Annotated in this window: 54 protein-coding genes and 1 tRNA gene (2 of these 55 running past the window's edge); 33 read left to right on the top strand and 22 right to left on the bottom strand. The window is 57.6% G+C overall.

Annotated features, from left to right (window positions below):
- The 4 genes from PMI30_RS19790 to PMI30_RS19805 all read right to left on the bottom strand — a co-directional run.
- A protein-coding gene (locus PMI30_RS19790) for a lipoate--protein ligase family protein (RefSeq protein WP_008008343.1) crosses the window boundary here: on the bottom strand, window positions 1–469 show its 5' portion. The gene continues 233 nt to the left of window position 1, outside the view; only the first 469 of its 702 coding nucleotides appear in the window; it begins with the start codon at window positions 467–469; the stop codon falls past the left edge of the window.
- 145 nt (window positions 470–614) lie between these two features.
- Window positions 615–1,451: an indole-3-glycerol phosphate synthase TrpC gene (gene trpC / locus PMI30_RS19795; protein ID WP_008008340.1), complete on the bottom strand. Its 837-nt coding sequence runs from the start codon at window positions 1,449–1,451 to the stop codon at window positions 615–617.
- Window positions 1,448–2,497, bottom strand: a complete 1,050-nt coding sequence (trpD, locus tag PMI30_RS19800) for an anthranilate phosphoribosyltransferase (protein WP_007906883.1) — start codon at window positions 2,495–2,497, stop codon at window positions 1,448–1,450. The genes trpC and trpD overlap by 4 nt, the downstream gene beginning before the upstream one ends.
- A gap of 9 nt (window positions 2,498–2,506) precedes the next feature.
- Window positions 2,507–3,100 carry an aminodeoxychorismate/anthranilate synthase component II gene (locus PMI30_RS19805; RefSeq protein ID WP_007906885.1) on the bottom strand — a complete coding sequence of 198 codons (594 nt, stop codon included), beginning with the start codon at window positions 3,098–3,100 and terminating at the stop codon, window positions 2,507–2,509.
- A 47-nt stretch (window positions 3,101–3,147) separates the two neighbouring features.
- On the opposite strand from PMI30_RS19805, the gene PMI30_RS31425 reads away from it, so the two are divergent.
- Both PMI30_RS31425 and PMI30_RS31895 read left to right on the top strand, forming a co-directional pair.
- The gene (locus PMI30_RS31425) at window positions 3,148–3,456 is read left to right on the top strand and encodes a hypothetical protein (RefSeq protein ID WP_162130603.1); all 309 of its coding nucleotides are present in this window, start codon (window positions 3,148–3,150) and stop codon (window positions 3,454–3,456) included.
- A complete protein-coding gene (locus PMI30_RS31895; RefSeq protein WP_274517724.1) occupies window positions 3,453–3,584 on the top strand; it encodes a hypothetical protein in 132 nt (43 codons plus the stop codon). The genes PMI30_RS31425 and PMI30_RS31895 overlap by 4 nt, the downstream gene beginning before the upstream one ends.
- A gap of 350 nt (window positions 3,585–3,934) precedes the next feature.
- Here the strand turns inward: PMI30_RS31895 and trpE are convergent, their stop codons facing one another.
- The 10 genes from trpE to PMI30_RS19855 form a co-directional block, all read right to left on the bottom strand.
- Entirely contained in the window at window positions 3,935–5,416 is a 1,482-nt protein-coding gene (trpE, locus tag PMI30_RS19810) for an anthranilate synthase component I (protein ID WP_008008339.1), read from the bottom strand.
- A gap of 71 nt (window positions 5,417–5,487) precedes the next feature.
- Complete coding sequence (locus PMI30_RS19815) at window positions 5,488–6,306, bottom strand: phosphoglycolate phosphatase (RefSeq protein ID WP_007906890.1); 819 nt, start codon at window positions 6,304–6,306, stop codon at window positions 5,488–5,490.
- Window positions 6,303–6,977, bottom strand: coding sequence for a ribulose-phosphate 3-epimerase (gene rpe, locus PMI30_RS19820; protein ID WP_008008336.1), 675 nt, complete (start codon window positions 6,975–6,977; stop codon window positions 6,303–6,305). Before rpe ends, PMI30_RS19815 begins: the two co-directional genes overlap by 4 nt.
- A gap of 86 nt (window positions 6,978–7,063) precedes the next feature.
- Window positions 7,064–8,212 carry an iron-containing alcohol dehydrogenase gene (locus PMI30_RS19825; RefSeq protein WP_008008334.1) on the bottom strand — a complete coding sequence of 383 codons (1,149 nt, stop codon included), beginning with the start codon at window positions 8,210–8,212 and terminating at the stop codon, window positions 7,064–7,066.
- 222 nt (window positions 8,213–8,434) lie between these two features.
- Window positions 8,435–9,259, bottom strand: coding sequence for an ABC transporter permease (locus tag PMI30_RS19830; protein WP_008008331.1), 825 nt, complete (start codon window positions 9,257–9,259; stop codon window positions 8,435–8,437).
- A 12-nt stretch (window positions 9,260–9,271) separates the two neighbouring features.
- On the bottom strand, window positions 9,272–10,519 hold the full coding sequence (locus PMI30_RS19835) for an ABC transporter permease (RefSeq protein ID WP_008008329.1): 1,248 nt from the start codon (window positions 10,517–10,519) through the stop codon (window positions 9,272–9,274).
- A gap of 206 nt (window positions 10,520–10,725) precedes the next feature.
- Window positions 10,726–11,769, bottom strand: coding sequence for an ABC transporter substrate-binding protein (locus PMI30_RS19840; protein ID WP_008008327.1), 1,044 nt, complete (start codon window positions 11,767–11,769; stop codon window positions 10,726–10,728).
- 49 nt (window positions 11,770–11,818) lie between these two features.
- Entirely contained in the window at window positions 11,819–12,943 is a 1,125-nt protein-coding gene (locus PMI30_RS19845) for an ABC transporter ATP-binding protein (RefSeq protein ID WP_007904290.1), read from the bottom strand.
- Window positions 12,944–13,279: 336 nt separating this feature from the next.
- Complete coding sequence (locus PMI30_RS19850) at window positions 13,280–13,921, bottom strand: response regulator (RefSeq protein ID WP_177318838.1); 642 nt, start codon at window positions 13,919–13,921, stop codon at window positions 13,280–13,282.
- A 143-nt stretch (window positions 13,922–14,064) separates the two neighbouring features.
- Window positions 14,065–16,461 carry a PAS domain-containing sensor histidine kinase gene (locus PMI30_RS19855; protein WP_008008323.1) on the bottom strand — a complete coding sequence of 799 codons (2,397 nt, stop codon included), beginning with the start codon at window positions 16,459–16,461 and terminating at the stop codon, window positions 14,065–14,067.
- Window positions 16,462–16,534: 73 nt separating this feature from the next.
- On the opposite strand from PMI30_RS19855, the gene PMI30_RS19860 reads away from it, so the two are divergent.
- Entirely contained in the window at window positions 16,535–17,524 is a 990-nt protein-coding gene (locus PMI30_RS19860; RefSeq protein WP_008008322.1) for an alpha/beta hydrolase family protein, read from the top strand.
- Window positions 17,525–17,656: 132 nt separating this feature from the next.
- On the opposite strand, the gene PMI30_RS19865 is transcribed toward PMI30_RS19860, so the two are convergent.
- The 3 genes from PMI30_RS19865 to PMI30_RS19875 are packed head-to-tail and all read right to left on the bottom strand — an operon-like array spanning window position 17,657 to window position 20,110.
- Complete coding sequence (locus PMI30_RS19865) at window positions 17,657–18,421, bottom strand: TerB family tellurite resistance protein (RefSeq protein WP_008008320.1); 765 nt, start codon at window positions 18,419–18,421, stop codon at window positions 17,657–17,659.
- A gap of 1 nt (window position 18,422) precedes the next feature.
- Window positions 18,423–19,094, bottom strand: coding sequence for an N-acetylmuramate alpha-1-phosphate uridylyltransferase MurU (murU, locus tag PMI30_RS19870; protein WP_008008318.1), 672 nt, complete (start codon window positions 19,092–19,094; stop codon window positions 18,423–18,425).
- Window positions 19,091–20,110 carry an aminoglycoside phosphotransferase family protein gene (locus PMI30_RS19875; protein WP_008008316.1) on the bottom strand — a complete coding sequence of 340 codons (1,020 nt, stop codon included), beginning with the start codon at window positions 20,108–20,110 and terminating at the stop codon, window positions 19,091–19,093. Before PMI30_RS19875 ends, murU begins: the two co-directional genes overlap by 4 nt.
- Window positions 20,111–20,240: 130 nt before the next feature.
- Between PMI30_RS19875 and PMI30_RS19880 the strand changes: the two genes are divergently transcribed.
- The 11 genes from PMI30_RS19880 (at window position 20,241) to PMI30_RS19930 (ending at window position 34,423) form a co-directional block, all read left to right on the top strand.
- The gene (locus PMI30_RS19880) at window positions 20,241–23,039 is read left to right on the top strand and encodes an LPS-assembly protein LptD (protein ID WP_008008315.1); all 2,799 of its coding nucleotides are present in this window, start codon (window positions 20,241–20,243) and stop codon (window positions 23,037–23,039) included.
- On the top strand, window positions 23,020–24,336 hold the full coding sequence (gene surA / locus PMI30_RS19885; protein ID WP_032835123.1) for a peptidylprolyl isomerase SurA: 1,317 nt from the start codon (window positions 23,020–23,022) through the stop codon (window positions 24,334–24,336). Before PMI30_RS19880 ends, surA begins: the two co-directional genes overlap by 20 nt.
- Window positions 24,333–25,322 (top strand): 4-hydroxythreonine-4-phosphate dehydrogenase PdxA, encoded by a 990-nt coding sequence (gene pdxA, locus PMI30_RS19890; protein WP_008008311.1) that lies wholly within the window; start codon window positions 24,333–24,335, stop codon window positions 25,320–25,322. The genes surA and pdxA overlap by 4 nt, the downstream gene beginning before the upstream one ends.
- Window positions 25,319–26,137 (top strand): 16S rRNA (adenine(1518)-N(6)/adenine(1519)-N(6))-dimethyltransferase RsmA, encoded by an 819-nt coding sequence (rsmA, locus tag PMI30_RS19895; protein WP_008008309.1) that lies wholly within the window; start codon window positions 25,319–25,321, stop codon window positions 26,135–26,137. The genes pdxA and rsmA overlap by 4 nt, the downstream gene beginning before the upstream one ends.
- Before the next feature lie 115 nt (window positions 26,138–26,252).
- Window positions 26,253–26,633 (top strand): Co2+/Mg2+ efflux protein ApaG, encoded by a 381-nt coding sequence (gene apaG, locus PMI30_RS19900; RefSeq protein ID WP_007904265.1) that lies wholly within the window; start codon window positions 26,253–26,255, stop codon window positions 26,631–26,633.
- A complete protein-coding gene (locus PMI30_RS19905; protein WP_008008307.1) occupies window positions 26,633–27,514 on the top strand; it encodes a symmetrical bis(5'-nucleosyl)-tetraphosphatase in 882 nt (293 codons plus the stop codon). Before apaG ends, PMI30_RS19905 begins: the two co-directional genes overlap by 1 nt.
- A 33-nt stretch (window positions 27,515–27,547) precedes the next feature.
- Window positions 27,548–27,877 carry a thiosulfate sulfurtransferase GlpE gene (glpE, locus tag PMI30_RS19910; RefSeq protein WP_008008305.1) on the top strand — a complete coding sequence of 110 codons (330 nt, stop codon included), beginning with the start codon at window positions 27,548–27,550 and terminating at the stop codon, window positions 27,875–27,877.
- Between the two features lie 297 nt (window positions 27,878–28,174).
- Entirely contained in the window at window positions 28,175–30,097 is a 1,923-nt protein-coding gene (locus PMI30_RS19915; protein WP_007904259.1) for a PrkA family serine protein kinase, read from the top strand.
- Window positions 30,098–30,298: 201 nt separating this feature from the next.
- Window positions 30,299–31,570, top strand: a complete 1,272-nt coding sequence (locus PMI30_RS19920; protein WP_007904257.1) for a YeaH/YhbH family protein — start codon at window positions 30,299–30,301, stop codon at window positions 31,568–31,570.
- The gene (locus PMI30_RS19925) at window positions 31,567–33,129 is read left to right on the top strand and encodes a SpoVR family protein (protein WP_008008303.1); all 1,563 of its coding nucleotides are present in this window, start codon (window positions 31,567–31,569) and stop codon (window positions 33,127–33,129) included. The genes PMI30_RS19920 and PMI30_RS19925 overlap by 4 nt, the downstream gene beginning before the upstream one ends.
- Before the next feature lie 64 nt (window positions 33,130–33,193).
- On the top strand, window positions 33,194–34,423 hold the full coding sequence (locus PMI30_RS19930) for a multifunctional CCA addition/repair protein (RefSeq protein WP_008008301.1): 1,230 nt from the start codon (window positions 33,194–33,196) through the stop codon (window positions 34,421–34,423).
- 87 nt (window positions 34,424–34,510) lie between these two features.
- Here the strand turns inward: PMI30_RS19930 and folK are convergent, their stop codons facing one another.
- Together folK and folB are read right to left on the bottom strand one after the other, a co-directional pair.
- On the bottom strand, window positions 34,511–35,029 hold the full coding sequence (folK, locus tag PMI30_RS19935) for a 2-amino-4-hydroxy-6-hydroxymethyldihydropteridine diphosphokinase (protein ID WP_008008299.1): 519 nt from the start codon (window positions 35,027–35,029) through the stop codon (window positions 34,511–34,513).
- A complete protein-coding gene (gene folB / locus PMI30_RS19940) occupies window positions 35,020–35,376 on the bottom strand; it encodes a dihydroneopterin aldolase (RefSeq protein ID WP_008008297.1) in 357 nt (118 codons plus the stop codon). The genes folK and folB overlap by 10 nt, the downstream gene beginning before the upstream one ends.
- A 74-nt stretch (window positions 35,377–35,450) precedes the next feature.
- Between folB and plsY the strand changes: the two genes are divergently transcribed.
- A complete protein-coding gene (gene plsY / locus PMI30_RS19945) occupies window positions 35,451–36,020 on the top strand; it encodes a glycerol-3-phosphate 1-O-acyltransferase PlsY (RefSeq protein ID WP_008008295.1) in 570 nt (189 codons plus the stop codon).
- 23 nt (window positions 36,021–36,043) lie between these two features.
- Here plsY and tsaD read toward each other — a convergent pair whose 3' ends face one another.
- The gene (tsaD, locus tag PMI30_RS19950) at window positions 36,044–37,069 is read right to left on the bottom strand and encodes a tRNA (adenosine(37)-N6)-threonylcarbamoyltransferase complex transferase subunit TsaD (RefSeq protein WP_008008293.1); all 1,026 of its coding nucleotides are present in this window, start codon (window positions 37,067–37,069) and stop codon (window positions 36,044–36,046) included.
- 199 nt (window positions 37,070–37,268) lie between these two features.
- On the opposite strand from tsaD, the gene rpsU reads away from it, so the two are divergent.
- From rpsU to PMI30_RS19980, 7 genes are all read left to right on the top strand, one after another.
- The gene (gene rpsU, locus PMI30_RS30490; RefSeq protein ID WP_002551877.1) at window positions 37,269–37,484 is read left to right on the top strand and encodes a 30S ribosomal protein S21; all 216 of its coding nucleotides are present in this window, start codon (window positions 37,269–37,271) and stop codon (window positions 37,482–37,484) included.
- A gap of 481 nt (window positions 37,485–37,965) precedes the next feature.
- On the top strand, window positions 37,966–39,939 hold the full coding sequence (gene dnaG / locus PMI30_RS19955; RefSeq protein ID WP_008008291.1) for a DNA primase: 1,974 nt from the start codon (window positions 37,966–37,968) through the stop codon (window positions 39,937–39,939).
- Between the two features lie 67 nt (window positions 39,940–40,006).
- Window positions 40,007–41,854, top strand: coding sequence for an RNA polymerase sigma factor RpoD (gene rpoD, locus PMI30_RS19960; RefSeq protein WP_007904230.1), 1,848 nt, complete (start codon window positions 40,007–40,009; stop codon window positions 41,852–41,854).
- A 123-nt stretch (window positions 41,855–41,977) separates the two neighbouring features.
- Entirely contained in the window at window positions 41,978–45,724 is a 3,747-nt protein-coding gene (locus PMI30_RS19965) for a bifunctional diguanylate cyclase/phosphodiesterase (RefSeq protein ID WP_008008289.1), read from the top strand.
- 15 nt (window positions 45,725–45,739) lie between these two features.
- Window positions 45,740–45,816 (top strand) — tRNA-Ile (locus PMI30_RS19970).
- Between the two features lie 127 nt (window positions 45,817–45,943).
- On the top strand, window positions 45,944–47,017 hold the full coding sequence (locus PMI30_RS19975; RefSeq protein WP_008008288.1) for a site-specific integrase: 1,074 nt from the start codon (window positions 45,944–45,946) through the stop codon (window positions 47,015–47,017).
- Between the two features lie 349 nt (window positions 47,018–47,366).
- Window positions 47,367–48,008, top strand: a complete 642-nt coding sequence (locus tag PMI30_RS19980) for a hypothetical protein (RefSeq protein ID WP_008008285.1) — start codon at window positions 47,367–47,369, stop codon at window positions 48,006–48,008.
- Window positions 48,009–48,114: 106 nt separating this feature from the next.
- On the opposite strand, the gene PMI30_RS19985 is transcribed toward PMI30_RS19980, so the two are convergent.
- A complete protein-coding gene (locus PMI30_RS19985; RefSeq protein WP_008008282.1) occupies window positions 48,115–48,903 on the bottom strand; it encodes a hypothetical protein in 789 nt (262 codons plus the stop codon).
- Between the two features lie 223 nt (window positions 48,904–49,126).
- Window positions 49,127–50,149, bottom strand: a complete 1,023-nt coding sequence (locus PMI30_RS30110; RefSeq protein WP_008008280.1) for a hypothetical protein — start codon at window positions 50,147–50,149, stop codon at window positions 49,127–49,129.
- Window positions 50,150–50,193: 44 nt separating this feature from the next.
- Between PMI30_RS30110 and PMI30_RS19990 the strand changes: the two genes are divergently transcribed.
- From PMI30_RS19990 to PMI30_RS20030, 11 genes are all read left to right on the top strand, one after another.
- A complete protein-coding gene (locus tag PMI30_RS19990; protein ID WP_008008278.1) occupies window positions 50,194–50,661 on the top strand; it encodes a plasmid fertility inhibition factor family protein in 468 nt (155 codons plus the stop codon).
- 372 nt (window positions 50,662–51,033) lie between these two features.
- Entirely contained in the window at window positions 51,034–51,273 is a 240-nt protein-coding gene (locus PMI30_RS31420; protein WP_081501262.1) for a plasmid-related protein, read from the top strand.
- Window positions 51,274–51,296: 23 nt separating this feature from the next.
- The gene (locus tag PMI30_RS30105; protein WP_008008276.1) at window positions 51,297–52,325 is read left to right on the top strand and encodes a hypothetical protein; all 1,029 of its coding nucleotides are present in this window, start codon (window positions 51,297–51,299) and stop codon (window positions 52,323–52,325) included.
- A 17-nt stretch (window positions 52,326–52,342) separates the two neighbouring features.
- Window positions 52,343–52,597 (top strand): hypothetical protein, encoded by a 255-nt coding sequence (locus tag PMI30_RS19995; RefSeq protein WP_008008274.1) that lies wholly within the window; start codon window positions 52,343–52,345, stop codon window positions 52,595–52,597.
- 330 nt (window positions 52,598–52,927) lie between these two features.
- Entirely contained in the window at window positions 52,928–53,407 is a 480-nt protein-coding gene (locus PMI30_RS20000; RefSeq protein ID WP_008008272.1) for a hypothetical protein, read from the top strand.
- Window positions 53,404–53,667: an EexN family lipoprotein gene (locus tag PMI30_RS20005; RefSeq protein ID WP_008008271.1), complete on the top strand. Its 264-nt coding sequence runs from the start codon at window positions 53,404–53,406 to the stop codon at window positions 53,665–53,667. The genes PMI30_RS20000 and PMI30_RS20005 overlap by 4 nt, the downstream gene beginning before the upstream one ends.
- Window position 53,668: 1 nt before the next feature.
- Window positions 53,669–54,745: a type IV secretion system protein gene (locus tag PMI30_RS20010; protein WP_008008268.1), complete on the top strand. Its 1,077-nt coding sequence runs from the start codon at window positions 53,669–53,671 to the stop codon at window positions 54,743–54,745.
- Between the two features lie 814 nt (window positions 54,746–55,559).
- Complete coding sequence (locus tag PMI30_RS20015) at window positions 55,560–55,832, top strand: antitoxin VbhA family protein (RefSeq protein WP_008008265.1); 273 nt, start codon at window positions 55,560–55,562, stop codon at window positions 55,830–55,832.
- Window positions 55,833–56,023: 191 nt separating this feature from the next.
- Window positions 56,024–56,584 carry a hypothetical protein gene (locus PMI30_RS20020; protein ID WP_008008263.1) on the top strand — a complete coding sequence of 187 codons (561 nt, stop codon included), beginning with the start codon at window positions 56,024–56,026 and terminating at the stop codon, window positions 56,582–56,584.
- Window positions 56,585–56,970: 386 nt separating this feature from the next.
- Window positions 56,971–57,513: a plasmid mobilization relaxosome protein MobC gene (locus PMI30_RS20025; RefSeq protein ID WP_008008260.1), complete on the top strand. Its 543-nt coding sequence runs from the start codon at window positions 56,971–56,973 to the stop codon at window positions 57,511–57,513.
- 136 nt (window positions 57,514–57,649) lie between these two features.
- Window positions 57,650–57,671 carry the 5' portion of a restriction endonuclease gene (locus PMI30_RS20030; protein WP_008008257.1) on the top strand. It continues 902 nt past the right edge of the window, so 22 of the gene's 924 nt are visible here — the first part of the coding sequence; it begins with the start codon at window positions 57,650–57,652; its stop codon lies off the right edge, out of view.

Raw genomic sequence — 57,671 nt, 5'->3', positions numbered from 1 at the left:
GGCGCCAACGCTGGGCGGTGCCGACCATCTTTCGACCATCGAGGTTGACGTTGAAACGGCCGTCACAGAACGCGCCCTCAATTTCGCCCAAAGACGAAGTGCCGCCCAGCTCATCCAGTAACTGACAGATCGGATCGCACAGACGCCGGTAGCCGGTTTCAATGCGGTTCAGATCGCCTTCACTGCGCGGAGGGGCATAAACCAGAGCGATGTTGATGGTCGATGCCGATTGCGGCACTGGCTCACCGCCGGTTTCACGCAGCAGCACCGGCCAGCCCGCGGCGGCGGAGACTTCGCACGCCGCCTCAAACTGTGGCAGACGATTCAAGCGGCGGGGCATGACCAATGCGCGGTCAGTGGGTTGCCAGAACAGCAGACCAAACTCCGCCTCACCGGTGCACACATGGGCCAACAGATCCTGCTCGGCGAGCAAGCCGGCTTCGATGGTCAGAGGGGTTGGAGAGGTCATAAGGTATTCCGTTGGACATGAAGCCTATGGTGCTACTTATGCCGCCATCGCGAGCAGGCTCGCTCCCACATTGGATCTCTGATGTTAGTAGATCTCTTGTGGGAGCGAGCCTGCTCGCGATGGGGTCGACTCGGTCTGCGTGTAATCAGTCGAGCGTAGAACCACTCACTGGAATGCCACGCTCGGGAAAGAACAGGCGCTGCAATTCCATACCCGGACTTTCGGCGCGCATGAACGCTTCGCCGACCAGGAACGCATACACATCGCTGATTTCCATCAGTTCGACATCGGCCCGGTTAAGAATGCCACTTTCAGTGATCACCAGACGATCGCGCGGAATACGCGGCAACAGGTCGAGGGTAGTTTCCAGATTGACGTCGAAGGTGTGCAGGTTGCGGTTGTTCACACCCACCAGCGGTGTGTCGAGGGTTTTCAAGGCCCGCTCCAGCTCGTCGCCATCGTGGACTTCCACCAGCACATCAAGACCGACACTTTTGGCCACTGCCGCCAGTTCGGCCATCTTCACGTCGTCCAGTGCGGAGACGATCAACAGCACGCAGTCAGCACCCAATGCGCGGGATTCGACGATCTGGTAAGGATCGATCATGAAGTCCTTGCGGATCACCGGTAACTTGCACGCCGCCCGGGCCTGTTGCAGATACGCATCGGCGCCCTGGAAGTAATCGATATCGGTGAGCACCGACAGGCAAGTGGCCCCGCCCTTTTCGTAACTTTTGGCGATGTCGGCGGGAACGAAGTTCTCGCGAATCACGCCTTTGCTCGGCGAGGCTTTCTTGATTTCCGCAATGACTGCCGGCTGCTTGAGTTTGGCCTGCGCAATCAACGCCTTGGCAAAACCACGGGGTGCATCGGCCGCCTTGGCCAGGTTTTCCAGCTCCGCCAGGCTCACACGGGCGCTACGCTCGGCGACTTCCTGGACTTTGCGGGCCAGAATATTTTCCAGAACCGTCGGTACACTCATCCCTCATTCTCCACTTTGAATACCGCGGTAAATGCACCCAACTCCTCAAGTTTTTCCCGAGCGAGGCCTGTGTGCAGCGCATCGTGCGCCAGGGCAACGCCTTCTTTCAAACTGCTGGCATGGTCGGCGGCGTACAACGCGGCACCGGCATTGAGCACGATCATCTCGGCGGCTTTCTGACCGTTCTCGGTCTTGCGCTTGCCCAAGGCATCGCGAATCAGCTCAAGGGAGGCCGCCGGGCTTTCCACCGCCAGACCGTGCAGGCTCTGGCTCTTCATCCCCAGGTCTTCGGGTTCGACCCAATACTCGGTGATCTGGTCATTCTTCAATTCCGCCACAAAGGTCGGAGCCGCCAGACTGAACTCGTCCAGGCCATCCTTCGAATGCACCACCAGCACGTGTTTGCTGCCCAGACGTTGCAAAACTTCGGCCAATGGCCGGCACAACGCCTGGCTGAACACACCCACCACCTGATGTTTCACACCGGCCGGATTCGTAAGCGGGCCGAGCATGTTGAACAGCGTGCGCAAGCCCAGCTCGCGGCGCGGGCCGGCGGCGTGCTTCATGGCACTGTGGTGGGTTTGGGCAAACATGAAACCGATACCGACATTGTCGATGCAGCGTGCCACCTGAACCGGCGTCAGGTTCAGGTAGATACCCGCGGCCTCCAGCAAGTCGGCGCTGCCGCTTTTGCCCGACACTGCACGGTTACCGTGCTTGGCCACCGTGCAACCGGCCGCCGCGACCACGAACGACGACGCGGTGGAAACGTTGAAAATGTTCGCACCGTCGCCACCGGTGCCGACCACATCGACCACGCCGTCGAGGGTATTGAGTTCAACCTTGTCCGCCAACTCACGCATCGCCGTCACGGCACCGACGATCTCATCGATGCTTTCGCTCTTCATGCGCATGGCCATCATGAACGCGCCGATCTGCGCATCAGTGCATTGCCCGGTCATGATTTCGCGCATGACATCGCGCATCTCATCGGTACTGAGGTCGAGGTGGCCGACGATACGGCTCAGGGCTGTCTTGATATCCATGGAAAGTCCTTAGCGCGTGCCGCCGGTTTGTTTGAGAAAGTTGGCGAACAGCTCGTGGCCCTGTTCGGTGAGGATAGACTCAGGGTGAAATTGCACACCTTCGATGTTCAGCGTCTTGTGGCGCAGGCCCATGATCTCGTCGACCGAGCCGTCTTCGAGCTGGGTCCAGGCAGTCAGCTCCAAACAATCGGGCAGGGTTTCGCGCTTGACGATCAGCGAGTGGTAACGGGTGACCGTCAGCGGGCGATTCAGACCTTCGAATACGCCCTTGTCCTCGTGGAATACCGGGCTGGTCTTGCCGTGCATGACTTGACGGGCACGGACCACATCGCCACCAAAGGCTTGGCCGATGGACTGATGACCCAGGCAAACGCCGAGAATCGGCAGCTTGCCGGCGAAGTGCTTGATCGCTTCGATGGAAATACCGGCTTCGGTCGGGGTGCAAGGACCGGGCGACACGACAATGCGCTCAGGGTTGAGGGCTTCGATTTCGGCAATGGTGAGCTCATCGTTGCGCACGACTTTGACCTGGGAGCCGAGCTCACCGAGGTATTGCACAACGTTGTAAGTAAAAGAGTCGTAGTTATCGATCATCAGCAACATGGCGTTAAGAACCTCTTGAATTTACTGACTTTGAATACAGCCTTCGAATGATTTACCCGCAACGTCCTGCACTTTGTCAGTCGCTGGAGTCGCGCTGCAAAGCGGTTTGTCTTGCGGGTAAAGAAGGCAAAGCGGTAAAGATCCGGCCGGGCCGGCAGAAGGATTCAGGCGCGCCAACGCCAACGGGCGTGTGCCTTGATGACTTGATCCAGAAGTTTGCTGACGATCAACACGGGGAAGGTCTCATTTATACGTCTTGGCACAGTAACTTAGCTGGGCAGAGCGTGCAATATGGGGCGATCGAAGCGCGTGAAACAATCGACGGGTTCGCGCCGAACGGCAACAGCCTCACTTGAACCACGTGAGCCTGGGGGTCAGCCACAAGTTGACCGCCGACCTGGCGTTGCGTGGCGGTTACACGTTCCGCAAGGATGATGACTTTCCCCAGCAGGGCATCAACGTTGGGGTGACGCTGGACTTCTGACCCTGTGCAGGCGGTTTGTGGAGGAGCTGGCGCAACCTGCGATCTTTGGGCGGGATTGGGAACGGCCGAAGTGCAAGATCAAAAGATCGCAGCCTTCGGCAGCTCCTATATGGGGATGGCAGGCACAAAAAACGCGGTGCCCTTAGAGGCGCCGCGTTTTTTATGGTGAGCACTTATTGTGGAGAGGGGCTTGCCCCCGTTCGGCTGCGCAACAGTCGCAAATCCAGGCGACTTGATCAGCCTGAAAGGAAAGAATGCAGGGGGCCGCTTCGCGACCCAACGGGGGCAAGCCCCCTCGCCACAGAAGCTCCCTCGCTACAACAGCCTGCTCCCACAGGTTTTGCGTGAGCTCAGGCGTCCGGGGTTTGCTCGGCCAGGGCCACCGCGCGGAACATGGCGCGGCGCTTGTTCAGGGTTTCTTCCCATTCCAGGGCCGGCACCGAATCAGCAACGATGCCGCCACCCGCCTGCACGTGCAGTTCGCCGTTCTTGATCACTGCGGTGCGGATTGCAATCGCGGTGTCCATGTTGCCGTTCCAGGCGAAGTAACCCACCGCGCCGCCGTAGACGCCACGCTTGACCGGTTCCAGCTCGTCGATGATTTCCATCGCGCGAATCTTCGGCGCGCCAGACAAGGTGCCGGCCGGCAGGATCGCCCGCAGTGCATCCATCGCCGTCAGCCCGGCCTTCAATTGGCCGGTAACGTTGGACACGATGTGCATCACGTTGGAGTAACGCTCGATCACCATCTTCTCGGTGAGTTTCACCGAACCGATTTCCGAGACGCGACCAGTATCGTTGCGGCCCAGATCGATCAGCATCAAGTGCTCGGCGATTTCCTTGTCGTCCGACAGCAGGTCTTTTTCCAGCGCCACGTCAGCCTCTTCGTTGGCGCCTCGCGGACGGGTGCCGGCAATCGGGCGCACGGTGATCAGGTTGTCTTCGACCCGCACCAGTACTTCCGGCGAACTGCCGACGACGTGGAAGTCGCCGAAGTTGAAGAAATACATGTAAGGCGTAGGGTTGAAGCAGCGCAGCGCCCGGTACAGGTCGATAGGCGCAGCCTTGAAGTCGATCGACATGCGCTGGGACGGCACAACCTGCATGCAGTCACCGGCCAGGATGTATTCCTTGATGGTGTCGACGGCTTTTTCGTAATCGTTCTGGGTGAAGCTCGAGCGGAACACCGGATCAGCCGATTGCTGTTTGCTGAAGTCCAGGCCTCGGCGCGGAGTGATTGGCTGACGGAGTTGTTCCAGCAGCGTTTGCAGACGCGCCTGACCTTGCTCGAAGGCGTCTTCCTGCGACGGATCGGCCAGGACGATCGCGTGCATTTTGCCGGCGAGGTTGTCGAACACCACCACCGCATCGGACACCATCAGCAGAATGTCCGGTACGCCCAGTGGATCCGGGTTCGGGCACTTGCCCAAACGCTTCTCCACATAGCGCACGCAGTCGTAACCGAAGTAGCCCACCAGACCACCATTGAAGCGCGGCAGACCAGCGATGGTCGGCACGTTGTAGCGCGCCTTGAAGGCTTCGACGAAGGCCAATGGGTCTTCAACGTCGTGGCTTTCGATCTCGACGCCGTCGTGGGTCACGCTGACGTGGTGATCGTGAACCCGCAGCACGGTGCGGCACGGCAGGCCGATGATCGAATAACGGCCCCATTTCTCACCGCCCTGCACCGACTCCAGCAGATAGGAGTTCGGCTCGTCGGCCAGCTTCAGGTAGATCGACAGCGGCGTGTCGAAGTCGGCCAGGGTTTCGCAGGCAAGCGGGATGCGGTTGTAGCCGGCAGCGGCCAAACGCAGGAATTCTTCGCGGATCATGGGGTAGCCTCGTGGCTTGAGGGTCTAACGGTCAGGTATGCAAACGCGCCGGTACGCCGGCCAGGAACAAGTCAGGCGCGCCAACGCCAGCGGGCCAGGGCCTTGATGACTTTCATCCAGAGTTTGCGAGTGACCACCACGATGGCGTTTCCAGGAGGGGATTGAACAGCGTCGGGCAACGTTATCTCAGCGGCCGGATCCAGGCAACCGGGAATTAGTTTGCGCAGATCATCGATCACCAGCGCCGGCGATTCTTCGGCAATCGGCCGACCGTGGTTATAGCCATAACTGAGGGCTACGCATTTGACCCCCGCCGCTTTCGCCGCCAGCACATCGCTGCGCGAGTCGCCGACGAACAACGATTGCGACGCCGGAATGTTGGCCATTTTCATCACGAAAAACAGCGCGGCCGGGTCAGGCTTCTTATTCGGCAGGGTGTCGCCACCGATGATCCATTTGAAGTAACGGCCGATCTTCATCTGATCCAGCAGCGGCGCGACGAAGCGCTCCGGTTTATTGGTGATCAGCGCCATTTCGACGCCTTGTTTGCTCAGCCACTTGAGGGTGTCACGCACGCCGGGGTAAACCACCGTCAGTTCGTGACCGTCCTCATAAAAGCCATTGAACAATTCCAGGGCATGCTCGGCCTCGACCTCATCGACACCCTCGCCGTCGATGTGGTTGGCCAACGCCCGGCGCACCAGCATATGCACGCCGTTGCCAACCCACTCGCGCACCGGTTCGATACCGGCAGGTTGACGCCCGAGTTTGAGCAGCATGTTATCCACAGCCGCCGCGAGATCAGGGACCGAATCGACCAGCGTGCCATCCAGATCGAACATCACCAGCCGCGGCAGACGCCCGGGGAACAGCTGCTCGAAACCACTCATGGGCGAGCCAGCGCCAGTTCGGAGCGCATTTTTTCAATCACTTCCTGATAGTTCGGCGCATTGAAGATCGCCGAACCGGCCACGAAGGTGTCGGCGCCAGCAGCAGCGATTTCGCGAATATTGTTCACGTTCACCCCACCGTCGATTTCCAGGCGGATATCACGACCGGAGGCATCGATCAGTGCCCGCGCTTCACGCAGTTTGTCGAGCGTGCCGGGAATGAACTTCTGCCCGCCGAAGCCTGGGTTGACGCTCATCAGGAGGATCATGTCGACCTTGTCCATGACGTACTTGAGCACGTCCAGCGGGGTCGCCGGGTTGAACACCAGGCCGGCCTTGCAGCCACCTTCGCGGATCAGTTGCAGGGAACGATCGACGTGCTGCGTGGCTTCCGGGTGAAAAGTAATGTAGGTCGCACCGGCTTCGATGAAGTCACCGACGATGCGGTCCACCGGGCTGACCATCAAGTGCGCGTCGATCGGCGCGGTCACGCCGTACTTGCGCAGCGCGGAGCAAACCATCGGGCCGATGGTCAGGTTTGGCACGTAGTGGTTGTCCATGACATCGAAGTGCACGAAGTCGGCACCGGCGGCCAGGACGTTGTCCACTTCCTCGCCCAGGCGGGCGAAGTCGGCGGAGAGAATCGACGGAGCAATGACGAAGGGCTGCATGACGCACCTTTTTTGAGCAGAATCACGATGGCGCGCATTGTATACCTCATGCTTTGACGCGCGCACCGTGCTGCGATGATTGGGCTCTAATAGGCTGCTCGGTAGATCTTCTCGATATCGATGGCGCTCAGCTTGCGCGGATTATTGCGCATCAGGCGCTCGATACCGGCGGCTTCCACAGCCATGGCCGGAATCGCATCCTCGGGCACCCCGAAACTGCGCAGGCCCAGCGGGATTTCCACCGCGGCGCACAGCTCGGTCATCGCCTCCACGGCTTTGTCCGCCGCTTCATTGGCGCTCAGATGAGCAGTCTTCACCCCCATGGCCTCGGCAATATCCTGCATGCGCTCCACGCAAGCCATCTTGTTCCAGGTCATGACATACGGCAGCAGCAAGGCATTACTGACGCCATGGGCAATGTTGAAACGCCCACCCAGCGGATACGCCAACGCATGCACTGCGCCGACCCCGGCATTGCCGAACGCCATGCCGGCCATCAGGCTGGCGGTGGCCATGTCTTCGCGGGCTTGCAGGTGGGATGGATTGGCGTAAGCCTTGGGCAGCGCCTGGGTAATCAGCTTGATCGCGCCAATGGCCAGGGCATCGGTGATTGGCGAGGCATTGAGCGACAGGTAGGACTCGATGGCGTGCACCAGCGCATCGACGCCACTGGCAGCGGTGACACTGCGCGGGCAGGTCAGGGTCATTTGCGGGCTGACCAGCGCCACGTCCGGCAACAGGTAATCACTGATAATGCCCTTCTTCAGCTGCGCAACCTTGTCGGAGAGAATGGCCACGTTGGTCACTTCCGAACCGGTGCCGGCGGTGGTCGGGATGGCGATCAGCGGCGGGCCTTTGCGCGGCACCTGATCGATGCCGAACAAATCCTCCAGCGCGCCGTGGTAACCGGCATAGGCTGCAACACTCTTGGCGATGTCGATGGCACTGCCGCCACCGAGGCCGATCAGCCCGTCATGCCCGCCTTCACGGTAAACCCGCATGCAATCTTCGACGATGGCGATTTCCGGATCCGGCAACACCCGGTCGAAAATCTCGTAACTGCGCTCGCCCAGCTGCGCCAGCGCCAGCTCTACCGTACCGGACTTGACCAGTAAGGCGTCGGTGACGATCAACGGGTTGTCGACATCCAGGCGTGTGAGTTCAGCGGCCAGTTGCTCGATGGCACCTGCGCCGGTGATCAGTTTGTGAGCGATTTTGAAAGAGGAAAGACTCATGTGCGCAGCCTCTTATAGATAGGGGAGCTGGGCACAATAGTAGCTGGGGATTGGGGTTTGTCTGCTATTAAGTTGGTGAATGACCGCCGATCCCGAAAACCACACAAAACACTTGTGGGAGCGAGCCTGCTCGCGATAGCGCAGTGTCAGTCGACATCAATGTTGAATGTCGATCCGCTATCGCGAGCAGGCTCGCTCCCACAGGTTGAGCGGGGTGCTGCTTTATACCTGCGCGGTGCGCAGTTTTTCGCTGCGCCCACGCAGCCATTCCAGCGTCAGCAACAGGACCACCGAGAACGCAATCAGCAGCGTCGCGGCAGCGGCAATCGTCGGGCTGAGGTTTTCGCGGATGCCGCTGAACATCTGCCGAGGCAATGTCGCTTGCTCAGGACCAGCGAGGAACAGCGTCACCACCACTTCATCGAATGAGGTGGCAAAGGCAAACAGCGCACCGGAAATCACGCCCGGTGCAATCAACGGCAAGGTCACCCGACGAAACGCAGTCAGCGGCGAAGCTCCCAGGCTTGCAGCGGCCCGTACCAGGTTCTGGTTAAACCCCTGCAACGTCGCCGATACCGTGATGATCACAAACGGCACACCCAGGACGGCGTGCACGACGATCAGCGAGGTATAGCTGTTGCCAAATCCCAGTGGGGCAAAGGTCAGGTAACTGGCCACACCAATGATCACAACCGGCACCACCATCGGCGAAATCACCAGCGCCATCACCAGCGGTTTGCCCGGGAAATCGCCCCGGGTCAGGCCGATCGCTGCCAGCGTACCGAAGATCATCGCCAGCACGGTCGCCGCCGGAGCCACAATCATGCTGTTCTTCAACGAACGCATCCATTCCGCCGAAGCAAAGAAGTCCTGGTACCAGTGCAGTGAGAAGCCTTGCAGCGGATAGACCAGAAAACTCCCCGAGTTGAACGACAGCGGAATGATCACCAGCACCGGCAAGATCAGGAACAACAAAATCAAGCCGCAGAGAATCCGCAAGCTGTAGAACCACACCCGTTCGATGGGCGACATATAAGGACTCAGCATTTCATTCTCCCCTTAGCTCAAGCGCAGGCGACTGGCGCCCACCAGCCAGCTGTAAATCAGATAAAGCACCACCGTCGCCAGCAGCAACAGCCCACCGAGCGCGGTCGCCATGCCCCAGTTGATGCTGGTGTTGGTGTAGAAGGCGACGAAATAGCTGACCATCTGATCGTTCGGGCTGCCCAGCAACGCCGGGGTGATGTAGTAGCCGATGGCGAGGATGAACACCAACAGGCAACCGGCGCCGACACCGGCATAGGTTTGCGGGAAATACACCCGCCAGAAACTGGCGAACGGGTGGCAGCCGAGGGAAATCGCCGCGCGCATGTAGGTCGGTGAGATGCCTTTCATCACGCTGTAGATCGGCAGAATCATGAACGGCAGCAGAATGTGCACCATCGAGATGTAGACCCCGGTGCGGTTGAACACCAGCTCCAACGGCTTATCGATAATGCCCATGGCCATCAGGCCGCTGTTGATCAAACCGCCCGATTGCAGCAACACGATCCACGCGGCGACCCGCACCAGAATCGAGGTCCAGAACGGCAACAGCACCAGAATCATCAACAGGTTGCTTTGCCGCGATGGCAGGTTCGCCAGCAGGTAAGCCAACGGATAGGCCAGCACCAGGCAGATCACGGTGATGATCAGGCCCATCCAGAAGGTCCGGGCAAAGATATCGAGGTAGATCGCCTGATCGGGAGTGGCCGGGGCCACTTCGCCGAGGTCGTCGATACGGTGGTCGACGGCGGCCAGCAGGTAATAAGGTGTGACGCCACTGGTGTTGCGGCGCACGACTTGCCAATAGGCCGGATCACCCCAGCGCTCGTCGAGGCCTTCCAGCGCTTCTTTATAAGAAGCCGGCTCAGTGGCGAACGGCAAGGCGCGTGCGGTTTTGGTCAACAGGCTGCGGTAGCCGGCCAACTCCATGTTCAAGCGCTTGGACAAGTCGCCCAAGGTCTGATTCTTGCGGGCTTCGGCAAGGTCTTCGCTGGCGGCCTTGTACACAGGCTCTGCCGGCAGGCCTCGGCCGTCCCAACTGGCGATGGCCGCCACGGTGCGTGGCATGGCGCCGACCACTTCCGGGTTACCGACGCTTTTGTAGAGCAGCGCCACGATCGGCACCAGGAACACCAGCAACAGAAACAGCACCAACGGCGCGATCAAGGCTTGTGCTTTCCAGCGGTTGATCCGCTCGGCGTGCTTGAGCCGCTGCTTCAAGGTGGGGTCGGTGCCCGCGTTCAGGGGAATGGCGGTGGCCATGGCGTACTCCGGAAATCTTTGATCGTTACAGAGGCGGCATTCCGTGACCGCAAGGCCACCTCTGTTCTTGATAACTACGCATCACCCCTGTAGGAGAGAGGCTTGCCCGCGAAGGCGCTGTGTCAGTCAACATTGATGTTGAATGTGCTGACGTCTTCGCGGGCAAGCCTCGCTCCTACAAGAGTGGGTAAGCCCACGGGGTGGTCTTACTTGGCAGCCCAGGAATTGAAGCGCTGTTCCAGTTGCTCGCCGTTGTCAGCCCAGAAGCTGACGTCGATCTGCACCTGGTTGGCGATGTTTTCCGGGGTGGTCGGCATGTCTTTCAGGACATCCTTGGACAGCAACGGCACGGCTTGGGTGTTGGCCGGGCCATAGGCGATGTTTTCCGAGTAGGTCTTCTGCTGCTGCGGAGCTACCGAGAACGCGATGAATTTCTTCGCCGCTTCAGCACGGGATTTATCCAGACCTTTTGGAATCGCCCATGCGTCGAAGTCGTAGATACCGCCGTTCCACACCACTTTCAGGTTGCTTTCTTTCTGTACCGCCGCGATCCGACCGTTGTAGGCCGAGCTCATGACCACGTCACCGGACGCGAGATATTGCGGCGGTTGCGCGCCGGCTTCCCACCACTGGATGCTTGGTTTGAGCTCATCGAGTTTCTTGAACGCACGGTCCTGACCATCCTTGCCGGCCAGTACTTTGTAGACGTCTTTCGGCGCAACGCCGTCAGCCATCAGTGCGAATTCCAGGGTGTACTTGGCGCCTTTACGCAGGCCACGTTTGCCCGGGAATTTCTTGGTGTCCCAGAAATCGACCCAACTGGTCGGTGCGGATGCCAGCTTGTCAGCGTTGTAGGCCAACACGGTCGACCACACGAAGAAGCCCACGCCGCATGGCTGGATGGCACCCTTGACGTAGTCTTCGGTCTTGCCGAACAACTTCGGATCAAGCTGCTCGAACATGTCCTCGTCGCAACCACGGGACAGTTCTGGCGATTCAACTTCCACCAGGTCCCAGGACACGCTCTTGGTGTCGACCATGGCTTTGACCTTGGCCATCTCACCGTTGTATTCGCCGGCAACGATCTTGCCGTTGCCCGCCGCTTCCCACGGTGCGTAAAAGGCTTTTACCTGCGCGGCCTTGTTCGCCCCGCCAAAGGACACCACGGTCAGGTCCGGGCCCGCCGCCATCGCGTGTGCCGCACCGATCATACCCATGACCAAAGCGGTGAATTTCAGGGATCTCAACATTTATTGTTCTCTCCACGTGCAGGGTTGGTGTTGGTGAAGCAGGGGGCGATCAATGCGCCTCTAAAAGTGGGTCGAGCGCGCGAACGTGTTCGACCTGCCAGCCAAGCGGTACCACATCGCCGACAGCGAGCGCGGGATCGAGCTCGGCAATCGGTTGTTTCACGAAGAAGTCGGTCTTGCCGCAGACTTCCAGGCGAACCCGGACGTGGTCGCCCAGATAGATGAATTCCGCCACCCTCCCTGAGAAGCGGTTGACGCAGGACTCGCTCGAACCATTGAGGCTCACGCGCTCCGGGCGAATCGACAGCGTGACGGGTTCGCCGGTCTTGCCGACGTTGACTGCGAGCGCTTCGACCTTTTCACCGCGACCCAACTCGACCACGCAGCGGTCGCCGGTATGGCTGTGCAAGCGGCCGTTGAGGCGGTTGTTCTCGCCGATGAAGTTGGCGACGAAGGTATTTTTCGGCTCTTCGTAGAGTGTGCGCGGTGGCGCGATCTGCTGGATTTCGCCCTGATGGAACACAGCGACGCGGTCGGACATGGTCAGGGCTTCGCCCTGGTCGTGGGTCACGTAGACCACGGTTACGCCGAGACGCTGGTGCAGGTGTTTGATTTCCATCTGCATGTGTTCGCGCAGTTGTTTGTCCAGTGCGCCGAGGGGTTCGTCCATCAGCACCAGTTGCGGTTCGAACACCAGGGCGCGGGCCAAAGCCACACGCTGTTGCTGGCCGCCGGACAGTTGTGCCGGATAGCGCTGGGCGAAGGTGTCGAGCTGAACCATGCTCAAAACACGTTTGACCCGGTCACTGACGTCGCTTTTGTTCAAGCCGCGCACAGTCAGCGGGAACGCCAGGTTCTCGGCCACGGTCATGTGCGGAAACAATGCATAGTTCTGGAACACCATGCCAATGTCGCGTTTATGCGGCGGCACGTTGTTGATGGAGCGCCCGGCCAGTTGAATCTCGCCGGCGGTCGGCGTTTCGAAACCGGCGAGCATCATCAGACTGGTGGTCTTGCCGGAGCCGGACGGCCCGAGCAAGGTGAGGAATTCGCCTTTGCGAATATCCAGGTTGAGGTCTTTGACGATCAGGTTCTCGCCGTCGTAGCTCTTTTGCACTCCACGAAAGCTGACCAGAATGTCATTGGCCCCTGCGCTTGAATCGACCTGGCTCATACCCACACCTTTGTTATTGATGACTGCTGTGGACTAAGCCTAGTGGACGCTGGGAGCGGCGCAAATCGGGGCGCAGGAGAGAATCGCCTCAGCCGGATGGAAGATTGTGGGTAGGGATTGCCCTACAAGGATGGCGGGGATGGATATGTCGATTTGCGATAGCGACAGGCGGTAAGCTGCAAGCCATAAGAACCGGCAAAAGCGGCTTTGTGTGCATGTCGTAAATGGACATGCCACAACGATCCCGTAGGAGCGAGGCTTGCCCGCGAAGGCGTCCTCAAGTGCGCTAAAAGCTTCGCGGGCAAGCCTCGCGCCTACGGGGGATCGCGTTCAGAATCAGAGGAGCTTGTGCTCCATCGCGTACTTCACCAGTTCGGCCAGGGAGGTGATGTTGAGTTTCTGCATCAGTCGCGCTTTGTGGGTGCTGATGGTTTTGCTGCTGAGGGCCAGTTGTTGGGCGATGTCGTTGACGTTGGCGCCTTGGGCCAGGCGTTCGAACACCGAGAATTCACGCTCCGACAGCAACGAGTGCAACGGCCGCGAATCAGTCAGGCCGACTTCAAAGACCATACGGTCGGCCAGGTCCGGGTCGATGTATCGCCCTCCCGCCGCGACTTTGCGGATTGCCGTCAGCAGCAATGCCGGATCGCTGTCCTTGGTCGCATAGCCTGCGGCGCCAACCTTCAACGCCCGAGCGGCCATTTGCGCTTCGTCATGCATCGACAACACCAGAATCGCCGGGGGATTGTTCAAGGCGCGAATCCGCGGAATCGCTTCCAGGCCGTTGACCCCGGGCATGGAGATATCCAGCAACACCACTTCGCAGGGAACATGGCGCAAGGCCTCGAGTAACTGTTCACCATTGCTCGCCTCCCCTACCACCAGCAAGTCCTTGGCCAGACCGATCAATTGCTTGATGCCTTCGCGAACGATGGTGTGGTCTTCGGCTACCAGTACACGGATCACGTTCTTCTCCATTCTTCTTATGTCAGAGCCAGGATCATTCGCGAGCAAGCCCGCTCCCACAGTGATTTGGGGGTGTCAAAGATCTGTGCACTTACACAACCCCCTGTGGGAGCGGGCTTGCTCGCGAAGGCGTCAGCACAGACAACAAAAATTCTTCAGGCCTCATCCAGCGGCACTCTTACCGTCAGGGTCGTGCCCTCACCCGGCTCACTCTCAAGCGACAACTGCCCGCCCATGATCAACACCCGCTCACGCATGCCGACCACACCAAAGGATGTCGGCCTGCCAGGAGCGGCGACAAATCCTACGCCATCATCGCTAACAGTCAGACAGAGTTCGTCGCCCTCAAGGGCCAGTGTCAGTTCAACAGTATGCGCTTGGGCGTGGCGCATGACATTGGTCAGCGCTTCCTGAAGGATCCGAAACAGCCCGATGGCCTTGGCATCACTGAGCACCGGCAAGTTATCCGGCACTTGTACCAGGCACGGGATCTGCGTGCGCGCCTCGAACCGCCGGGCCTGCCATTCGATGGCCGAGGCAATCCCGGCATCGAGAATCGGCGGCCGTAGCGCCGTGGCCACATCGCGTACCAGTTGAAACAGTTGAGCGATCAGCCGCTTCATGCTGTTCAAGCGCTCATGCAGACCCGGGTCGAGCTGGGCGTAGGCCAGTTCGCACATGGACGTTTCCAGCTTCAGCACGGTCAACATCTGACCCAACTCGTCGTGAACTTCCCGGGCGATACGGGCTTTTTCCTCTTCCCGCACGCTCTCCAGGTGGGCGGACAACTCGCGCAATTGCTCGCGGGAACTGGCCAGTTCCAGTTCGATGCGCTTGCTCTCGGTGATGTCCCACACAATCCCGTCCCAGACATAGGCGCCGTCTTCGAGCCGACGGGTGATGGCCTTGATCTCGGCCCAGCGCTGTTCGCCCTGACGGGTCAGAATCCGCCCCTGCCACGACCAGTCACTGTCGGTGTCCAGTGCATGGTCCTGAGTCTGGTGATAGCTGGCTTTGTCATCCGGATGCACCAGGCTGCGCAAGCCTTTGTCGCGATGGGCCAGAGTCGCCGGCGAGTACCCCACCAGGCTCTCGCTGCCTTCACTGATGTAGGCAAAGTCGATCTGCCCGGTCACCGGCGCGCGCTCCAGACGAAAGACCAGGCCGGGAACGTTGGCGGCGATCCCTTGCAGCCGCGCTTCGCTTTCCTGCAACGCGGCCAGGGCACGACGACGTTCGGTGACGTCATTGAGATAAACCACCAGGTATTCGCCATCGCGAAAACGCAAGAAGCTCAACGAAACGTCCGCCGGCAGAATACTGCCATCGGCTCGCACGCAATTGGTTTCGAAACTTTGCGGCCCCTCTTCACTGGCCCGGGCGCGTTTCCACAGGCTCAGCCAGCGGTCCATATGCAATCCGGGTTCGAAGTCGATCAATGGCCGATCGATGATTCCGCCCGCCGGGTAGCCGAGCATGGTTTCGGCCGCGCGGTTGGCATAGCGCACATGGCTGTCCCAGTTGACCCAGAGGATGCCGACGGTGCTCTGATCGATGGAAAACTGCGTGAGGCGCAAGGCCTCTTCGCTGGCCTCGCGCAGGGCAATGTCTTCGCGCGCCGCCAGCAATCGTTGCTCCAGACTGTGTTGTTGGCGACGTTGCCAGAACACAATGGCCATGCTGCTCAACAGCAACACCACCAAGAGCAGGCAGAGGTTCTGCCAGAAACCCGGCGACTCGGACAGTCGCGGATACTTGGGTTGCACCCATTGATTGTGCAGTTGCTCCAGGTCCTTGGCCGGGATCGCCCGCAGCGCGCTTTCGACGATACCGGCCAACTCCGGCCAGTCCCGGCGCGTGGCCACCCGCAGCAGTTGCGGGAAACCGATATCGCCCACCACGGCCAGCCCGGAGAACTCAGGCTCGGCAGACAGACGCCCGAACTGCGCTTCATCGACCACGGCGTAACCGGCCTGCTGACTCAACAACAGTTGCAGCGCCTGGCGGTCCAGAGGCACGCCTTGCAGATTCAGATGGGGATAGGTGCTGCGCAAATAATCGGCGGTGACGCTGGGCATGCGCACGGCGACGCGGGTCTGGCTGTCGAGTTTTTCCAGTTCTACCGCACCGGTGCTTTTCTGGTCGCTCACCACCAGTTGCGGCACCCGCATGTAAGGGTCGGAAAATTGCCAAAGCCGCAAACCCGCGGGGGTTTGCGTCAAACCTGGCGCGATATCGATGTCGCCTTCACGCGCCGCGGCTTCCAATTGCGCAAGATCAGGATAATTACGCCAACTCAGTTCGAGCTTGAGGGCCTTGGCCAGCCACTTCATCAGTTCGACGTTAACCCCGGACAGGCGCTGCAAGCGGCGATCGTATTGAGCATAGGGCGTTTGCAACACCACTGCGACCCGCAACTCGCCATGCTGCGCCAGCCATTGCTGTTGCGCTGGCGACAGGTGCACGACGTGCGCCGGTGGCGCGGGCGCCGCCCAGCCCATCAAGGGAAACCATAAACAGCCGATAACCCACAGGCAGCGAAAATGCATCATCGAAGTCTCACACACTGACAAATACTGACCAACCCATTAGGCTGCCGGAATAACTTCTGGCCTGGAATATCCGATGCCCCCTGTCTACCGCCTGGCACTGCCAGCATTGTGCCTGTCGTTGATCCTGCCTTGCGCGTTTTCCGTCGAGGCGGCCGACCCGGCACCTGCCGCAGCGGAAAAACCCGCAGAAGAAAAACCGGTTGAACGCCAGCCGCTGCTTGAGCGTAGTCAGGAAGAAGCGAGCGCACTTGAGCGAAAAATCCCGGTGCAGGAACAGCAACAACTGCAAGCCGGCAACGACAACTTTCTCGCCTTGTGGAAACCGGCCAATACCGCCGAACCCAAAGGCGCGGTGATTATCATCCCGGGCGCCGGTGAAACCGTTGACTGGCCGCAAGCGATCAGCCCATTGCGGCGCAAGTTGCCGGACGCCGAGTGGAGCAGCCTGAGTATCACCTTGCCGGACCTGCAAAGCGAAGCCATTGCGCCACGCATCGTCGAAGTGGCGCCAGCGCCCAAAACGCCTGATGCCGGCAGCAAAGATTCCACGACTGCAGCGCCCATCGAACAGGCGGCCGGCGGCGAAGCGGACGTGGCCGACAAGGCCATCGTCGAAACCACCGAAGAACAGGCCAAAGCCGACGCTGAGCGAATCTTCGCTCGCATCGATGCAGCCATCGCCTACGCCGAACAGCAAAGCGCTCGCAGTATCGTCGTGTTGGGCCATGGTACCGGCGCTTACTGGGCCGCGCGTTATCTGAGCGAGAAGCAGCCATCGCAAGTGGAGAAGCTGGTGATGGTCGCCGCCCAGACGCCTGTTACAGCAAAACCGGGGCTGGCTGAGCTCACACCCACCTTGAAGCTGCCTACCGCAGATATCTTCTATATGGATAAGCCGGTGGATCGTAACGCGGCGCTGGAACGCGTGCAGGCCAGCAAGCGCTTGAAGACTTCGGGGTTCAGTCAGGTATCGCTCAAGGCGTTGCCAAATGCCAAGGCAGAACAAGAGCAGTTGGTTCGTCGGGTGCGCGGGTGGTTGAATCCACAGAATGCGGCGGACTGATAGACCGAGTCGTCCCCCTTCGCGGGCAAGCCTCGCTCCTACAGGTTACGTGTCGCGCCCGGCGATCATAAAACCTGTAGGAGCGAGGCTTGCTCGCGAAGACGGAATCACTGACAACACAACTCTACCCGGCTAACGAAAATCCCGCCGCTCACGAATCAATGTGTAAGCGGTATGCAACTCGCGAGTCTTGTCCGTGGCCTCGCGAACCTGCAACGCCGTCGCACCGCTGCCGGCAATCTTGTCCGGGTGATGACGACTGAGCAGTCGTCGATAGGCGCGCTTGATTTGCGCCGGCTCACTGGTCGCTGACACTCCCAATAGTTGCAAGGCGTCTTGATAAGTGATCGCGCTGCTGACCGATGGGCGCTTCGGCTCGTAGTCGTTCGCCAGCGCCTGCACCTGATGCGACGTCCAGCCCAACCATTTGCCCCACTGGGCAATCAGCTCGCGCTCACTGCTACCGGCGCGGCCATCGGCCCAGACCATCCGCCAACAGGCACGCAACACACCTTCCGCCGCATAGGGCTGATTACTCAGGCGTCGCAGATAACCGCGCAACCGGTCATGTCCCGACTTACCGCGATTGAACGCCGCAATCGCTCGACGTTGCGCCGGTTCGCTCATCTCCAGCGAGCGCATTTCCTGCCGCGCTTGCTGGATGTGGCCATCTACTACCCGTCCATCACTCTTGGCCAATCGGCCCAGCAACACGAACAGCAGTTCATCGTTGCGCAGCACCGAGCGCCCACCGAATTTTTCCCATAAATGAGCCCAGCTCTGCAGGTGCAAGCGCCGGTCCAGCGCCTGTCCCAATAAAGCACCGAGCATGGCCCCCGGAATGCTGGCTATGGCAAAGCCCGCTCCGGCTCCAATCAGAGTCCCTGGCCACAACATGTCAGCGTCTCGCTTCTATCAGAGTGTCTACTTCAGCCAGGCGCTCGTGGGTGCCGACATCCACCCAATGCCCATTCAGACGTTCGCCGCTCACTTGCCCGTCAGCCATGGCTTTGCGCAGCAGTGGCGCAAGCTTGAAGGCACCGGCCGAGCATCCGTCAAACAGCTGCGGGTGCAGCACGGCAATACCACTGTAGGTCAGGGTTGATGTATCCGGCTGACCGTCCCGCACCTGACCATCGAGCAGGGTGAAATCCCCGGTCGGATGATGAGCCGGGTTGTCCGCCAGCACCAAATGAGCGAGCCCGGCGATGGGCTGATGCAACACGCTGAAATCGTAGTCGGTCCAGATGTCACCATTGACCACCACAAAGGCTTCGTCACCCAACAACGGCAACGCACGGAAAATACCGCCACCGGTCTCCAGCGGCTCACCTTCCGCCGAGTACTGAATGCTCACGCCATACCGTGAGCCATCGCCCAGATAATCTTCGATCTGCTGACCGAGCCAGGCATGGTTGATCACTATTTCGGTAAATCCGGCAGCTGCCAGGGCATGCAGGTGATACTCGATCAGGGGCACTCCGCCGACGCGAACCAGCGGTTTTGGCGTGGTCAGGGTCAGCGGACGCATGCGCTCGCCTTTGCCCGCGGCCAGAATCATTGCCTTCATGCAGTCGCTCCAGCACGCAGACTGGCCAGCAATTCACCCAGCTCCGCCAGTTCAGGGCGACGGGCGATGACCGCGTCTATATAAGCAAAGAAGCGCGGCACATCACCGAGGTAGCGCGGCTTGCCGTCGCGATGGCAGATGCGGGCGAAAATGCCGATGACTTTCAAGTGCCGTTGCACGCCCATCAGGTCGCTGGCGCGCAGGAAATCTTCGAAGTCTGGCTGAACCGGGATGTCGAGTGCGCCGGCTTGCTGCCAGTAATCCTCCAGCCAGCCACGCACGCGCTCTTCAGGCCAACTGAGGAAGGCGTCCTTGAAGAGGCAAGTCACGTCGTAGGTCACAGGACCGTAAACCGCGTCCTGAAAATCCAGTACGCCGGGATTCGGCTCGCTAAGCATCAGGTTGCGCGGCATGTAGTCGCGATGCACCAGGACTTTGGGCTGGGCCAGAGCGCTGTCGATCAGCAGGTCGCTGACCTGCTGCCAACGTGTTTGCTGCGCCGAGTCGAACTCGATACCCAGCTCGCGTTTCACGTACCACTCGGGGAACAGTTCCAGCTCGCGACGCAGCAGTGCCACGTCATAACTTGGCAGCGGCGCCACCATCGGCAACTGCTGGTAAGCCAGCAGCGCTTGCAGGGCATCCTTGAACAAATCGTCGGCGTTTTCGCTGTCGATCACGTCCAGATAAGTCTTGTTGCCCAGGTCATTGAGCAAAAGAAAACCACGTTCGAGGTCTTCGGCATAAATTTTCGGCACGTTTATTCCGGATTTCGCCAGCAGAAAAGCGATATCCACGAAGGGTTTGCAGTTTTCCTGGGGCGGCGGCGCGTCCATCACGACAAAACTCCGGCCTGCGCCTTCCCAGCGGAAATAGCGCCGAAAACTCGCGTCGCTACTGGCCGCAGTCAACGTGGCCGGGGGTACGGCGCCCCAGCCGTGTTCTGCAAATAGGATAGCCAACTGTTCATCGAGCCAAACTTTCAGGTGTTGCAAACGTACATCTTGGTCAGGCATTGCAAGGGTCTCCGACGGCGCTAGCCGTCAAGCGGGTCATGCTTTATTATCCAGCATCTTTTTCAGACCATCGAGAGGCGTGCGGCCCACACCGCGGGCAGATGGCACGCAGGAAGCCCGGACTAATAAGATGGCATTGAAATCCCCCGCGTTTCGTAAAAAATTTCCGTTGTTGGTCACCGGCAGTCTGCTGGCCCTGCAACCTCTAGCCACTTCGTTCGTGGTCGCCGCGGAACAGTATGACTGCTCAGTCTCTGCTTCGGGTGCCTGGGACTGTGCGCCAAAGGCGCCGGCTGCTGCATTGCCGCCACGCCCCGTCCATGACGGCAGCGCAGTTTCCGCCACTGGTGAAGCCGCGGCAGACACCGGCTCCAGCGCAGACACCGGCGCCAAGCCAGTGCTGGTTACCGAGTCCAAGGGCCGTGGCCTGAAGTCGCGTAGTGAAGACTACAGCCACCTCGACTGGGTTCCGCGCGAGAAGCTCACCGCAGCGCAATTGGCCGAAACCGGTCCTTACTGCTCTGGTTCCTATATCGAACCGATTCGTCCTGGCATGAATGACAAGACGAATAAAAGTGACGCGCCAACCTTTCTCGGTGCCAAGGCCTCCCGCTATAAGCAGGAAGAACAGGTCGCGACCCTGGCCGGTGACGTGGTCATGCGTCAGGGCAGCATGCAGGCCGAAGCCGACGAAGCGAACCTGTACCAGGCCGAAAGCCGTGGCGAACTGAGCGGCAATGTGCGCATTCGCGACAATGGCGCACTGATCGTGGGCGACCACGCCGACGTGCAGCTCGACACCGGTGAAGCCAAGGTCGACAACGCCGAATACGTGATGCACAAATCGCGTATCCGAGGTAACGCGCTGTACGCCAAACGTGCCGAGAACGCGATCATCCGCCTCAAGGATGGTACGTACACCACGTGCGAACCGGACAGCAACGCCTGGCAGCTCAAGGGCAACAACATCACCTTGAACCCGGCGACCGGTTTCGGTACCGCGACCAACGTGACACTGCGGGTCAAGGACATTCCGGTTCTGTACACGCCGTACATCTACTTCCCGATCGACGACCGTCGCCAGTCCGGCTTCCTGCCGCCAACCATTGGCACCGGCAGCGATACCGGCTTCATGCTGGTCACTCCGTACTACTTCAACCTGGCGCCGAACTACGATGCCACGTTGTACCCACGCTACATGAGCAACCGTGGCCTGTTGATGGAAGGCGAATTCCGCTACCTGACCAAGTCCAGCGAAGGTCAGTTCGGCGCCGCTTACCTCAACGACGAGGAAACCGAGCGCAGCAAGCAGACCGATTACGAAAAAACCCGCTACATGTACAACTGGCAGCACAAGGGTGGTCTGGACTCGCGCGTAATGACTCAGGTCGATTACACCAAGATCAGCGATCCGTATTACTTCCAGGATCTGCAGACTGACCAGATTGGTGTGAAAAGTGCCGATTTCGTGAACCAGCAGGGTTCTGTCACCTATCGTGGCGACAGCTACACCGCTCGTTTGAATGCCCAGGCTTATCAGCTGGCGACTGTTTCGAACATCACGCCTTATGATCGTTTGCCGCAGATAACCTTCAATGGCCAGCTGCCGTATCATCCGGAAGGTCTGGATTTCGATTACGAGACAGAGGTTGTGCGGTTTGAGCGTGACTTGAAGAACGGCGACTTCGTAAACGAAGACGGCACCGTCGAGTCGCGTCTTGATAACAACGTGACTGGCCTGGCACGTGCCAATGGCAACCGCTTGAATCTAAAGCCGGGTGTCAGCCTTCCGTTGAACTGGACTTATGGTTTCTTGAAACCATCCCTGAAGTACCAGTACACCCAGTACGATCTGGATCTGGATGGTACCGGCAAAAACCAGGTTGCTGCACAAAGCGCAGAAGCCGACCGACTCAACGGCACCTACAGCCGTAACCAGAACCGTGGTGTGCCGATCGCGAGCATCGACAGCGGTCTGTACTTCGATCGCGACACGCAATGGTTTGGCAAGAACTATCGCCAAACCCTGGAACCGCGCCTGTTCTATCTCTATGTTCCAGAGGAAGATCAGGCCGACATTCCAGTCTTTGACACAGGCGAATACACCTTCAACTACGCCTCGCTGTTCCGCGACAACCGCTTCTCCGGCTCCGACCGTGTCGGTGACGAGAACAAACTGTCGCTGGGCGTGACCAACCGCTGGATCGAAGAAAACGGCTTCGAACGTCAACGCATCAGCGTCGGCCAGGCCTTGTACTTCAAGGACCGCGAAGTCCAGTTGCCAGGTATCGATGCAAAAACCCGCGACGATGCACAAGCCAAAGTTTCACCGTACGCGCTGGAATACGAATACCGCTGGAACCGCGATTGGCGCACCACCGCCGATTACAACTGGGACCCGGACAGCCGCAGCCCTCGCTCGGGCAGCGCGATGTTCCACTACCAGCCTGAAGACAACCCGAACAAGGTCATCAACGCCGGTTATCGCTATCGCAATGACCAGGTTCGTTATGACCAGAACACCGGTAAATGGTCGGTAGGCGGCGGTGACTACGGTACTCCGGGCACTCCTGGCTACGTGAAGGACTACTACAAGATCGAGCAGCACGACTTCTCGGTGATCTGGCCGATCGTGCCGCAGTGGAACGCTATCAGCCGCTGGCAGTATGACTACAACCGCAACCGTACTCTGGAAGCTTTCGGTGGTTTCGAATACGACAACTGCTGCTGGAAATTGCGCCTGATCAACCGTTACTGGGTCAGCTATGACGAGTTCAGTCAGAACGCCCCGGAAAACGAAAAAGGCGACCACGGCATCTTCCTCCAAATTGTTCTGAAGGGACTCGGCGGCCTCACCGGCGCCAAGGTAGAGAGCTTCCTCGACAAAGGCATCCAAGGTTATCGTGAACGTGAAGACCAAGCTTTCTGATTGTCTGCGCCCGCTGATGCTGGGCGCGCTGTTCCTGGGTACCGCGGCCAACGCCGCGGTACAGTCCATCGATAAAGTGGTGGCTATCGTCGACAACGACGTGGTCATGCAGAGCCAACTGGACCAGCGCGTTCACGAAGTTCAGCAAACCATCGCCAAACGCGGTGCTGCCGTACCGCCTGCGGGCGTGCTGGATCAGCAGGTGCTCGAGCGTCTGATCGTCGAAAACCTGCAACTGCAGATCGGCGAGCGTTCCGGCATCCGCATTACCGATGAAGAACTGAACCAGGCTGTCGGCACCATTGCCCAGCGCAACAACATGTCGATTGAACAATTCCGCTCCGCTTTGTCTCGCGACGGTCTGTCTTATGACGACGCTCGTGACCAGATCCGCCGCGAAATGATCATCAGCCGTGTACGTCAGCGCCGTGTAGCCGAACGCATCCAGGTGTCCGAGCAGGAAGTGAAGAACTTCCTGGCGTCCGACCTGGGCAAGATGCAGCTGTCCGAAGAGTTCCGTCTGGCCAACATCCTGATTCCTACGCCGGAAAGCGCCAACTCCGACGCGATTCAGAATGCAGCCAAACAGGCCGACGCGGTTTACCAGCAGCTCAAGCAAGGCGCTGACTTCGGTCAGCTGGCAATCGCCAAATCCGCCAGCGAAACCGCACTGGAAGGTGGCGACATGGGCTGGCGTAAAGCCGGTCAACTGCCACCTCCTTTCGATCGTATGCTGAGCACCATGGCTGTCGGCGACATTACCCAGCCAATGCGCACACCGGGCGGCTTCATCATCCTGAAGATCCTCGACAAGCGTGGCGGCGAAGCCCAGGTGCGCGACGAAGTGCATGTGCGTCACATCCTGGTAAAACCAAGCCCGATCCGCGACGAAGCAAAAACCAAGGCTCTGGCTCAATCGCTCTACACCCGCATCGAAGCGGGCGAAGATTTCGGCGAGCTGGCGAAAAGCTTCTCGGAAGATCCGGGTTCCGCCCTCAACGGTGGCGACCTGAACTGGATCGACCCGAATGCACTGGTGCCTGAATTCCGCGAAGTGATGGCCAAGACCCCACAAGGTCAGCTGTCCAAGCCGTTCCAGACTCAATATGGCTGGCACGTTCTGGAAGTCCTTGGCCGCCGCGCCACCGACAGCACCAACCAGGCCCGTGAACAGCAAGCGATGACCGTACTGCGTAACCGCAAATACGATGAAGAGCTGCAAACCTGGCTGCGTCAGATCCGTGACGAAGCGTATGTAGAAATCAAGCTCCCTGGTGCAGACCAGGCAACGCAGTGAAACCCAAGCGTTTCGCGTTGACCCCCGGCGAACCGGCCGGCATAGGTCCTGACCTGTGCCTGCTGCTCGCCTCGCAAGCCCAGCCACACCCTCTGATTGCCATTACCAGCCGCGACCTGCTCATCGAGCGGGCCGCGCAGCTGGGCGTGGTTGTCGATCTGCTGCCGGTAACGCCGGACAGCTGGCCAGATACTCCGGCCCCGGCCAACAGTCTGTATGTGTGGGATACGCCGCTTAACGCCAAGGTCATCGCCGGGCAACTGGACAAAGCCAATGCGGCTTTCGTTCTGGAAACCCTGACGCGTGCTGGCCAGGGCTGCCTGGACGGGCATTTCGCCGGAATGATCACCGCCCCGGTGCACAAGGGCGTGATCAATGAATCCGGAATCGCCTTTTCCGGGCACACGGAATTTCTCGCTGACCTGACTCATACTGCGCAAGTGGTGATGATGCTCGCCACCCGCGGCTTGCGCGTGGCATTGGTGACCACTCACCTGCCCCTTCGCGAGATTGCCGATGCAATCACACCGGAGCGCCTGGAGCGGGTCACGCGGATCCTGTACGCCGACCTGCAAGAAAAATTCGGCATCGCCCAGCCACGCATCCTGGTTTGCGGGCTTAACCCGCACGCCGGTGAAGGCGGTCATCTGGGCCATGAAGAAATCGACATCATCGAACCTACATTAGAGCGCCTGCGCGGCGAGGGCATGGACCTTCGCGGTCCCCTGCCCGCCGACACTCTGTTTACCCCCAAATATCTGGAGCACTGCGACGCGGTGCTGGCGATGTACCACGACCAGGGCCTGCCCGTGCTGAAATACAAAGGCTTCGGCGCGGCAGTCAACGTGACCCTCGGCTTGCCGATCATCCGCACTTCGGTCGACCACGGCACCGCCCTGGATCTGGCCGGTAGCGGCAAAATCGATACCGGCAGCCTGCAAGTCGCCCTGGAAACCGCCTACCAGATGGCCGAGACTCGTTTATGACCGAGCATTACCAACACCGAGCGCGCAAGCGCTTCGGCCAGAACTTCCTGCACGATGCCGGCGTTATCGACCGTATCCTGCGTTCCATCCATGCCAAGCCTGAAGACCGTCTGCTGGAAATCGGCCCGGGCCAGGGCGCATTGACCAAAGGCCTGCTCGACAGCGGCGCACAACTGGACGTAGTAGAGCTGGACAAGGACCTGATCCCGATCCTCAACCAGCAGTTCGCCGGCAAGAGCAATTTCCACCTGCATCAGGGTGACGCGCTGAAGTTCGACTTCAACAGCCTGAACGCCGCGCCGAACAGCCTGCGAGTGGTCGGCAACCTGCCGTACAACATCTCTACGCCGCTGATTTTTCATCTGCTGCACAACGCAAGCCTGATTCGTGACATGCACTTCATGCTGCAGAAGGAAGTAGTCGAGCGTCTGGCGGCGGGGCCTGGTGGCGGTGACTGGGGTCGCCTGTCGATCATGGTTCAGTATCACTGCCGGGTAGAACATCTGTTCAACGTGGGCCCGGGCGCATTCAATCCGCCGCCGAAAGTCGATTCGGCCATCGTGCGGCTGGTGCCTCACGCGGTACTTCCGCATCCAGCCAAAGATCACAAACTGCTGGAGCGCGTTGTGCGCGAAGCCTTCAACCAGCGCCGCAAAACCCTGCGTAATACGCTGAAATTGCTGCTCAACAACGCTGAAATCGAAGCCGCCGGCGTCGATGGCAGCCTACGTCCCGAGCAGCTCGATCTGGCTGCCTTCGTGCGCCTGGCCGACAAGCTCAGCGAACAAGTCCTACAAAAGCCTGCCACCGACTGAAAGGCGATGAGCGCTATCGGGTAGGGCGCCACTCTGGTTTACTACCCGATACTTGGCCTAGACTGAGTTCTATCAGCTATGCCCCGCGTCCCGCTTCGTTTCTAAGGCCTTTTGCATGTCCGATCCTCGTTATCAGGTCGACGTCAGCGTCGTCACCCGCTATCTGGCAGAACAATCGCAACCCGAGCAAAATCGCTTTGCCTTCGCCTACACCATCACCGTGCAGAACAATGGCCTGGTGCCCGCCAAACTGCTTTCACGGCATTGGGTGATCACCGACGGTGACGGGCATGTCGAGGAGGTTCGCGGTGCAGGCGTCGTCGGCCAGCAGCCGTTGATCGACGTGGGCAAGAGCCACACTTACAGCAGCGGCACCGTCATGACGTCCAAAGTCGGTACCATGCAGGGCACTTATGAGATGGTCGCCGACGACGGTAAACACTTCGATGCTGTCATCGCTCCGTTTCGTCTGGCGGTCCCCGGAGCCCTGCACTGATGGCGACGTATGCCGTCGGCGACTTGCAAGGTTGCCTTGAGCCGCTGCAATGCCTGCTCAAGCAAGTCGCTTTCGACCCGGCCCAGGACCGGTTATGGCTGGTGGGAGATCTGGTCAACCGAGGCCCACAGTCGCTGGAAACCTTGCGCTTCCTCTATAGCCTCCGCGAGTCGCTGGTGTGCGTGCTCGGCAACCATGACCTGCACTTGCTGGCCGTCGGGCAAAACATCGAACGCCTGAAGAAGGCCGACACTCTGCGCGAAATTCTGGAAGCACCCGATTGCGCGGAGCTGCTGGAGTGGGTTCGGCAACAAAAGCTCATGCATTACGACGAACAGCGCGATATCGCCCTGGTCCATGCCGGCATTCCGCCGCAATGGTCGCTGCGCAAAGCCTTGAAGTGCGCCGCCGAAGTCGAAGCAGCCCTGCACGACGACAACCGCTTCGCGCCTTACCTCGACGGTATGTACGGCAACGAGCCGGTGAAATGGGACAGCGACCTCAAAGGCGCAGCGCGCTTGCGAGTCATCACCAACTATTTCACCCGAATGCGTTTTTGCACCAGCGACGGCAAGCTTGATCTCAAGGGCAAGGAAGGCGTCGACACCGCACCGCCGGGCTATGCGCCGTGGTTCACCCACAAGGAGCGCAAGACCAAAGGCCTGAAGATCATCTTCGGCCACTGGGCGGCGCTCGAAGGCCAGTGCAACGAGCCAGGCCTGTTTGCGCTCGACACCGGTTGCGTCTGGGGTGGCGCCATGACCCTGATGAACGTCGACACCGGTGAGCGCCTGCAATGTAAATGCGACGCCCATGGCCACACTCGGCCGGCTGTCGCCGCCCCTATTCCCGAACAAACGTCAGCCAGCGCCCCGCGCTAGACTGCGCTTTCAGCCGAGCCACAGGAGCCCGCCATGAGCGAATTCAAACGTATCCCCCCAGAACAGGCCCAGGCCCTGCGCGAACAAGGCGCGGTGGTGGTCGATGTCCGCGATCCGGCAACGTTTGCCGCGCTGCACATTGCCGGCTCCAAGCATCTGGACAATCATTCCCTGCATGCTTTCATTCAGGGCGCTGACCTGGACGCGCCGACGGTAGTGGTCTGCTATCACGGAAATTCCAGCCAAGGCGCGGCGGCCTATCTAGTCAGCCAAGGCTTCTCCGACGTCTATAGCATGGATGGCGGTTTCGAGTTGTGGCGTACGGCCTATCCTTCGGAAACGGCGCAAGGCACTTCCGAATAATATTTTTCAATGCGCGCAAGCCCCGGTCCCCGCGGGCTTGCGCGGTGACAGACGAACGGTCTGCCACAACTTATTACGCATCTTGCATTTACCTTCCGAATTCCCAACTATCCTTAAGCGCAGGCCATCCAAAACAGGGGAGAGCCGGTACACCGGCGCGCGGGTCATCGGGAGTAGCTTTCGGAGTCGTCAGCTCCGGGAGAGTTCTGGGGGGTAAACAGCAACTGCCTGTTCGGTTGCTGCCAGCATCGACTGAGTGATCCGGCGTCGGCTCCACGTATCGAGCGAGGTGACGTCATGAGTATCTTTAGCCACTTCCAACAACGCTTCGAGTCCACGCGCCAGGAAGAACTCTCTCTGCAGGAGTACCTGGAGCTGTGCAAAAAGGACCGCAGCGCCTACGTTTCCGCCGCCGAGCGTCTCTTGCTGGCCATCGGAGAACCGGAGCTGCTCGACACCTCGACCAACTCGAGGCTGTCGCGAATCTTTTCCAACAAGGTGATCCGCCGCTATCCGGCCTTTGAAGACTTCCATGGGATGGAAGAATGCATCGACCAGATCGTGTCGTATTTCCGCCATGCGGCCCAGGGTCTGGAAGAGAAGAAACAGATCCTCTACCTGCTCGGCCCTGTCGGTGGCGGTAAGTCGTCCCTGGCCGAAAAGCTCAAACAACTGATCGAGAAAGTGCCCTTCTACGCAATCAAGGGCTCGCCGGTTTTCGAGTCGCCCCTGGGTCTGTTCAACGCCACCGAAGATGGCGCGATCCTCGAGGAAGACTTCGGCATTCCCCGGCGCTATCTCAATACCATCATGTCGCCATGGGCCACCAAGCGCCTGGCCGAATTCGGCGGCGACATCAGCCAGTTCCGCGTGGTGAAACTCTATCCATCGATCCTCAACCAGATCGCAGTCGCGAAAACCGAGCCGGGAGATGAAAACAACCAGGACATCTCGGCACTGGTGGGCAAGGTCGATATTCGCAAACTGGAAGAGTTCCCGCAGAACGACGCCGATGCCTATAGCTACTCGGGGGCGCTGTGCCGGGCCAACCAGGGCTTGATGGAGTTCGTCGAAATGTTCAAGGCACCGATCAAGGTGCTGCACCCATTGCTGACGGCCACCCAGGAAGGCAACTACAACAGCACCGAAGGTTTGGGGGCGATTCCGTTTACCGGGATCCTGCTGGCCCACTCCAACGAATCGGAATGGCACACCTTCCGTAACAACAAGAACAACGAAGCATTCATCGACCGGATCTATATCGTCAAAGTGCCGTACTGCCTGCGCGTCAGCGACGAGGTGAAGATCTACGACAAGCTTCTGTTCAACAGCTCGCTGGCCAAGGCCCATTGCGCGCCCGACACGCTGAAAATGCTCGCTCAGTTCACCGTGCTCTCGCGCCTCAAGGAACCGGAAAACTCCAACATCTACTCCAAGATGCGCGTGTATGACGGCGAAAACCTCAAGGACACCGATCCGAAGGCCAAGTCGATCCAGGAATACCGCGACGCAGCGGGTGTCGACGAAGGCATGAACGGTCTGTCGACCCGCTTCGCCTTCAAGATTCTGTCGAAGGTCTTCAACTTCGATCCGCACGAAATCGCCGCCAACCCGGTACATCTGCTCTACGTACTGGAACAGCAGATCGAACAGGAACAGTTCCAGGCCGAGACCCGGGAACGCTATCTGCGCTTCCTGAAAGAGTACCTGGCGCCGCGTTATATCGAATTCATCGGCAAGGAGATCCAGACTGCCTACCTCGAGTCTTACAGCGAGTACGGTCAGAACATCTTCGATCGCTACGTGCTGTACGCCGACTTCTGGATTCAGGATCAGGAATACCGCGATCCGGAAACCGGCGAGATCCTCAACCGCGTAGCCCTGAACGAGGAACTGGAGAAAATCGAAAAACCGGCCGGCATCAGCAATCCGAAGGATTTCCGCAACGAAATCGTCAACTTCGTACTGCGCGCCCGAGCCAACAACAACGGCAAGAACCCAACCTGGCTCAGCTACGAAAAACTGCGGGTGGTCATCGAGAAGAAAATGTTCTCCAACACCGAGGACCTGCTGCCGGTCATCAGCTTCAACGCCAAGGCCAGCAAAGAGGACCAGCAGAAGCACAACGACTTCGTCACACGGATGGTCGAGCGGGGCTACACCGACAAACAGGTACGACTGCTGTCCGAGTGGTACTTGCGGGTCAGAAAATCACAGTAACCCGCTGCCGGTCAGACCGGTTGTCGTTAGCCCGAGGCCTGTTTACGCTTTTTCTGTTACACAGGCCTCTGGAGGTGTCCGAAATGCGGTAGCGAGGTTCAGGCAGCATCAAAGCGCTTGGGGGAGCGTGTACACCCTCCGGCACTGGCCTTATGCTGCGTTAACGCTCGCCCCTTTCAGGACAGCTTCTAAGGAGCAGTCATGAGCTATGTGATCGACCGACGTCTCAATGGCAAGAACAAGAGCACGGTAAACCGCCAACGGTTTTTGCGGCGCTATCGTGATCACATCAAAAAGGCAGTCGAAGAGGCGGTCAGCCGGCGCTCCATTACCGATATGGAACACGGCGAGCAAATCAGCATTCCCGGTCGCGACATCGACGAGCCGGTGCTTCACCACGGTCGTGGCGGCAAGCAAACCATCGTGCACCCCGGCAACAAGGAATTTACCAGCGGCGAGCACATTGCCCGTCCGCCCGGAGGTGGTGGCGGCAGAGGCCCCGGCAAGGCCGGTAACACGGGTGAAGGGATGGACGAGTTCGTCTTCCAGATTACCCAGGAAGAATTCCTCGAATTCATGTTCGAGGACCTTGAATTACCCAATCTGGTCAAACGCCATCTGACCGGCACCGACACCTTCAAGACCGTACGCGCAGGCATCAGCAACGAAGGCAACCCGTCGCGGATCAACATTATCCGCACGCTGCGTTCGGCACATGCACGGCGCATTGCCTTGTCCGGCAGCAGCCGGGCGAAATTGCGCGAAGTCAAAGAGGAACTGCTGCGGCTTAAACGCGAAGAACCGGACAACTTCGGCGATATCCAGGAGCTCGAAGCAGAAATCGAGAAGCTCAGCGCGCGTATCCACCGAGTGCCATTTCTCGACACCTTCGACCTCAAGTACAACCTGCTGATCAAGCAGCCGAACCCCAGCTCCAAAGCAGTGATGTTCTGCCTGATGGACGTGTCCGGCTCCATGACGCAGGCAACCAAGGACATTGCCAAACGCTTCTTCATCCTGCTGTACCTGTTCCTCAAGCGCAACTACGACAAAATCGACGTCGTGTTCATCCGCCACCACACCAGTGCCCGTGAAGTGGATGAGGAGGAGTTTTTCTACTCCCGGGAAACCGGCGGCACCATCGTTTCCAGCGCCCTGAAACTGATGCAGGAGATCATGGCCGAGCGTTACCCGAGCAATGAATGGAACATCTATGCCGCCCAGGCGTCCGACGGCGACAACTGGAACGACGATTCGCCGATCTGCCGCGACATCCTGATCAATCAGATCATGCCGTTCGTGCAGTACTACACTTATGTTGAGATTACCCCGCGCGAACACCAGGCCTTGTGGTTCGAGTACGAACGCATCGCCGAAGCCTTCTCTGACACTTTTGCCCAGCAGCAACTGGTCTCGGCCGGGGATATCTATCCGGTCTTTCGTGAACTCTTCCAGCGCAGGTTAGTGACATGACCGCCAAAGAGCAGAAGCGCCAACCCATTTCCACCGGCTCTGAATGGACATTCGAGCTGATCCAGGCCTACGACCGCGAAATCAGTCGTCTCGCGGCCCGCTACGCCCTGGATACCTACCCCAACCAGATCGAAGTGATCACCGCCGAGCAGATGATGGACGCCTACGCCTCTGTCGGTATGCCGTTGGGTTATCACCATTGGTCCTATGGCAAACACTTCCTCAGCACCGAAAAATCCTACAGCCGCGGCCAGATGGGCCTGGCCTACGAGATTGTGATCAACTCAGACCCCTGCATTGCCTATCTGATGGAAGAAAACACCATCTGCATGCAGGCTCTGGTGGTGGCTCATGCCTGCTATGGCCATAACAGCTTTTTCAAAGGCAACTACCTGTTCCGCACCTGGACCGACGCCAGCTCGATCATCGATTACCTGGTGTTCGCCAAGCAGTACATCATGCAGTGCGAAGAACGCCACGGCATCGACGCGGTAGAGGACTTGCTCGATTCCTGCCATGCGCTGATGAATTACGGGGTCGACCGGTACAAACGCCCTTATCCGATTTCCGCCGAAGAAGAACGCCGTCGGCAGAAGGATCGGGAAGAGCATCTGCAGAAGCAGATCAACGATTTGTGGCGGACCATTCCAAAAGGCGCGGACAAGTACAGCGACAAGGACAACGCACGCTTCCCCGCCGAACCTCAGGAAAACATCCTGTATTTCATCGAAAAACACGCTCCGCTGCTGGAGCCTTGGCAGCGTGAAATCGTGCGGATCGTGCGCAAGATCGCCCAGTATTTTTATCCACAGCGCCAGACCCAGGTGATGAACGAAGGCTGGGCCACGTTCTGGCACTACACCTTGATGAACGACTTGTATGACGAAGGCCTCGTCACCGATGGCTTCATGATGGAGTTCCTGACTTCCCATACCAGCGTGGTCTTCCAGCCCGGTTTCGACAGCCCCTATTACAGCGGAATCAACCCCTACACCCTGGGTTTTGCCATGTATCGCGATATCCGCCGGATATGCGAACACCCCACCGAAGAGGACTATCGCTGGTTTCCGGAAATCGCCGGCACCGACTGGCTGTCCAGCATCAAATTCGCCATGAGCAGCTTCAAGGACGAGAGTTTCATCCTGCAGTACCTGTCACCCAAGGTGATCCGCGACCTCAAGCTGTTCAGCATCCTCGATGACGATCAGAAGGACGACCTGCTGGTTCCGGCGATACACGACGAAGACGGCTATCGAACCATTCGTGAAACCCTGGCGGCGCAATACAACCTGGGCAATCGTGAACCCAACATACAGATCTACAGCATCGACCGACGTGGCGACCGCTCCCTGACCTTGCGTCACCAACAACACGACCGCAAACCGCTGGGCGATTCCACTGATGAAGTGCTCAAGCACCTGCACCGCCTCTGGGGCTTCGACATCCACCTGGAAACCCTGCAAGGGGATCAGGTGATGAAAACCCACCATGTTCCGCCCAGAAACGAGCACGGCGAGGGGGATTACGGCCGGCTGGACCTGGCAGTCATTCATCTTTGATCCTGTTTTCTGCCTCCGGAAGTTCGACGCAAAGGTTATTCTGTCGGGCTAACGGAGGTTTTTTATGCAGATTTATAAAGTCGGTGGAGCGGTCCGCGATCGCCTGCTGGGCAAACCTGTTACCGATATCGACTGGGTCGTTGTGGGTGCCACCACCGAAGAAATGCTCGCCAAGGGCTTTCGTCCGGTGGGCGCGGACTTCCCGGTATTTCTTCACCCCAAAAGCGGTGAGGAATATGCTCTCGCCCGCACCGAACGCAAAAACGGGCGCGGCTACGGCGGCTTCATCTTTCACGCCAGCCCCGACGTCACGCTCGAAGAAGATCTGATTCGTCGCGACCTGACGATCAACGCCATGGCTGAAGACGACCAGCAGAACCTGACGGACCCCTATCATGGCCAGCGGGATCTAGAGGCGCGCCTGCTTCGTCACGTTTCCCCCGCTTTCGCCGAAGATCCGCTCCGTGTTCTGCGCGTTGCCCGCTTTGCCGCGCGTTATGCGGAACTGGGTTTCACCGTTGCCCCCGAGACATTGGAGCTGATGCGTCAACTCAGCGAATCAGGTGAGTTGGAGGCATTGACCGCGGAACGCAGCTGGAAAGAAATCGCTCGCGCACTGATGGAAGACCAACCCCAAGTATTCATCGAGGTGCTGCGCGAATGCGGTGCTCTCAAGGTACTGATGCCGGAAGTCGACGCGCTGTTCGGTGTACCGCAACCCGCAGCCCATCACCCGGAAATCGACACGGGCGTGCATACCCTGAGCGTGCTGGAGCAAGCGGCGCTGCACAAACAACCGCTGAGCGTACGCTGGGCCTGCTTGCTGCATGACCTGGGCAAAGGATTGACGCCCGAGGAAGAATGGCCCCGCCACATCGCTCACGAGCACAAAGGCCTGAAGTTGATCAAAGCGGTCAACGAGCGCTTCAAGGCACCGAAGGACTGTCAGGAACTGGCGCTGCTGGTGGGCGAGTATCACACCCATGGCCATCGTGCGCTGGAGTTGAAACCGTCGACCTTGTTGGAGTTACTGCAGAGTTTCGACGTCTATCGTCGACCTCAGCGCTTTGAGGAATTTATCGCGGCGTGCGAGATGGACGCTCGAGGGCGTAAAGGCCTGGAGCAGAGAAGTTATCCACAGGCGGATTATTTGCGGGGCGCGGCAACTGCGGCGCGAAGCATTGCGGTTCAGCCGCTGCTGGAGAAGGGATTCAAGGGACCGGAGTTGGGCGAGGCGATCAAGCGCGAGCGGCTCAGGGCGTTGAAAGCTTACAAAGAAGCGGCGTCGGCCTGAAAAGCTTCGCGGGCAAGCCTCGCTCCTACAGGTGATGAACGACGTCACCTGTAGGAACGAGGCTTGCCCGCGAAGGCGTCTTGCGCCTCACAACAAACTCAAAGGGGTCAACTGCTCACCGCGCCACTCAAAAGCCACCGGCGCCAACACCTGATCGATCTGCGCCTCACCCCACAAGGTCGCAAAGCTCTTGCCTACGCCCGGATGCACTCTATCCGGCGCAATCAGCGACAATGGCCACAGCACGAATGCATTTTTCAGAATTTCGGCCCGCGGCAAGATCAAGCCATCGAAGTTGCCCACCAGGTCGCCGAATAGCAGCACGTCGATATCCAGCGGCAAGCCCTTGCGGTCCGGCGCGTAACGGCCGTTATCCGCTTCGATGAATTTCAACCGTCGATCCAGCTCCATCAGTGGCAGATCGGTGAAGGCCGAGACCACAAAGTTGAAAAACGGGCCGCTCTTGATCCCCACCGGCTGGCTTTCGAATACCGCCGAGCAGCGCATATCCACCAGGAAACCCGCCAGGGCGTCCAGGCCTGCCTGCAAATGGGCTTCGCGCTCGATGTTGCTACCGAGCCCGAGATACACCTGAGTCAGCGACATCCGCGCTCGATCTCCACGCCCACACCACCCGTGGCAGCCGGGATGGCACCTGGCTTGGTCAGTTTGAGGCGCATCCAGGTGATATTGAATTCGCTCATCAGAACTTCCGCCAGACGCTCGGCAAAGGTCTCGACCAGCTGAAATTGCGCCTGCTCGGCAAACGCCTGAATGCGCGACGAAACGCTCGCGTAGTCGAGCGCCAGGGTCAGATCATCACCGGCGGCGGCCGGACGATTGTCCCAGGCGAAGCTCAGATCAAGTCGAAGACACTGTCGGATGCCTCGTTCCCAGTCGTAGGCACCGATCACGGTGTCGACTTCCAGGCCCTCGATAAACACTCTGTCCAAGCACTTCTCTCCACTGCACGACAAGGGCGCAATGCGCCGTTAGAATCAGGGCGTCCTCGCCCGGAATAGTTAGCATGTTTTGGTTACTGGCGATTCTCGCCTACCTGCTCGGCTCTCTGTCCTTCGCCATTTTGCTCAGCCGCCTGACCGGTAACCCCGATCCGCGAATGAGTGGCTCGGGCAATGCCGGTGCCACCAACATGTTGCGTCTGGCCGGCAAGAAACTCGCCATCCTGACCTTGCTCGGCGACCTGAACAAAGGCCTGCTGCCCGTATTGATCGCGGGTGCAATAGGCCTCTCACTACAAGAACAGGCCTGGATCGGCGTCTGCGCCGTTATCGGTCACCTGTTTCCGCTGTACTTCCGCTTTCGCGGTGGCAAGGGTGTCGCCACCGCGGCCGGCATGCTGCTGGGGCTCTACCCGCCCGCCGCGCTGCTGGGGGTCTGCGCCTGGCTGCTGACGTTCTACCTGACCCGCACCAGCTCACTCGCCGCCCTGATTGCCACACCACTGACCCTGCCGCTGCTTGCCTGGCAAGAACCGGCGGCACTGCTACCCATGAGCGCGCTCACGGGCCTGATCGTCTGGCGTCATCGCGGCAATCTACGCGACCTGTTTGCCGGGCGCGAACGGCATTTTTAAATACCGCACGTGAACGCCGCTCATCACAGCGCCGACAATTGCTCCATCGGCCAGCGCGCCTGCACGCTGATCGCCAGGTTTTCATGCTGGCCGGCCTGCAAGCGCTGGCAACCGGCAAACGCAATCATCGCGCCATTATCGGTGCAGAACTCCGGACGGGCATAAAACACATCGCCCTTCATGTCGCCGAGCATTTTTTCCAGTGAAACCCGCAGTGCTTTGTTGGCGCTGACGCCCCCTGCGATCACCAGACGCTTGAGACCCGCCTGTTTCAGGGCACGCTTGCACTTGATGGTCAAAGTCTCCACCACGGCCTGCTGGAACGCCAGCGAGATGTCGCAACGGGCTTGCTCGCTGTCGTCCCCGGCGTTGACGCTCTGCTGCCAGGTGTTCAGAGCAAAGGTTTTCAGGCCACTGAAGCTGAAAGCCAAGCCTGGACGATCACACATCGGACGCGGAAAGGTGAAACGTCCTGCAACGCCTTGCTCCGCCAGACGAGCGATCTCCGGGCCGCCCGGATAATTCAGGCCCATCATCTTCGCGGTCTTGTCGAATGCTTCGCCGGCAGCATCGTCGAGGGTCTCGCCCAAGAGCGTGTATTGGCCGATCCCATCGACCTGAACCAGCTGCGTATGACCACCCGACACCAACAAAGCGACGAACGGGAACTGCGGTGGTTGCGACTCCAGCATCGGCGCCAGCAAGTGACCTTCCATGTGGTGCACGCCCAAGGCCGGAACGCCCCAGGCAAAGGCCAGCGCCTGGGCGCAGGAAGCCCCCACCAGCAGGGCTCCGACCAGGCCAGGACCCGCGGTATAAGCGATGGCGTCGATCTCGGTCGGCACACAGCCGGCCTCGGCCAGCACCTGACGAATCAAGGGCAGCATGCGTTTGACGTGATCACGCGACGCCAGCTCCGGCACCACGCCGCCATAGGCACGATGCAGATCGATCTGACTGAACAGCGCGTCGGCCAACAACCCGCGTTCACTGTCGTAAAGTGCGACACCGGTTTCGTCGCAAGAGGTTTCTAATCCCAGTACTAGCATGGGTTTGCGCCTTGTAGAGGCTGAATTCGAAGGCGCGCATAATAGTCGTCGCGTGATGCCCCGACCAGCGGTTTTCGATCAGAGGCTTTGCATTCCGAGCGATGAGGGGTTAACATCCGCAACCCTTAAAAACCGACGTCTTCAAGTGCTCTTTTGCCGCGAGGATGTTGACCCCGGTAATGAATGAAGGTAGCTCTGGATGCCAGCCGTCAAAGTAAAAGAGAACGAACCCTTCGACGTAGCTCTGCGTCGTTTCAAGCGCTCCTGCGAAAAAGCCGGTGTACTGGCTGAAGTTCGTAGCCGCGAATTTTACGAGAAGCCAACTTCTGAGCGTAAGCGTAAAGCAGCAGCCGCTGTTAAGCGTCACGCCAAGAAAGTTCAGCGCGAACAGCGCCGCGCCGTTCGTCTGTACTAATACACAGACGATCGTAGCAAGCTTCTGCCAAGCCCGGCCCTCAGCCGGGCTAATGGCATTTGCGGAAAACGCTTGATGCTTCACCGTCAAAGCCGCAGACGCGACCGAGACAAATCTGCTTCACAGCGTCAGACCTGGCTCTTTTGCCAGCGGTGCACGTCTTTTCTGACGAGCCTTCCAAGGCTACTGACGAGCACACCCACTGATTCCTCTCACGACGATCAGCCCAAGGCACCTTCTTGCGTGCCCGCTTATGAGCTATCCGAGGCCAATGACTGGCCGTCGCCGGATTCAGCGAAACACTTTCAAATAGTCGAATACTGATTGGTACTAACGTCAGTGGATTTTCGGCAGATACACTTCCCGACAGCGATACGCAGACGACACAGGTCGAGCCGCACACCCTGCGCGCCTCAAACAACGACCCGCGTTCGGCCGCCCTTCGTTTTGGGTCCATATCAGCGCAGATGACGAGAACGCCATGGCCGGGCTAATTCCCCAGAGCTTCATTGACGACCTTCTGAACCGCACCGACATCGTCGACGTGGTCAGCTCGCGCCTGCAAATGAAAAAAGCCGGCAAAAACTACACTGCCTGTTGCCCGTTTCATAAAGAGAAAACCCCCTCCTTCAGCGTCAGCCCCGACAAACAGTTCTATTACTGCTTCGGCTGCGGCGCTGGCGGTAACGCCCTCGGCTTCATGATGGACCATGACAACCTGGATTTCGTCCAGGCTGTCGAAGAACTGGCCAAAGCCGCCGGCATGGAAATTCCCCGCGAAGAAAGTGGCCGACCGCACAAACCGCGGCAGCCCACCGATTCGCCGCTGTATCCGCTGCTCACAGCCGCCGCCGATTTTTATCGTCAAGCCCTGAAAAGCCATCCGTCGCGCAAAGCCGCCGTGGATTACTTGAAGGGTCGTGGACTGACGGGAGAAATCGCCCGGGACTTCGGACTCGGTTTTGCCCCACCCGGCTGGGATAATCTGTACAAGCACTTGAGCAGCGATACCCTGCAGCAAAAAGCCATGATCGATGCTGGCCTGCTGATCGAGAACGCCGAAACCGGCAAGCGCTATGACCGCTTCCGCGATCGCGTGATGTTCCCGATCCGCGACAGTCGCGGGCGCATCATCGCCTTCGGCGGCCGAGTGCTGGGCGACGACAAGCCGAAATACCTGAACTCACCGGAAACCCCGGTTTTCCATAAAGGCCAGGAACTCTACGGCCTCTATGAAGCACGCAAGAACAACCGCAACCTCGACGAAATCATCGTAGTCGAAGGCTATATGGACGTCATCGCCCTCGCCCAGCAAGGCCTGCGCAATGCCGTCGCAACCTTGGGCACCGCCACCAGCGAAGAGCACTTGAAGCGCCTGTTTCGCGTCGTGCCCAGCGTACTGTTCTGCTTCGACGGCGACCAGGCAGGCCGAAATGCCGCCTGGCGGGCGCTGGAGGCAACCCTGCCATGCCTGCAGGACGGGCGCCGGGCGCGCTTTCTGTTCCTGCCTGAGGGCGAGGATCCGGATACCCTGGTCCGCTCCGAGGGCACTGACGCGTTCCGCGCGCGAATCAATCAGCACGCCCAGCCGTTGGCCGATTACTTCTTCCAACAGCTGACCGAAGAATCGGACCCGCGCTCCCTCGAAGGCAAGGCCCACATGGCCACCCTCGCCGCGCCGCTGATCGACAAAGTCCCGGGCGCCAACCTGCGCATCTTGATGCGCCAGCGCCTGAGCGAAATTACCGGGCTTAGCGGTGAAGCCGTGAGCCAACTCGTGCAAAGCACGCCTCAGCCTCAGGAAGCGCCACCCGCTTACGATCCGGGCATCGATTACGACGCCATGCCGGATTACAGCGACTACCATCAGCCGCAGGCGCAAGAGATGTACGCGCCGCAGCAGGAATGGACGCCGAAAAAGCCTGGTGCAGGTGGCAAGAAATGGGACAAGAAGCCGTGGGACAAGAACGGCAAACGTGGCGGCGAGCGTGATCAACCGCGGGCGCCACGGGTGCCAGCCGCTGTAGAGCCGCCCACCCTGGCCGCCTTGCGCACGTTGCTGCATCACCCGCAACTGGCTGAGAAAGTCGAGGATGCGGGGCACTTCGCTGCCGAGGACCATACCAACACGCAACTGTTGGTCGCCCTGCTCGAAGCCGTACAGAAGAATCCCAAGCTAAACTCATTTCAACTGATTGCGCGCTGGCACGGCACCGAACAAGGCCGACTGCTAAAAGCGCTGGCAGAAAAGGAATGGCTGATTGATGGAGATAACCTTGAACAACAGTTTTTCGACACCATTACTAGCTTGTCAGCCCGCCAACGCGAGCGGAACCTGGAACAACTTCTTCGAAAAGCACGTCAAAGTGAATTGAGCGCCGAAGAGAAAAATCAACTGCGCGACCTTTTAAGTCGCAATGTTTCCGTATCAAGCCCGACCTCAACTGGCGCGTGAGGTCATAGCTCAGGTATAATCCTCGGCTTGTTTTTTGCCCGCCAAGACCTTCAGTGGATAGGGTGTTATGTCCGGAAAAGCGCAACAGCAGTCTCGTATCAAAGAGTTGATCACACTTGGTCGTGAGCAGGGCTACCTGACTTACGCGGAGGTCAACGACCACCTGCCGGAGGATATTTCAGATCCGGAACAGGTGGAAGACATCATCCGCATGATTAATGACATGGGGATCAACGTATTCGAGGTTGCGCCAGATAAGGATTCCCTTATGCTGGCCGACGCCGATACCGACGAAGCCGCGGCCGAAGAGGCAGCAGCAGCGTTGGCAGCGGTCGAGACCGACATTGGTCGCACCACCGACCCAGTGCGCATGTACATGCGTGAAATGGGTACGGTAGAGCTCCTCACACGTGAAGGCGAAATCGAAATCGCCAAACGTATTGAAGAGGGCATCCGCGAAGTGATGGGCGCAATCGCGCACTTCCCTGGCACGGTTGACCATATTCTCTCCGAGTACACTCGCGTCACCACCGAAGGTGGCCGCCTGTCCGACGTCCTGAGCGGTTATATCGACCCGGACGACGGCATTGCGCCGCCTGCTGCCGAAGTGCCACCGCCTGTCGACCCGAAAGCCGTGAAAGCGGATGACGACACCGACGACGATGACGCCGAAGCGAGCGATGACGAAGAAGAAGCCGAAAGCGGTCCGGATCCGGTCATCGCCGCACAGCGCTTTGGCGCTGTCGCCGATCAGATGGAAATCACCCGCAAGGCCCTGAAAAAGCACGGTCGTGGCAACAAGCTGGCAATCGCCGAGCTGATCGCCCTGGCTGAGCTGTTCATGCCGATCAAACTGGTGCCGAAGCAATTCGAAGGCCTGGTCGAGCGTGTTCGCAGCGCCCTGGATCGTCTGCGTCAGCAAGAGCGCGCGATCATGCAACTGTGCGTTCGTGATGCCCGCATGCCGCGTGCCGACTTCCTGCGCCAGTTCCCGGGCAACGAAGTCGACGAAAGCTGGACCGATGCACTGGCCAAAGGCAAAAGCAAATACGCTGAAGCCATTGGTCGCCTGCAACCGGACATCATTCGTTGCCAGCAGAAGCTGACCGCGCTGGAAACCGAAACCGGTTTGACGATCGCCGAGATCAAGGACATCAACCGTCGCATGTCGATCGGTGAGGCCAAGGCCCGCCGCGCGAAGAAAGAGATGGTCGAAGCGAACTTGCGTCTGGTGATCTCCATCGCCAAGAAGTACACCAACCGTGGCCTGCAGTTCCTCGATCTGATCCAGGAAGGCAACATCGGTCTGATGAAAGCGGTAGACAAGTTCGAATACCGCCGCGGCTACAAATTCTCGACTTATGCCACCTGGTGGATCCGTCAGGCGATCACTCGCTCGATCGCCGACCAGGCCCGCACCATCCGTATTCCGGTGCACATGATCGAGACGATCAACAAGCTCAACCGTATTTCCCGGCAGATGTTGCAGGAAATGGGTCGCGAACCGACCCCGGAAGAGCTGGGCGAACGCATGGAAATGCCTGAGGACAAGATCCGCAAGGTATTGAAGATCGCTAAAGAGCCGATCTCCATGGAAACCCCGATCGGTGATGACGAAGATTCTCATCTGGGTGACTTCATCGAAGACTCGACCATGCAGTCGCCAATCGATGTCGCCACTGTTGAGAGCCTTAAAGAAGCGACTCGCGAAGTACTGTCCGGCCTCACTGCCCGTGAAGCCAAGGTTCTGCGCATGCGCTTCGGTATCGACATGAATACCGACCACACCCTCGAGGAGGTTGGTAAGCAGTTCGACGTGACCCGTGAACGGATTCGTCAGATCGAAGCCAAGGCGCTGCGCAAGCTGCGCCACCCGACGAGAAGCGAGCATTTGCGCTCCTTCCTCGACGAGTGATCACAGAACCCCCGGCCCAGGCCGGGGGTTTTGCTTTATACAGATTAAATGCCCCGTACATCCCCCCCGCCGAATAGCCCGTCTACACTCGAAACATTCCCCCGCAGCCATAACGAGACCGTTATGCCCAGATGGCCGACCGTGCTTTTTTTGCTGTCGCTGATGACCTGGACCGCAACGGCTGGTGCGTTGACTCTTACCGACGAAGAACGTAACTGGCTGACGGCTCATCCGGAATTGCGCCTGGGCGTGGACGCGTCCTGGCCGCCGTTTGAATTTCGCGACGAACATGGGCGTTATCAGGGCCTGGCAGCGGACTACATCAACGTTATCCGCCAACGGCTGGCCATCAAACTCACGCCCATCGAGCCGGTCAGCTGGACCGAGGTCCTGAAGCAGGCCAAACAAGGCAAGCTGGACATCTTGCCCGGCATTATGTCGACCCCCGAGCGCCAGACGTATCTGTCGTTCACCCGCCCCTATCTCGACTTTCCGATTGTCATTCTGGCTCACGTCGGAGGCCCCCAACCGCGCAAACTCGGAGACCTGTACGGGCTGAAGATCGCCGTGGTGGAAAACTATGCCCCCCATGAACTATTGCGCACCCACCATCCCGACCTGAATCTGGTGGCGATGCCCAACGTCAGCTCGGCGCTGCAGGCGCTCGCCACCGACGCTGTGGACGCCGTAGTGGGCGATCTCGCCTCCAGTGTCTGGAGTCTGCGCCAGCTCAAGCTCGACGGGCTCTACGTCAGCGGTGAAACACCCTATCGCTACCAATTGGCAATGGCCGTGCCCCCGAACAACAAACTGCTGGTCAGCATCCTGGACAAAGTCCTGGCAGACATGACCCCAAGTGAAATCAGTGCCATCCAGGAGCATTGGGTCGGTAACGTCCTGGACCATCGAACCTTCTGGCTGGACGCGCTGAGTTACGGCCTGCCAGGCTTGCTGTTTCTGATGATCGTGCTGGCGGTGGTTATCCGGATCAACCGCCGACTCAGTTCGGAAATTGCCCGTCGGGTCGCTCTGGAACAGGAGCTGCGCAGCAGCGAATACCATTACCGCGGGCTGGTGGAGAGTCTTTCAGCCATCGCCTGGGAGGCGCGGATCAGCGATTACACCTACAGTTACGTGTCACCTCACGCTCAGGATCTGCTTGGTTATCCCCTGCCCCATTGGCTGATTCCGGGCTTCTGGCGCAACATTATCCACCCCGCGGATCTGACGCGGGCCCAGACCTTCTGCGACCGCGAAGTGGCGGCCGGACGCGATCACAGCGTCGATTACCGGGTCATCACCGCTGATGGCCGCTGCCTTTGGGTCCGCGATATCGTCAGCCTGATCGAGCACGCCCATGAACCGGTACTGCGCGGGCTGATGATCGACATCAGCGAAGCCAAGCGCACTGAAGAGGCGCTGCGCCTGTCGGAACAGAAGTTCGCATCGGTGTTCCAGCAATGCCCGGACATTCTGGTGATCGCGCGGCTTTCCGACGGTTGTCTGCTGGAAGTCAATGAAGCGTTCGAAGAACAGATCGGCCTCAAGGCCGAAGACGTCATAGGCCAGACCGCCACCGACCTGAACATTTGGGGCGTACCCGGCGTGGGGCCGGGTTTGTTGCAGCGGTTGCAGGCCGGCAGCATCCGCAACCTGGAGATGCCCTTTCGCCGCAGCAATGGCCAGGTGTTTACCGGCCTGATTTCCGCCGAGCCTTTCGATCTCGATACGACCCCGGCTCTGGTGGTCGTCGTGCGGGACATCAGTCAGCTCAAGGAAACCCAGCAACAGCTGCAAACCTCCGAAGAGAAATTCGCCAAGGCCTTTCATGCGTCTCCCGACGGCTTGCTCTTGTCCCGGCAGAGCGACGGCTTGCTGCTGGAAGTCAACGAAGGCTTCAGCCGTATTACCGGTTTCAATAGTGCGATGTCCGTGGATCGGTCGGCCCTGGACCTGGGGATCTGGGTCAATCTCAACGAACGCAAACAGATGCTCGAGTTGCTGCACCGGGATGGTTTCGTCCGTGACTTCAGTTGCCACATCCGCCGCAAAGACGGGCAGATCCGGCTCTGTGAGGTTTCAAGCCGTCCATTGCCCATCGGCGATGAGGACTGCATGCTGACCATCGCCCGGGACATTACCGAGCGGCATCTGATGCAGGAGAAATTGCAGCAGGCCGCCACGGTGTTCGAGAGCACTGCCGAGGGCGTATTGATCACCGACACCCAACAGCACATCAGCGCGGTCAATCGTGCGTTCACCGAAATTACCGGCTACAGCGAGAGCGAAGCTCTGGGCCACACCCCTCGCCTGCTCGCCTCGGGCCTGCATGACAGCGCATTTTATGCGGCGATGTGGCATCAATTGACCGCCGACGGTCATTGGCAAGGCGAGATTTCCAACCGGCGCAAGAACGGCGAGCTCTACCCGAGCTGGCTGACTATCAGCGCAGTGCGCAATCGGGATAAATTCATCACCCACTTTGTTGCGGTGTTCGCGGACATTTCCAGCCTCAAGCACGCGCAGGCCAAACTCGACTACCAGGCGCACCACGACCCGCTGACGGGCCTGCCAAACCGCACACTGTTCGAGAGTCGGCTGTTGACCGCGCTGAACAGCCAACAGGAAAACGGTGGCCAGGGCGCCGTGCTGTTTCTCGACCTGGACCGCTTCAAACACATCAACGACAGCCTCGGCCACCCGGTCGGTGACCTGCTGCTCAAAGGCATTGCCGTGCGCCTCAAGGAGCAGTTGCGCGATATCGATACCGTGGCGCGGCTGGGGGGCGACGAATTCATCATCCTGCTCCCCGGCCTGCAACAGTCCAGCGACGCCGACAACATTGCCACCAAACTACTCAATTGCTTCGCCGCCCCTTTCCAGGCCGGCGAGCACGAGTTTTTCATCAGCGCCAGCATCGGCACCAGCCTGTACCCCAAGGACGGCTGCGACGTCGCTACACTGGTCAAGAACGCCGATGCCGCGATGTATCGCTCCAAGGCCAAGGGCCGTAACCGGGTTGAAAGCTACACCCGCGATCTCACCGCCCAAGCCAGCGAGCGCGTGGCGCTGGAACATGAACTGCGGCGCGCTATCGAGCGCAATGAGCTGTTTTTGTACTACCAGCCCAAAATCAGTCTGGACGATCATCGAGTGGTCGGCGCCGAAGCGCTGATTCGCTGGCATCACCCCACCTTCGGCGATGTACCTCCCGAGCACTTCATTCCCCTGGCCGAAGAAAACGGCATGATCCTGCAAATCGGCGATTGGGTACTTGAGACAGCCTGCCGACAGATGTACGAGTGGAATCAGGTCTATGAGTGCCTGGGCCCACTCTCAGTCAACCTCGCGGGTGCGCAACTGCGCCAGCCGAACCTGCTCGGCAGGATCGAACAATTGCTCAAGGACAACCACCTCAAACCCGGCTTCCTGCAACTGGAAATCACTGAAAACTTCATCATGAGCCAGGCCGAAGAAGCGCTGGCGGTGCTGCACCAACTCAAACGCCTGGGCGTGCAATTGGCAATCGACGATTTCGGCACCGGCTATTCGTCCCTGAGCTACCTCAAACGCCTGCCGCTGGACATCCTCAAGATCGACCAATCCTTCGTCCGCGGCCTGCCGGACGACCCACACGACGCGGCGATTGTTCGCGCAATCATCGCCCTGGGCCGCAGCATGCAATTCACCGTCATCGCCGAGGGCGTCGAAACCCAGGCGCAGCAGCAATTCCTGGCTGCGGAGGGCTGTGAACAGATCCAGGGTTACATTGTCAGCCTGCCACTTCCCCCCGACGAATTCGCCGCGACGTTTCTTCGTACAGCCATATTGGATTTTTCGGATAGCACAGCTGAGAAACCGTCGCTATAATCCGCGGCCTACTGAGGGCCTATAGCTCAGTTGGTTAGAGCAGGGGACTCATAATCCCTTGGTCGTAGGTTCGAGTCCTACTGGGCCCACCATACTCAAAGCCGCGCACTGCGCGGCTTTCGTGTTTCTGGGTGAAGCCCTGCTTTTACAGTCCTACGCTCCAAGGGTACAAATTAGGTACAGTGCTGGATCACCAGCCTCCTAGGAACCCCCTCCCCTATGGCTACAATCGTCAAAACTCCTTCTGGTACTTGGAAGGCGCTGATTCGCAAAACTGGCTGGCCGACCGTGGCTAAAACCTTCCGCACCAAGCGTGATGCGGAGGATTGGTCTCGGCGCACTGAAGAAGAAATGGTTCGTGGTGTGTACATCCGGCGTAGCGGCTCGGAGAAAATGACGCTAGAGGCTGCACTCAAGCGCTATCTGAGCGACATAACCCCCACCAAGAAGCCCACCACTCAGCGTGGCGAAACCTCGAAAGCCAAGAAACTGATCGAGCACCTGGGCAAATACTCCATGGCTGCCCTCTCCGCTGAAATCATCGCCGGCTATCGCGACAAGCGCCTGAACGAACCCAGCCGTGGTGGAACCATAAGCAACAACACCGTTCGCCTGGAGCTGGCCCTATTAAGCCACCTGTACACGGTAGCGATTCAGGAGTGGGGTTTGGGCCTGACGTTCAACCCAGTGCTGAACATCCGTAAGCCGAGTCCTGGGGATGGTCGTGACCGAAGATTATCGCCGGAGGAAGAACGCCTTCTGCTCGCGGCCGTGAATCGACATAGCAACCCTATGCTGGGCTGGATTGTTTGCATCGCTCTGGAAACGGGTATGCGCTCGTCAGAGATCTCATCCCTACGTCGTCCTCAAGTGGATTTGGCAAAGCGCGTCATACGCCTCTCAGACACAAAGAACGACGGCTCGCGCACCGTGCCTCTGAGCAAGCGTGCCACCGAAGTATTTAAAGCTGCGATGGATAACCCGGTGCGTCCGATCGACTGCAATCTGGTGTTTTTTGGTGAGCCTGGGAAGGACGGGAAGCGGCGGCCGTATACCTTCACCAAGATTTGGGGTCAGTTGAAGAAGAAACTCGATCTGCCTGATTTCAGGTTTCACGACCTGCGTCACGAAGCAGTGAGTCGGCTTGTCGAGGGTGGACTGTCCGACCAGGAGGTATCAGCTATCAGTGGGCATAAATCGATGCAGATGCTTAAGCGTTACACACACCTGCGAGCCGAAGACCTCGTCAGTAAACTGGACAAAATAACGAGACCCGGCACTGAAGTTTACTAGTTAAAATGGGGGATTTTGTCCACGCGCCCCCGCTTTCGGATCTTTTCTGTATGCGAAATTGCACTCTACTTGAGCACCTGACTGCATTCGTTCTGACCACCGATTGCATCGGATTTGACCAGCACGTTTGGTGACCATGATCGGCAGAGAACTGCGCATCACTGCCGGTCGTAACCGGCAGAATCGACCCAATGCAGCCCTTCGCCTCAAGTAGTTGCCCAGCGCTAGCCTTCCCGTAGGAGAGCAAACGGCCAGTAGTGGCGGGTCGCCATAGGTCATGAAGATTGAGAGCGATGCTCAATAAGGTTAGCCTTGCAAATGCCTAACACTGCCGGCTAAGGAGATGCGCGTGAGTCCAAACGAGGAAGCGGAATCGATCAAGGCCTCGAATGTGATCGATATGGCAATGACATTTACTGCAATGATTCGTTTGTTTGAAAAAGACTCAAAGGAGAAAATCTCGGATCAACTTCACAAGTCTTTCAGACAACTCTCTAGAGTTTCCAATCACCAGGAATACGAACAAATACATTCTGAGTTTTGCAACTGGTTCGCAGGCAGGATCTCTACGGCACGCAAAACATTTAAAAATAAACCTGAGAAGCCGAGCAGGCCGGCATCGTATGGGCACGCCGCCAAAGTATTCGACATTTCAGTGAAGGTTTATGTGCATTACTGCCACTTACCGGATTCCAAAACCACAGTAATGTTGCTACCATTTCTTCATGGAGCAATCGACAATCCAATAATGAACTTTCTAAAATCCAAATACCCGCTTGCTAGGATAAAAGCTAAAACAATTGCGACCCTTGAAATACTGGAATACAAAGCACTACAAGATCTGATTACCGAACACATTCAAGAAGAGTTTCAGGGCAAAATATTTCCAGTGCAATATGATGATATCATGTGGCATCGACTGAATCGGGGTGATGGGTCTAAGAAGCCCCTAAAAGTGCAGCGACCCGGTCGACCCGCAGCGCCAGCTTAAACGTGCCTAATTCGCATCGACCACCTCTAGTTTCTATACTTATATAGCATCTAGCCCGCCTTTTGACGTGAGAACTTACACGCCCTGCAACCTGCTAAAAATTACATCACTGCACGTAGTGTTTTTTCACACCAGCCTTCAGAATCGTGTTGATTCCTCGCTCGGTGAGCCAGCCAGCTTTTTCCAATTGTCGCTTCAAATTAGAATCAATGGCGATTGTCTGAGGGGTTATAGGAAGGATTGGTCGCCTCATTACCAGTAATTCCCGTAAGAAATCAGGCATAATAAATCGGCCTAGATCTATATGAAAAACCTCCCATTGAGTAGATTCATAATATCGTACCCACCGCTGATAATCAGCCTGTAGATGCATAGTTACAAGCTGCCGAGCAACGGCCTGAGAATCGTCGTCGCCAAACATTACTTCATGAACATGACTTTTGGCATTACTCGCTTCCACTTTTTCTAAATCAGCCTTGCTTGGCACAATGTTAGGTTCGGTCATAATTGATGCATATTGTGGGCGTTCTTTATGAGTAACAACCATCCGAGCATGCAGCATGCAGAAATACGCTGTAAGGTGCGTATGCTCTGTGATTGGCGAGCCAGCTCTTATCAAGCGAGACTGTATAAAATAATTATTTTCGTTTGCGCCCAGCATCTTCCCTTCTGCCCATTGACTCCAAAGTCGATCAACATAGAAGGCTTTATCAACCCTAACTGGGTCTTCCATTCCAAAAATGGATAATTTTCCGTCAGCGTTTGCCCACTCCTTGAGGTGCGCCTGCGGGATCACATGTTGAACTCTCGTGAATTGATGAGGATTGCTTAATTTTTCGCCATCCACCTCCAATACGTTAGGTTTTTCCGCAGGGCTATGCTTTTTCTTGTACAAAATATACTCCCGTTATTAGCAGATTGAAGCATGGGCTGACTAATCAGTAGTGGTAATGCAAATGGGCGGTCTAGTCCATGCAATTACGCACTGTAAACGCAAATGTAATAAGCGCCACCTATAAAAAGGGGCTTTTATGCCTGAAATCGCTTACCTAAACTTTTCAGAACCGTCTCGGATCATGCTTTTTTAACAGCAGATCGTGCCACCGAGAATTAGCTTGCTACGTTGATTTCCGCCGCCTCCACTCCATTAGCATTGGTGCGAATGCCATAGCGAAGGCTGCGCAAAATAATCCGTTTGCAACCTCATCAAACCCGGAAAGCTCAAACACACCGTCGACTAGCTTGGCAGCCAAACTCAGAGCCAACAGGCTACTTGGCCATCGAGCATACCGGAGCGCGTCGAACCTCAGATTATCCAGCATCAATAGGTTGAGACGGACGCTTTTACTCTCAGGTACCGGGGCCGAGACCACAGCAACAAGTTCAAGTAGATCTAGGGTTCGATCAGCTTCTCTAATCGTTTCCTGTATTTTGTGCAGTCGACGCTGGTAAACGGCGTCTCTCACCAAGTCTTCAGGCGGAAGGTCCTTCAGTTGATGCCATCTGAAGGACTCCACACCATACTCCCGTAACAGTGCTACCGAGGTATAGGGTCGCTGGAGTACTTGCAGGTATCGCCCGTCTAGCAGAGCTAACCACTCATCCTGCCGCCTTGCTGGCTCTATGAGCTGAATTCGTTTGGCAGCAGGATAATTCTGCTCATCAACCCAGGCAGCAATCGGTTTATTCCCATGAGTACGCATGAACGCAACACGATGCTTACCTTCATGCGCGGTCAATATGCCCAAGGGCTTGTACCAGGTGTAAAGAGCCTTGTTGGACCAGGTAAAGTTCGTCGAGTAGCTCTCAATCCTATCCGCGATCTCCTCTTCAGGGACGTGTTGAGGCTTCCCCTTGATGCTAGCCCCAAGGACATAGCGAGGATCAACAAGGGCTTTGAACCGCACCGACTGGGATTCCTCCCAGTCGAGAAAAGGCACCACAATGCGTAGAAATGAATGCCCCCAAAAAGCGCAGGTACCACCACTGTCCATCCAGTCGTTTTGATACTCCTGCTCAAAATAATACCGGGAGCTCATGTCCATCGAGAACTTGATGGAGCACAACGCCCGTGAGGCTCCCATCATCCGATCAGAGACCTCAAGGGACAGAACCTCTACCTTGTCAGCCATTTCACTCACTTGCACACTCCCTGCTGCAACCACAATTAGACAAGGGAACAACAATGTCGCAAGACGACGAACTATTCCATGTGCAGTTGGGCAAGGACCATCCTAACTACCAAAGCGTTGCACTCCGCCGCAGGCCTGGCTACGTGAACTACGAGGTGGTAGAGGTCGACACGGAAAAGCTGATCCACTTTTCCAATCAGGACATACGGGGGTATGTGCTTTCACCAGTAGAGGATTGGCAACCGGCCAAGCGGGAAGGGATCTTTTGTTTCTTAGCACCGCCTGGGCCACGGGAGCAACCAGTCGAAATGCCGGTCATCTCATTCAACGAGCGGGATGTCGTTCAATACGAACGAAAATGGCGGTTTTTTAAGAAGGCCGTCGTGTATCGCTTGAAATACATCGGGTACACAAACGGTCGCCATCGCACGCGCTACCTGTATTTTGCCGGAGCGAAGCGGATACCAGTGATGTGCCATATTTCGGAGGTCAACGCATTGAAGGCCCACTGCGCACCCTAGATCCGCGGCCGGCCTTCCAGATTTCACCGAAGCACGCCATTAAGACCGAATGCCTACGACATGCAGGAAACCGCCCTGCTCAGAGCCTTTCTGAACAGCATGAGCATCAAAAAAACCATCTTTTTGCCAAAAAAATGAAATTAATTATAACCCCTTGAATTACTGGCAATTTTGCAAACCACAAAAAACCAAGATATACCACGCTGGTAGTTATATGGCGACACACCGAATACCAAACTTATCTACCTTGGACAATCCGTGTCACCAACAAGTTTGACAGCAACTAACTTACGCTCATAATCGTCTAACTTCTCCACGAACTTGCAGACTACCGAGCGCTGCTCAACCTGCATCAAAAAAGGTGAAACCACGATGAACACTGAAGCGTATTTGGTTGGAAAGTTTGGCGCACTAATGCAACTGCCTGATTTGGCCGAGTTACTTGGACGCTCGACAGATGGGCTAAGAGTTTCACTCTACTCGGACACCGACCTATCGAGAAAACTTAAACCCACAATGATACGGATCGGCCGTCGCATCTACTTTCGTACGCAGCAAGTCAATGTAGCACTACAGCTTGAAGCACCAAAAAGCGAAGCACACGTTCAATAATACTGACCTGAGGGAGATTTACTATGGGTCGGCAACGGACGATCAACGACAAGAAATTTTGGAACTCACCCAAGATGGCTGGGCGCACTCAAGAAGACCGAGCAACTCTCGTCTATCTATTAACATGTACCTCCAGCAACATTGTTGGTAGTTATTCTATCGTCCCAAGGATTGCTGCAGCAGAAATGGGATGGGACACAGAGTCACAATTCATGCCAGTACTGAAACGCCTCTGTGACTCTGACTTCATAAAATACGATGCCGAAACGAGCTTCGTGTGGGTTCGCATTTGGTGGGAGCATAACTCCCCGAAAATGGCGCTAGCGCCAACGCTACGTCAGAAGTCCATCAAGCAAATCAGAGAAATGCCTGCGCATTGGATATCAGACTATCTGGATGACATGGCGGAAAGACTGCAAGAGTCCGACGAGTATCGCGAGATGCTAATCCAGGAATTCCAAGCGTCGAGCCAAAGCGCTAATCAGGGAGAAAACCACCGCTGTGACGCTACCGATAGGGTATCGATACCCCATCGCCAGCCCATGGACAGGCCTGTGGATGACTATAGCTCCCAGATCAGTGGAGAAAACACCAAGGCTGCCATCCACGCCGAAGCCGAGGGTAGCCGGAGAGGGAAGCCAGAAGGCCATGCCCAAGATAACAGGGTATCAGTACCCTATCTATCCCATATACCTAGGGGGGCGGGTAACTATAACCCTAACAATAACTATAAAAATAACAATACAACAACAGACCGCCTGATTTTCCCTCACGACCTGTCTCGGGCAGCACAGGCATCAATAGAAGAAGCCCTGCTACAGGTTTCAGATACAGACGCGCAAAAATTACTAGATGAGTTGGCGGCTGCGATTGCGTCAAAAAAAGTAAAGACAACCATCACTCAGTTATTCCACGGGCTTTTAAAAATTTACCACCAGGGAAAACTTCAACCTAGCAGTGGTGCAATAGCCATTGCAGACAAAAGGTCGCAGAACGGCGGTGTCGGGCAAGAAGCAATAGCAACTTTAAAAAGAAAGATGCTAATCAATTGACCAATGGAGCAACGACAATGCAGCTACAATTCAAGGAACTTGAAAACTACTGCGATAGCCTGGAGCACTCCGGCAACATCCAGGTCATTTTGCACGCGCATTATGCAAAAGGCTTCGCCCTGACTGTATCGGACGGCACAATCGAACATCCGGTAACGGATGAGCAAAACCATGCATATTGGTTCAGAACTGTAGAGATGGCATTGGATGAGCTTGCCAATATCCCCTACATATCAGACAAAATAATGATAGACCGCACATCCTGGTCATAAGCTCTACGCTGTAACGGAGAAGCACACTCATCAAGCAATCTTATTATTGAACGCAGTAAATTTAATACCCTAAGAATGCTTCAGCGTACTGGGTGCTGGGACTGAAAAGAAAGTCCCTGACAGGTGGGAACAGTAGCTCGATAGAAAGAGCCACCGGACAAGCAGCGGAAAGACGCGCCGTATAGACCACATCCCAAGGGCGCCACAAAAGCGCACTGGATACGGGCCTTAAACAAGCCCTGACTGGCGGGAAAAGTAGCTCGATAAAAAGAGTCGCCGGACGGCTGGAAAGACAGCACTGCGTTCGCCCCTACCCCAAGGAGCAACACAATGATCTCGTACCTTTACCTACCGATTCTCACCTTCTGCACGTTTGTTCTCATATCCGTCCGCCGATACTGGGTGTGCGTAGACCGGCTCGGATACATGAAAGAGGTTTCTAAACGAGCGCCGTCGTTACTGCAACGAGACCTCATAGCCGCAGTACTTGCAATGGTGCCATTCGCAATGGCGGCCATTGACTGGTTCGGAATAACGCTTCCCCGCCAGTCAGCCCCGATCCCTCCAGATTTCGCTGCACTGCTCTCAGTCTGCTGCGTATGCGCCTGCATAGGCGCTCTCAACGATACCTTTGAACGCCTCGCAGGCAACTGGGCAGGAACGCGGGAAAGCGCTCTGCGTACAGTCGCGTCGCTACGGATCATTGATCAAGCAGAGCTGGCCGCAGCGCTGAATGTGTTCAGCAATCGCAGCGCGAAAGCCGCAAGCGCGGAACCAACCAGCAGCATTGGCCGGGAGGTGAAAAAATGAAAAGGGTTCCTGCTCTCCTGCTCATCACAGCTTCAATTCTCACGGGCTGCGAACGACAAGAATCTATTCAAACCGTCGATTGGTACAAGGCAAATACATCCGAGCGCTTGAAGCTGCTGGAGAGGTGCAAGACCAGCCCTGGAGAGCTCTCTATCTCTGCGAACTGCATCAACGCGTCATCGGCCGCGAATGCAATAACGCTGGAGCTACGCGGTTACAAACACCGCGAGCCAATCAATTTTTCTTCTCAGGGAAAATAGAATGACGACCACGACGGGAATATTCGAATGGATGGCGGGGAGCATGGACCAAACCCTCCAGACCTTCATAAGCGTGACGTCCAGCCGAGTCATCGATGACTTTTCACTAACGGTAACGCTTTGTGGAACGCTCTATTTGACCATGATGGGCTTTATGATGATCACCGGCACAATCGAGCAACCCGCATCCCATTTCCTCAAGACCTGCGGAAAGTTTCTGCTAATCAGCGGGCTGGCAATGAACGCAGACACGTATATGTCGTGGGTAGTGGAGGCACTACACGGCCTGGAAACAGGGGTTGCTTCTGCCTTTTCAGCTACTGGCGACTCAACGGTCTCAAGGTCTGTATTTCAGGTAGTGGACAAGGCCATGTCCGACGGCTGGGCAATAGGCGCCGATATTCTAACGAAGATGGGACTTCGTGCTGGGTACGACATCGGAATGATATTTTTTGATTTGTTGACCGCCATAATCGTATACGCGGCAACACTTATTATCGCGGTTCCAGCAGGGGCAATGATCATCGTTGCAAAGGGAATGCTGTCGATCATGCTCGGCATCGGGCCAATTTTTATCATGATGCTGTTGTTTGGGCAGTTCACCTCCAAATGGTTCGATAGCTGGTTCGCCCAGGTCATCACCTACATCCTGCAAATCGCACTGGTTGTCACGGTGCTCAGCTTTGGGATCAAGTTTTTCTCATCGCTAACGAGCGACATACTCGCGACACCCGGTGACTACCCGATATCCACCTTCCTGGAGCTTTTGGTGGTGACGGTCGTTGTGCTGTACATGCTGCAGCAAGCCAATGCAGTCGCTGGTAGCCTTGCAGGGGGAATATCCAGCGCAGGGCTCACCCTACGCGGAATCGCAAGCGGTGCCGCCTCACCAATCACCAAAGGGCTCAACCGACAGTCCACGCGCCGCGACATGCAGTCGGGGCAAATGGTCACTGCTGGACGCTTGAACCACCTCGCGGCCGGTAACACAGCCTGGAACCCAGCCTACCGACAGCACGTCATGCAGAACATGGGGAAAAACTGGGGGGACGCTACAGGAGGTAAAGTAAATCGGTAGCAATTGACCCACTGCTCATCAGACTTCGCTTTGACGGGGTCTTTTGTTGAGTACCTTCAACGGCTATAGCGTATGACGGGTCAAGGGGTTGGTGCGGCCCACAGGAGCAAAGCGACGAGGACTCGGCCCCTTGACGCGGCAGTAGCGTCCAACGCTCACGGCATGGGTGTAGGGGATCAAGGTCGAAGGCCTCCCCTGTACCCTTGACGACAGAGGGCGACTCGCTCCCTTCCCGCTCGCGGGAAGGGCGGGGGGATGGGCAATTCGAGAAACCGTTAAATCATTGAATTTTAGCGATTAACTACAAAAACAAGACAATTTCAGCGCTTGCCTTAATCGACTCACCAAGCGCTGCAAAACGTTAAACCAAAGTTATCGCCGAAAAGCTCAATGCGATGAAAACGAGTGAAATACGATCTCTAATAACTCCGTGCTCCGCTTGGGCAACCCCTTCGGTTGCATCCCGTGTCCGAACTTGCCGGACTGGCTGCGGGGCAGGCGGCGGGCGGAGCCCTTGACCTACCCCTGGCGATAGGCTGAGCGCTTCCTGTGGAGTCAAGGGTGCGGCTACGCCCGTCATCCTCACCCGTTCGGTGCTCGCCTTCGGCTCCGCTCCGCATGCGGCTTCCGGTGCCGCCCTTGACACCACATTCAGCAAAAACCTTGGTACTTTGATCAATGCACGCTTTCACATGTGCGAGTACCTCCATCACGTTCGTGGTTTACAAGGCGTGCTTGCGCGCAATCAGGAATGCTTCAAACCTGAATTCCTTGTTCATGAACAAGACTTCTCAAAAACTCGTCAGGAAACAGCATGACTTCAGAAAATCATAAAACCACTCAACAGCAAGACAACGTTGCCTCCTCAGCCGGGATTGACCAGCTCAAGGATCACCAGATATCGGAGTCCGAACAGAGCACACGAAAGGAAACCGTGGACTTTGCCAACGCCTCATTAAACCTGTCTGGATTTGAAGTCACTGAGGGTATGAAACGCATCGGCGAACGCTACATCAGCGGCGAAATTGATCTGGACGAGTTTGTGTCGATCTCGCAGCAAGAGAACGCCTCTTCCCGACCGAAGTGAGCGTAAGTTCACCGAAGCTTGAACATTTTGAGCCACATGCCCGACATTTGTCGGACTAACAAGGCAACAACTGCACGCTGACTGACAGCGCAGCGGTGAAAAAGCAAGAAACATATGCCTGAGAAAGGCCCCCCTATGCATTACCCCACAACAGGTTTCACCGGCCCCCTGAGAGAAGGGGGATGGCAAGCATGCAGCGCCCACGCCTAAAGCCTCCAGCGTCAATCTGGAAACGAATCGATAGCTCCCCGGAACGCCTGATCTCTCTCTCCGCGCTTGCCGTTGCGTTTGGCGCCCTATGCGTGTCGTTATGGCAGCTTGATATGGCTAAGCAGCACAATGTGCTTTCCGTAAGACCTTACTTGATGGTCACGCCTCACCTCGCAGGTGCCAACGGAAAGAACGGGCTCTATCTCACCAATGAAGGTATCGGGCTCGGGATACTTACTTCCCTGAGCGTTTCCGTATCGGGGAGAGTCTATGCAGGCTTAGGCAAGAATCAATGGCCGAAAATCTTGCGCGATATGGGCTTGGAACCGCTTTGCTTTTCTATTGGCTGGCCAACCAAGGTTGCCGCCTTAAGGCCCGGAATGGAAATCGAAATTCTGGGCAAGTCGAAACTGTTCAACTCTGGTTGCGAGCTTGCGCTGGCTACTTTCCTAACAACGAAAGACGTCTCGATTGAGCTAAGTTACACCTCGCTTTACGAAGAAGAACACACATTTTCAGGTGATACGTTCTTGAATCTATAGCGCCAGGCTCCGTAGCTGAATCCGTCCGGGCTTTGTTCATGAACAAGAACTTAGCCAATTGGAGATCTAGTGCAGGATAGGCTTCCGCCGGGAATGTGACACCCACTACGCCTGCCTTCGCGCTACACCAGCTATCCGACACACTGCATCAAGGAAAGCTTGTTCATGAACAAATGTTTGGGGGATATGAGACCTAGTGCAGGATAGGCTTTCACCGGAAAGCTGTATTACACAACGCCACCTCCACTACCATTTTTCCTTGTTCATGAACAAATTTGAAAGACGGTGGAGCACTAGTGCAGGATAGGCAAAACGCCGGTAAAATACGCGCGTACTTTTAAACAAAACTCTCACTGTATTACCGCTGATTGCTTTGGAATGCCGCCTTGGAGAAAGAAAATCCGTACCTGAATGTGTACCTGGGGTCACTGAAAAAGCCATGGGCTGACTACTGCGCGTCAATTGGAAAGAAGCCCGGCGCGGCGCTCAAGGAAGCGATTGAAAGGCAGCTTGAAAGCGCGAACGCACTGACAGAGCCGAAAACCTATCAGCAAACAAAGCCAATCCCAGATAAAGAGCCAAAGGTTCGCTTTGAGATCCTGCTGACACCATCCGAAAAGGCGGCTCTTACAAAACGCGCCGAGGTCGAACGATGCTCACAGCGTCGATGGGTCATCGACGCAATTCGGGCCGGACTGACAAATGAAGCGCAGTTCGGCATGAGCGAAATCGAGGCATTGGGCGAATCCAATTACCAGTTGCTTGCTATAGGTCGAAATTTGAATCAGATCGCGAGAAAGCTGAATGAAGGTGACCCCGATCCTATTCAGACAGAATTGATCAAGGGGTTACGCGCAATCATCGACAGACATACGCATGTCGTGAGCACCGCTATCCGGGCCAGCCTTGAACGGTGGGATCTTGAGTGACGCTACACGAGATCATCTCTAGTGCCACTTCCTTGTGCATGCTGTGGGGAAAAGGCTATATAGGCGAGTTGCTGGCTCGTCTATTTTCCTCCTGGCTGTTGGACAATCAGGCCGCTTACACACTTAAGAGTTCTCAATGTCAGTACCCACATATGATC

This window comes from Pseudomonas sp. GM50 (assembly GCF_000282375.1).
Lineage (GTDB): Bacteria > Pseudomonadota > Gammaproteobacteria > Pseudomonadales > Pseudomonadaceae > Aquipseudomonas.
The sequence above is the reverse complement of the archived record's forward strand: the minus strand, read 5'-3'. Positions and strand labels throughout refer to the sequence as shown.

Coding starts and splice junctions, on each gene's coding strand:
- trpC (WP_008008340.1), bottom strand. CDS start 1,451: ATGAGTGTACCGACGGTTCTGGAAAATATTCTGGCCCGCAAAGTCCAG.
- trpD (WP_007906883.1), bottom strand. CDS start 2,497: ATGGATATCAAGACAGCCCTGAGCCGTATCGTCGGCCACCTCGACCTC.
- PMI30_RS19805 (WP_007906885.1), bottom strand. CDS start 3,100: ATGTTGCTGATGATCGATAACTACGACTCTTTTACTTACAACGTTGTG.
- PMI30_RS31425 (WP_162130603.1), top strand. CDS start 3,148: ATGATTTACCCGCAACGTCCTGCACTTTGTCAGTCGCTGGAGTCGCGC.
- trpE (WP_008008339.1), bottom strand. CDS start 5,416: ATGATCCGCGAAGAATTCCTGCGTTTGGCCGCTGCCGGCTACAACCGC.
- PMI30_RS19815 (WP_007906890.1), bottom strand. CDS start 6,306: ATGAGTGGTTTCGAGCAGCTGTTCCCCGGGCGTCTGCCGCGGCTGGTG.
- rpe (WP_008008336.1), bottom strand. CDS start 6,977: ATGCAGCCCTTCGTCATTGCTCCGTCGATTCTCTCCGCCGACTTCGCC.
- PMI30_RS19825 (WP_008008334.1), bottom strand. CDS start 8,212: ATGAGTCTTTCCTCTTTCAAAATCGCTCACAAACTGATCACCGGCGCA.
- PMI30_RS19830 (WP_008008331.1), bottom strand. CDS start 9,259: ATGCTGAGTCCTTATATGTCGCCCATCGAACGGGTGTGGTTCTACAGC.
- PMI30_RS19835 (WP_008008329.1), bottom strand. CDS start 10,519: ATGGCCACCGCCATTCCCCTGAACGCGGGCACCGACCCCACCTTGAAG.
- PMI30_RS19840 (WP_008008327.1), bottom strand. CDS start 11,769: ATGTTGAGATCCCTGAAATTCACCGCTTTGGTCATGGGTATGATCGGT.
- PMI30_RS19845 (WP_007904290.1), bottom strand. CDS start 12,943: ATGAGCCAGGTCGATTCAAGCGCAGGGGCCAATGACATTCTGGTCAGC.
- PMI30_RS19850 (WP_177318838.1), bottom strand. CDS start 13,921: ATGGAGAAGAACGTGATCCGTGTACTGGTAGCCGAAGACCACACCATC.
- PMI30_RS19855 (WP_008008323.1), bottom strand. CDS start 16,461: ATGATGCATTTTCGCTGCCTGTGGGTTATCGGCTGTTTATGGTTTCCC.
- PMI30_RS19860 (WP_008008322.1), top strand. CDS start 16,535: ATGCCCCCTGTCTACCGCCTGGCACTGCCAGCATTGTGCCTGTCGTTG.
- PMI30_RS19865 (WP_008008320.1), bottom strand. CDS start 18,421: ATGTTGTGGCCAGGGACTCTGATTGGAGCCGGAGCGGGCTTTGCCATA.
- murU (WP_008008318.1), bottom strand. CDS start 19,094: ATGAAGGCAATGATTCTGGCCGCGGGCAAAGGCGAGCGCATGCGTCCG.
- PMI30_RS19875 (WP_008008316.1), bottom strand. CDS start 20,110: ATGCCTGACCAAGATGTACGTTTGCAACACCTGAAAGTTTGGCTCGAT.
- PMI30_RS19880 (WP_008008315.1), top strand. CDS start 20,241: ATGGCATTGAAATCCCCCGCGTTTCGTAAAAAATTTCCGTTGTTGGTC.
- rsmA (WP_008008309.1), top strand. CDS start 25,319: ATGACCGAGCATTACCAACACCGAGCGCGCAAGCGCTTCGGCCAGAAC.
- apaG (WP_007904265.1), top strand. CDS start 26,253: ATGTCCGATCCTCGTTATCAGGTCGACGTCAGCGTCGTCACCCGCTAT.
- PMI30_RS19905 (WP_008008307.1), top strand. CDS start 26,633: ATGGCGACGTATGCCGTCGGCGACTTGCAAGGTTGCCTTGAGCCGCTG.
- glpE (WP_008008305.1), top strand. CDS start 27,548: ATGAGCGAATTCAAACGTATCCCCCCAGAACAGGCCCAGGCCCTGCGC.
- PMI30_RS19915 (WP_007904259.1), top strand. CDS start 28,175: ATGAGTATCTTTAGCCACTTCCAACAACGCTTCGAGTCCACGCGCCAG.
- PMI30_RS19920 (WP_007904257.1), top strand. CDS start 30,299: ATGAGCTATGTGATCGACCGACGTCTCAATGGCAAGAACAAGAGCACG.
- PMI30_RS19925 (WP_008008303.1), top strand. CDS start 31,567: ATGACCGCCAAAGAGCAGAAGCGCCAACCCATTTCCACCGGCTCTGAA.
- PMI30_RS19930 (WP_008008301.1), top strand. CDS start 33,194: ATGCAGATTTATAAAGTCGGTGGAGCGGTCCGCGATCGCCTGCTGGGC.
- folK (WP_008008299.1), bottom strand. CDS start 35,029: ATGTCGCTGACTCAGGTGTATCTCGGGCTCGGTAGCAACATCGAGCGC.
- plsY (WP_008008295.1), top strand. CDS start 35,451: ATGTTTTGGTTACTGGCGATTCTCGCCTACCTGCTCGGCTCTCTGTCC.
- tsaD (WP_008008293.1), bottom strand. CDS start 37,069: ATGCTAGTACTGGGATTAGAAACCTCTTGCGACGAAACCGGTGTCGCA.
- rpsU (WP_002551877.1), top strand. CDS start 37,269: ATGCCAGCCGTCAAAGTAAAAGAGAACGAACCCTTCGACGTAGCTCTG.
- dnaG (WP_008008291.1), top strand. CDS start 37,966: ATGGCCGGGCTAATTCCCCAGAGCTTCATTGACGACCTTCTGAACCGC.
- rpoD (WP_007904230.1), top strand. CDS start 40,007: ATGTCCGGAAAAGCGCAACAGCAGTCTCGTATCAAAGAGTTGATCACA.
- PMI30_RS19965 (WP_008008289.1), top strand. CDS start 41,978: ATGCCCAGATGGCCGACCGTGCTTTTTTTGCTGTCGCTGATGACCTGG.
- PMI30_RS19975 (WP_008008288.1), top strand. CDS start 45,944: ATGGCTACAATCGTCAAAACTCCTTCTGGTACTTGGAAGGCGCTGATT.
- PMI30_RS19990 (WP_008008278.1), top strand. CDS start 50,194: ATGTCGCAAGACGACGAACTATTCCATGTGCAGTTGGGCAAGGACCAT.
- PMI30_RS31420 (WP_081501262.1), top strand. CDS start 51,034: ATGAACACTGAAGCGTATTTGGTTGGAAAGTTTGGCGCACTAATGCAA.
- PMI30_RS30105 (WP_008008276.1), top strand. CDS start 51,297: ATGGGTCGGCAACGGACGATCAACGACAAGAAATTTTGGAACTCACCC.
- PMI30_RS19995 (WP_008008274.1), top strand. CDS start 52,343: ATGCAGCTACAATTCAAGGAACTTGAAAACTACTGCGATAGCCTGGAG.
- PMI30_RS20000 (WP_008008272.1), top strand. CDS start 52,928: ATGATCTCGTACCTTTACCTACCGATTCTCACCTTCTGCACGTTTGTT.
- PMI30_RS20005 (WP_008008271.1), top strand. CDS start 53,404: ATGAAAAGGGTTCCTGCTCTCCTGCTCATCACAGCTTCAATTCTCACG.
- PMI30_RS20010 (WP_008008268.1), top strand. CDS start 53,669: ATGACGACCACGACGGGAATATTCGAATGGATGGCGGGGAGCATGGAC.
- PMI30_RS20015 (WP_008008265.1), top strand. CDS start 55,560: ATGACTTCAGAAAATCATAAAACCACTCAACAGCAAGACAACGTTGCC.
- PMI30_RS20020 (WP_008008263.1), top strand. CDS start 56,024: ATGCAGCGCCCACGCCTAAAGCCTCCAGCGTCAATCTGGAAACGAATC.